The organism is Cecembia rubra, assembly GCF_003014575.1.
Lineage (GTDB): Bacteria > Bacteroidota > Bacteroidia > Cytophagales > Cyclobacteriaceae > Cecembia_A > Cecembia_A rubra.
In genome coordinates this window covers 57,672-115,342 of the sequence record NZ_PYGF01000013.1, presented here as the reverse complement: position 1 = coordinate 115,342, position 57,671 = coordinate 57,672, and the positions used below count along the sequence as shown (strand labels likewise).

At 39.4% G+C, this 57,671-nt stretch carries 49 protein-coding genes and 1 pseudogene (2 of these 50 cut by a window edge); 29 read left to right on the top strand and 21 right to left on the bottom strand.

Annotated elements, in window-relative coordinates; all coding sequences use genetic code 11:
• On the top strand, positions 1-307 hold the final stretch of the coding sequence (locus CLV48_RS18020; protein WP_106568685.1) for a glycosyltransferase family 2 protein. 662 nt of this gene lie to the left of the window's left edge; only the last 307 of its 969 coding nucleotides appear in the window; its start codon lies off the left edge, out of view; its stop codon occupies positions 305-307.
• Between the two features lie 2 nt (positions 308-309).
• Here the strand turns inward: CLV48_RS18020 and CLV48_RS18015 are convergent, their stop codons facing one another.
• Positions 310-1,071 carry a class I SAM-dependent methyltransferase gene (locus CLV48_RS18015; RefSeq protein WP_106568684.1) on the bottom strand — a complete coding sequence of 254 codons (762 nt, stop codon included), beginning with the start codon at positions 1,069-1,071 and terminating at the stop codon, positions 310-312.
• A 210-nt stretch (positions 1,072-1,281) separates the two neighbouring features.
• Here CLV48_RS18015 and CLV48_RS18010 point away from each other — a divergent pair, with 210 nt between their 5' ends.
• Complete coding sequence (locus CLV48_RS18010) at positions 1,282-2,754, top strand: TolC family protein (RefSeq protein ID WP_106568683.1); 1,473 nt, start codon at positions 1,282-1,284, stop codon at positions 2,752-2,754.
• Between the two features lie 355 nt (positions 2,755-3,109).
• Positions 3,110-4,345, top strand: coding sequence for a peptidase associated/transthyretin-like domain-containing protein (locus CLV48_RS18000; RefSeq protein ID WP_106568681.1), 1,236 nt, complete (start codon positions 3,110-3,112; stop codon positions 4,343-4,345).
• Here CLV48_RS18000 and CLV48_RS17995 read toward each other — a convergent pair.
• The 4 genes from CLV48_RS17995 to fabG form a co-directional block, all read right to left on the bottom strand.
• Positions 4,336-4,506: a type II toxin-antitoxin system antitoxin gene (locus tag CLV48_RS17995; RefSeq protein ID WP_106568680.1), complete on the bottom strand. Its 171-nt coding sequence runs from the start codon at positions 4,504-4,506 to the stop codon at positions 4,336-4,338. The two genes, CLV48_RS18000 and CLV48_RS17995, sit on opposite strands and share 10 nt — an antisense overlap.
• Positions 4,496-4,978 (bottom strand): hypothetical protein, encoded by a 483-nt coding sequence (locus CLV48_RS17990; protein WP_106568679.1) that lies wholly within the window; start codon positions 4,976-4,978, stop codon positions 4,496-4,498. Before CLV48_RS17990 ends, CLV48_RS17995 begins: the two co-directional genes overlap by 11 nt.
• A 5-nt stretch (positions 4,979-4,983) precedes the next feature.
• Positions 4,984-5,832 carry an SPFH domain-containing protein gene (locus CLV48_RS17985; RefSeq protein WP_106568678.1) on the bottom strand — a complete coding sequence of 283 codons (849 nt, stop codon included), beginning with the start codon at positions 5,830-5,832 and terminating at the stop codon, positions 4,984-4,986.
• 330 nt (positions 5,833-6,162) lie between these two features.
• Positions 6,163-6,909 (bottom strand): 3-oxoacyl-[acyl-carrier-protein] reductase, encoded by a 747-nt coding sequence (gene fabG, locus CLV48_RS17980; RefSeq protein ID WP_106568677.1) that lies wholly within the window; start codon positions 6,907-6,909, stop codon positions 6,163-6,165.
• 219 nt (positions 6,910-7,128) lie between these two features.
• Here fabG and CLV48_RS17975 point away from each other — a divergent pair, with 219 nt between their 5' ends.
• Together CLV48_RS17975 and CLV48_RS17970 are read left to right on the top strand one after the other, a co-directional pair.
• Complete coding sequence (locus CLV48_RS17975; protein ID WP_106568676.1) at positions 7,129-7,608, top strand: GNAT family N-acetyltransferase; 480 nt, start codon at positions 7,129-7,131, stop codon at positions 7,606-7,608.
• A gap of 82 nt (positions 7,609-7,690) precedes the next feature.
• A complete protein-coding gene (locus CLV48_RS17970) occupies positions 7,691-8,131 on the top strand; it encodes a GNAT family N-acetyltransferase (RefSeq protein ID WP_106568698.1) in 441 nt (146 codons plus the stop codon).
• Positions 8,132-8,761: 630 nt separating this feature from the next.
• Here the strand turns inward: CLV48_RS17970 and CLV48_RS17965 are convergent.
• Positions 8,762-9,046, bottom strand: a complete 285-nt coding sequence (locus CLV48_RS17965) for a TIGR03643 family protein (protein WP_106568675.1) — start codon at positions 9,044-9,046, stop codon at positions 8,762-8,764.
• 19 nt (positions 9,047-9,065) lie between these two features.
• On the opposite strand from CLV48_RS17965, the gene CLV48_RS17960 reads away from it, so the two are divergent.
• Entirely contained in the window at positions 9,066-10,556 is a 1,491-nt protein-coding gene (locus tag CLV48_RS17960) for a cryptochrome/deoxyribodipyrimidine photo-lyase family protein (protein WP_331527316.1), read from the top strand.
• Between the two features lie 597 nt (positions 10,557-11,153).
• On the opposite strand, the gene CLV48_RS17955 is transcribed toward CLV48_RS17960, so the two are convergent.
• The 7 genes from CLV48_RS17955 to CLV48_RS17925 all read right to left on the bottom strand — a co-directional run bounded on the left by CLV48_RS17955 (position 11,154) and on the right by CLV48_RS17925 (position 21,044).
• On the bottom strand, positions 11,154-12,356 hold the full coding sequence (locus CLV48_RS17955; protein WP_106568673.1) for a hypothetical protein: 1,203 nt from the start codon (positions 12,354-12,356) through the stop codon (positions 11,154-11,156).
• Positions 12,357-12,364: 8 nt separating this feature from the next.
• Entirely contained in the window at positions 12,365-13,999 is a 1,635-nt protein-coding gene (locus tag CLV48_RS17950; RefSeq protein WP_106568672.1) for a hypothetical protein, read from the bottom strand.
• Positions 14,000-14,239: 240 nt separating this feature from the next.
• Positions 14,240-16,420, bottom strand: coding sequence for a penicillin acylase family protein (locus tag CLV48_RS17945; protein ID WP_106568671.1), 2,181 nt, complete (start codon positions 16,418-16,420; stop codon positions 14,240-14,242).
• Positions 16,421-16,466: 46 nt separating this feature from the next.
• Positions 16,467-17,324 (bottom strand): alpha/beta hydrolase, encoded by an 858-nt coding sequence (locus tag CLV48_RS17940; RefSeq protein WP_106568670.1) that lies wholly within the window; start codon positions 17,322-17,324, stop codon positions 16,467-16,469.
• Between the two features lie 129 nt (positions 17,325-17,453).
• Positions 17,454-18,671 carry an ATP-grasp domain-containing protein gene (locus CLV48_RS17935; protein ID WP_106568669.1) on the bottom strand — a complete coding sequence of 406 codons (1,218 nt, stop codon included), beginning with the start codon at positions 18,669-18,671 and terminating at the stop codon, positions 17,454-17,456.
• Positions 18,672-18,674: 3 nt separating this feature from the next.
• Complete coding sequence (locus CLV48_RS17930; RefSeq protein ID WP_106568668.1) at positions 18,675-20,105, bottom strand: leucyl aminopeptidase family protein; 1,431 nt, start codon at positions 20,103-20,105, stop codon at positions 18,675-18,677.
• A 120-nt stretch (positions 20,106-20,225) separates the two neighbouring features.
• On the bottom strand, positions 20,226-21,044 hold the full coding sequence (locus CLV48_RS17925; RefSeq protein ID WP_106568667.1) for a hypothetical protein: 819 nt from the start codon (positions 21,042-21,044) through the stop codon (positions 20,226-20,228).
• Positions 21,045-21,171: 127 nt separating this feature from the next.
• On the opposite strand from CLV48_RS17925, the gene CLV48_RS17920 reads away from it, so the two are divergent.
• Positions 21,172-22,044, top strand: a complete 873-nt coding sequence (locus CLV48_RS17920) for an SDR family oxidoreductase (protein WP_106568666.1) — start codon at positions 21,172-21,174, stop codon at positions 22,042-22,044.
• 139 nt (positions 22,045-22,183) lie between these two features.
• Here CLV48_RS17920 and CLV48_RS17915 read toward each other — a convergent pair whose 3' ends face one another.
• A complete protein-coding gene (locus CLV48_RS17915) occupies positions 22,184-23,146 on the bottom strand; it encodes a sodium-dependent bicarbonate transport family permease (protein ID WP_106568665.1) in 963 nt (320 codons plus the stop codon).
• Complete coding sequence (locus CLV48_RS17910) at positions 23,143-23,640, bottom strand: hypothetical protein (RefSeq protein ID WP_106568664.1); 498 nt, start codon at positions 23,638-23,640, stop codon at positions 23,143-23,145. Before CLV48_RS17910 ends, CLV48_RS17915 begins: the two co-directional genes overlap by 4 nt.
• Before the next feature lie 91 nt (positions 23,641-23,731).
• On the opposite strand from CLV48_RS17910, the gene CLV48_RS17905 reads away from it, so the two are divergent.
• The 15 genes and pseudogenes from CLV48_RS17905 (at position 23,732) to CLV48_RS17835 (ending at position 41,032) form a co-directional block, all read left to right on the top strand.
• Entirely contained in the window at positions 23,732-24,658 is a 927-nt protein-coding gene (locus CLV48_RS17905; protein ID WP_106568663.1) for a LysR family transcriptional regulator, read from the top strand.
• A 95-nt stretch (positions 24,659-24,753) separates the two neighbouring features.
• Positions 24,754-24,978, top strand: a complete 225-nt coding sequence (locus tag CLV48_RS20405; RefSeq protein ID WP_146140119.1) for a hypothetical protein — start codon at positions 24,754-24,756, stop codon at positions 24,976-24,978.
• 398 nt (positions 24,979-25,376) lie between these two features.
• Positions 25,377-26,039, top strand: a complete 663-nt coding sequence (locus CLV48_RS17895; RefSeq protein WP_106568661.1) for a hypothetical protein — start codon at positions 25,377-25,379, stop codon at positions 26,037-26,039.
• Positions 26,040-26,041: 2 nt separating this feature from the next.
• Positions 26,042-26,443, top strand: a complete 402-nt coding sequence (locus CLV48_RS17890; RefSeq protein ID WP_106568660.1) for a hypothetical protein — start codon at positions 26,042-26,044, stop codon at positions 26,441-26,443.
• A 23-nt stretch (positions 26,444-26,466) separates the two neighbouring features.
• Positions 26,467-27,180 (top strand): hypothetical protein, encoded by a 714-nt coding sequence (locus tag CLV48_RS17885; RefSeq protein WP_106568659.1) that lies wholly within the window; start codon positions 26,467-26,469, stop codon positions 27,178-27,180.
• A gap of 221 nt (positions 27,181-27,401) precedes the next feature.
• Positions 27,402-27,635 (top strand): annotated as a pseudogene (locus tag CLV48_RS20950) (HYC_CC_PP family protein); the annotation flags it as partial.
• A 198-nt stretch (positions 27,636-27,833) separates the two neighbouring features.
• Entirely contained in the window at positions 27,834-28,418 is a 585-nt protein-coding gene (locus CLV48_RS17875) for a helix-turn-helix domain-containing protein (RefSeq protein ID WP_245889605.1), read from the top strand.
• Between the two features lie 89 nt (positions 28,419-28,507).
• Complete coding sequence (locus CLV48_RS17870) at positions 28,508-30,748, top strand: heavy metal translocating P-type ATPase (protein ID WP_106568658.1); 2,241 nt, start codon at positions 28,508-28,510, stop codon at positions 30,746-30,748.
• A 293-nt stretch (positions 30,749-31,041) separates the two neighbouring features.
• Positions 31,042-31,245, top strand: coding sequence for a heavy-metal-associated domain-containing protein (locus CLV48_RS17865; protein WP_245889604.1), 204 nt, complete (start codon positions 31,042-31,044; stop codon positions 31,243-31,245).
• A gap of 415 nt (positions 31,246-31,660) precedes the next feature.
• Positions 31,661-32,041: an HYC_CC_PP family protein gene (locus tag CLV48_RS17860; RefSeq protein WP_106568657.1), complete on the top strand. Its 381-nt coding sequence runs from the start codon at positions 31,661-31,663 to the stop codon at positions 32,039-32,041.
• Positions 32,042-32,298: 257 nt separating this feature from the next.
• Positions 32,299-36,168: an efflux RND transporter permease subunit gene (locus CLV48_RS17855; RefSeq protein ID WP_106568656.1), complete on the top strand. Its 3,870-nt coding sequence runs from the start codon at positions 32,299-32,301 to the stop codon at positions 36,166-36,168.
• A gap of 68 nt (positions 36,169-36,236) precedes the next feature.
• A complete protein-coding gene (locus CLV48_RS17850; protein WP_106568655.1) occupies positions 36,237-36,629 on the top strand; it encodes a four helix bundle protein in 393 nt (130 codons plus the stop codon).
• Positions 36,626-38,161, top strand: coding sequence for a TolC family protein (locus CLV48_RS17845; RefSeq protein ID WP_106568654.1), 1,536 nt, complete (start codon positions 36,626-36,628; stop codon positions 38,159-38,161). Before CLV48_RS17850 ends, CLV48_RS17845 begins: the two co-directional genes overlap by 4 nt.
• 238 nt (positions 38,162-38,399) lie before the next feature.
• Complete coding sequence (locus CLV48_RS17840; RefSeq protein ID WP_106568653.1) at positions 38,400-40,154, top strand: efflux RND transporter periplasmic adaptor subunit; 1,755 nt, start codon at positions 38,400-38,402, stop codon at positions 40,152-40,154.
• 287 nt (positions 40,155-40,441) lie between these two features.
• Positions 40,442-41,032, top strand: coding sequence for a DUF2911 domain-containing protein (locus CLV48_RS17835; RefSeq protein WP_106568652.1), 591 nt, complete (start codon positions 40,442-40,444; stop codon positions 41,030-41,032).
• Here the strand turns inward: CLV48_RS17835 and CLV48_RS17830 are convergent.
• Positions 41,001-42,071: a PAS domain-containing protein gene (locus tag CLV48_RS17830; protein ID WP_106568651.1), complete on the bottom strand. Its 1,071-nt coding sequence runs from the start codon at positions 42,069-42,071 to the stop codon at positions 41,001-41,003. The two genes, CLV48_RS17835 and CLV48_RS17830, sit on opposite strands and share 32 nt — an antisense overlap.
• A gap of 81 nt (positions 42,072-42,152) precedes the next feature.
• Here CLV48_RS17830 and CLV48_RS17825 point away from each other — a divergent pair, with 81 nt between their 5' ends.
• A complete protein-coding gene (locus CLV48_RS17825) occupies positions 42,153-42,752 on the top strand; it encodes a hydrolase (RefSeq protein WP_106568650.1) in 600 nt (199 codons plus the stop codon).
• Here CLV48_RS17825 and CLV48_RS17820 read toward each other — a convergent pair whose 3' ends face one another.
• Together CLV48_RS17820 and CLV48_RS17815 are read right to left on the bottom strand one after the other, a co-directional pair.
• Positions 42,753-43,892: a hypothetical protein gene (locus tag CLV48_RS17820; RefSeq protein WP_106568649.1), complete on the bottom strand. Its 1,140-nt coding sequence runs from the start codon at positions 43,890-43,892 to the stop codon at positions 42,753-42,755.
• 255 nt (positions 43,893-44,147) lie between these two features.
• Entirely contained in the window at positions 44,148-44,753 is a 606-nt protein-coding gene (locus CLV48_RS17815) for a DUF4494 domain-containing protein (protein ID WP_106568648.1), read from the bottom strand.
• 116 nt (positions 44,754-44,869) lie between these two features.
• Here CLV48_RS17815 and CLV48_RS17810 point away from each other — a divergent pair, with 116 nt between their 5' ends.
• Positions 44,870-47,152 carry a patatin-like phospholipase family protein gene (locus tag CLV48_RS17810; RefSeq protein ID WP_106568647.1) on the top strand — a complete coding sequence of 761 codons (2,283 nt, stop codon included), beginning with the start codon at positions 44,870-44,872 and terminating at the stop codon, positions 47,150-47,152.
• Between the two features lie 6 nt (positions 47,153-47,158).
• On the opposite strand, the gene CLV48_RS17805 is transcribed toward CLV48_RS17810, so the two are convergent.
• Positions 47,159-49,171: a monovalent cation:proton antiporter family protein gene (locus CLV48_RS17805; protein ID WP_106568646.1), complete on the bottom strand. Its 2,013-nt coding sequence runs from the start codon at positions 49,169-49,171 to the stop codon at positions 47,159-47,161.
• Positions 49,172-49,798: 627 nt separating this feature from the next.
• Between CLV48_RS17805 and CLV48_RS17800 the strand changes: the two genes are divergently transcribed.
• Positions 49,799-52,195, top strand: a complete 2,397-nt coding sequence (locus CLV48_RS17800) for a TonB-dependent receptor (protein ID WP_106568645.1) — start codon at positions 49,799-49,801, stop codon at positions 52,193-52,195.
• 5 nt (positions 52,196-52,200) lie between these two features.
• Positions 52,201-53,274, top strand: coding sequence for a DUF4249 family protein (locus CLV48_RS17795; protein ID WP_106568644.1), 1,074 nt, complete (start codon positions 52,201-52,203; stop codon positions 53,272-53,274).
• Positions 53,275-53,291: 17 nt separating this feature from the next.
• On the opposite strand, the gene CLV48_RS17790 is transcribed toward CLV48_RS17795, so the two are convergent.
• Positions 53,292-53,771 (bottom strand): Mpo1 family 2-hydroxy fatty acid dioxygenase, encoded by a 480-nt coding sequence (locus CLV48_RS17790; protein ID WP_106568643.1) that lies wholly within the window; start codon positions 53,769-53,771, stop codon positions 53,292-53,294.
• 78 nt (positions 53,772-53,849) lie between these two features.
• Here CLV48_RS17790 and CLV48_RS17785 point away from each other — a divergent pair, with 78 nt between their 5' ends.
• Genes CLV48_RS17785 through CLV48_RS17775 form a run of 3 tightly spaced genes read left to right on the top strand, consistent with a single transcriptional unit; the run spans position 53,850 to position 57,107 of the window.
• On the top strand, positions 53,850-54,974 hold the full coding sequence (locus CLV48_RS17785; protein WP_106568642.1) for an NAD(P)/FAD-dependent oxidoreductase: 1,125 nt from the start codon (positions 53,850-53,852) through the stop codon (positions 54,972-54,974).
• A gap of 52 nt (positions 54,975-55,026) precedes the next feature.
• Positions 55,027-56,508 carry a Na+/H+ antiporter NhaC gene (nhaC, locus tag CLV48_RS17780; protein ID WP_106568641.1) on the top strand — a complete coding sequence of 494 codons (1,482 nt, stop codon included), beginning with the start codon at positions 55,027-55,029 and terminating at the stop codon, positions 56,506-56,508.
• Positions 56,505-57,107 (top strand): 3'-5' exonuclease, encoded by a 603-nt coding sequence (locus tag CLV48_RS17775; protein WP_106568640.1) that lies wholly within the window; start codon positions 56,505-56,507, stop codon positions 57,105-57,107. The genes nhaC and CLV48_RS17775 overlap by 4 nt, the downstream gene beginning before the upstream one ends.
• A 305-nt stretch (positions 57,108-57,412) precedes the next feature.
• Here the strand turns inward: CLV48_RS17775 and CLV48_RS17770 are convergent, their stop codons facing one another.
• A protein-coding gene (locus tag CLV48_RS17770; RefSeq protein ID WP_106568639.1) for a YigZ family protein crosses the window boundary here: on the bottom strand, positions 57,413-57,671 show its final stretch. Its footprint extends 365 nt past the window's final position; only the last 259 of its 624 coding nucleotides appear in the window; the start codon falls outside the window, past its right edge; the stop codon is at positions 57,413-57,415.

Here is a 57,671-nt window from a genome sequence, read left to right as displayed (position 1 = left end):
CCAAAACAGGGTTCATGTAAGCCGCTTTCATCCAGAGGCCATTAAATTGGTCCATTGGATGCCCTCCTTATTTCTAATTGGTTGGGTTTTGACGCTTTTGTTTTTTATAATGGGGATAAGTTTGTTCAGATGGGGATTGAATCTTTATGTTATTTGGATCCTATTGATCTTTTTGGATTCCAGTATCAAAGAAAAGTCCATTGCCGTAGGAGCTTTGGCTGTATGCACATCTTTTGGGCAACTGAGTGCCTATGGATTAGGCTTAATTACAGCTTTTATACGCAAGAAATTCCTGAAAAAGACTTAAGATTATCCCTTTGAGCAGAGGAAAATGACCTCATTTTCAGGAAGGGCATGCTTTTGGTTCAAGCCTTTGTCCAAGGTATTTACAAAATTGTTTTCTTCAACCTTCAATCCAGATAGACTCAATCTTACCGCATAGTCTTTTCCATATTTTCGGACATGGTCTCTTTGGCCAAATAACCTTTCCCGCTCGGCAGGATCTATAATGCTTTTGTCTTCCAAGGTTTTTTCTAAATCGTACACCGGGGATTGGATGATTCCCCAACCACCCGGTTTAAGCACCCGGTTGATTTCCCTGCAAGCCTGAATGTCATCATCCACATGTTCAAGTACATGGTTGCAAAAAACCACATCAAAGCTGTTGTCCTCAAAAGGAATCTGGTGAACATCCATTTTAACAGTAGCCAAAGGAGATTCTATGTCGCCCGTGATGTAATCCAGATTAGGTAAATGCTTCATCCGGTCAATAAAGCAAAGTTCAGGAGCAATGTGCAATACCCTCAATGGTTTAGAGAAAAATTCGGTTTCCCTTTGCAAAAACAGCCACATCAACCTATGCCTTTCCAAAGCGAGGCAATTAGGACAAAGGGCATTTTCCCTAGCTTTTCGTCCATAAGGGAGAAATTTCCTAAATGAATGCCCACACACATTACAGGTAACCGTATTTCCCTGGTAAAAAATGGCCAGTATCCTAAGAAAAAAGTGGGAAACCAGTTGGAGGTACTTTCTTGGAATATACCGAATGACAAAACTGATGATGGATTTCATGAAGGGATTATCCTAAAATGGTTTGTGAAAATCTTTCCTGAAAAGGAACCGCAATTTAACAAACCTAAATCAAATGGCCTTAAAATGCTTTGTTTTTAAAAGCCTTACACCATGTTTATTGAGATTTGGAGAAATTTTTAAGCCTAATTCTTTCGGTATATATGAAAAAATACGATATTGTAATTCTGCTTTTTACAAATTCAAAGGTTTATGAGAAAATGCTTTTATGCTTTCGGTTACTTGTTGGGCTTCTGTTTTCTTGCACCAAATGCTTTTGCTCAGGAGAAAGTCCAGTTTACATTAGATGAGATTGTAGAAAGAGCAAAGTCCCGTTCTCCTGCTGCATTGAGAGCAGAGACGAGAAAAGAAAACAGGTATTGGAGTTATCGTTTTTTCAGGTCTAATTACAATCCACAGTTGCGCTTGGGCGGGACATTGCCAGGTTTTTCTCAATCGGTCAATAATGTCGTCCAGCCAGATGGGAGTATCGGATTCAGGGAAGTAAGGCAAAACCTGATGGATTTGGAGCTAGGTATGGAGCAGGTGATTGGAGCCACAGGAGGCAATATTTCCATCAATTCATCAACCAACCGTTTTGATAATTTCTTGGCTCCCGCGGGCTTTCCTCAGACACAGTGGAGCGGTGTGCCTGTCAATGTGCGGTTCAGCCAACCCATATTTGCTTTCAATCCTCTAAAGTGGGACAAGAAGATAGAACCTCTACTTTATGAAGAAAGCAAGAGGGAGTATGTCGAGGAAATGGAGCAGATTTCCCAGACTGTGACCCAGTTGTTTTTTGATTTTCTGATTGCCCAGGTGAATTTTGAAATTGCTTCCAAAAACCTGAACAACACTCAGGAAATCCTGAAAATAGAAAATGGAAGGTACAATTTGGGTACCACTTACGAGGATAAATTGCTTCAGGTGGAATTGCAGGTCTTGCAGGCAAGACAGGATTTGGCCCAAGCTAGATTGGACCTGGAGGCGAATGCTTTAAGGTTGAAATCCTTTGTAGGGATCAATGAGACTGCAGAACTGACTTTAATTCCTCCCAAAGAACTCCCCGAATTTGAAATAGATGTAGAAAAAGCTATTGATTATGCTTTTCAGAATAGGGCTGAAGCATTGGGTTTTGACAGGCGCAAGCTGGAAGCTGAATCCGGTGTAGCACAGGCCAGAGGTCAGCGCTTCAATGTGATGTTCAATGCGAGTTACGGATTGAACAATGCTGCCCTACAGTGGCGAGACATTTATATGGATCCCAATAGACAGACATTGGTCAATATGGGTTTTTTTGTGCCCATTTTGGATTGGGGCAGGAATAGGGCCCGGATGGGAGTGGCTGAGGCCAATAAGCGCCTGGTGGAATATACCGTAGAGCAGGAAGTCATCAATTTCGAGCAGGAAGTTTTTACCAAAGTGAAGAACTTTTCGATGTTGCGGGAAAGGTTGGAGATAACCAAACTCTCTGATGAGGTTGCTGATAAAAGATATGAAATTTCATTGCGTAGGTACCAAAGCGGAAATGTTTCGATTACGGATCTGAACATCGCCCAAGAAGAAAAGGACAGGAACAGAAGGGCTTTTATCCAGTCTTTACGGGATTTCTGGATGGCATATTATGAAATAAGACAGTTGACTTTGTATGATTTCGTGAAAAATGTATTGTTATATAATCAATAGATTATCAAAAATTAATCTTTTTTTGTTTTGAATATGTTTCACTAAAACCAAATAATTTATGAAAATGATTATGTTTATGCATTAGGTATAAAAGGATTGAGTAAATATGATTTTCTATTTATTTATGATGTTTATGGTTGCTAGGACTGTACTGTCATTGCTGAGAATTTTATTTTTTCAAATTGTCAAGAATACAATGTGCTTTTAATAAGGGTTTCAGGAAATGAACAGGATGTATTTGATTTTAGAGGTAATGCCTTAGTTGATAATTCAAGGCTTTTTTGGAAATACCCTTTTAAAACCCATAGAAATCATCTGGTTTACCTTAGACTGGAAAAAATACATCTAATAGACTATGTGGAAAATAGAAATTTACTTTGTGGTTAAAATTCTTTTGTCAATTGTATTGGTCATGTTTTTCTTAAAAACAGAAAGTGACCTTAAAATAATCATCAAAGACCAACTGACTTCTGAGGTCCTTCCATTCAGTTCAGTAAGTGTTTGTGGGGAAAATTATGTTTCTGATGAAAGAGGAGAGCTTATTATCAAAAATTTTTATGGTAGGTGCACTGTAGTGGTCCAAAGATTAGGATACGAAATCTTCAGGGAAGAGGTGCTCCTTAGAGATAAGAAAACGATTGTTGTTTTGTTAAAAGAAGAACCCATTGAATTGAATCAAGTTACCGTAAGTACAAGGAAAGCTAAGCCCTTAAAGGTTACAGATATTTTAGAAAAAATGCTTCTTAACTTTAAAGTTAACCATCTTTATGGTAATGTAAACGGTAAGATGGAGGAAAAAACGAGTTTTAGTTTTGGTTTTGAACCGGTTATCCAGAGAACAGGAAAACTAACTTTTAAGATTGATAATGGAGGATTCGATTTGTTAGAATCAAAATCAAATTATGTTTTTTCAATGGAGAATAAAGGTGCATACAATAGGTTGGAGTCTCTTTTTGTAAATAATCCATCTACAATCATACAAGTTTTGCAAGAGAGAAATATTAATAGGTCTGATGCTGTTGAGAATGATGATTGTGATAATTTGTCGTCCTTAAGTTGTTATTTGGAGAGATTTTTTCCGGTTAAAAGAAATCTATTGTTTAATCCTCTATTTAACCATAACCTAAAAACTCAAGATTTAGACCATTTTGGTTTTGTGAATTCAACATTTTTAGAAACTCATAAATTTAAGCTTGAAGGAATATCTCAAATTAATGGAAGAGAATGTTATAAAATAAGGATTGTGCATTCATCTAAATCTATTCCTGTCTCAATAGCAGGTAATTTTGCAAAGGATTTTTATGTGCCTAAAGGTATGATTTTTATTGATTTATTGACTTTTGCTATTTTAAAAATGGAATATGCATATAGTTTAAATGAGCGGAATACAAACAAAGCATTCTATACGGATGAATTAAAATCTGGGGAGATTTTTTTTGAGAATATCATCAACTTTGAATGGACTGCTGGTAAATGGCTTCCTTCAAGCCAGTTTTTGCAGGAAAAGGATAGATCTGTAAAGACTTTAAATGCATCAGGCGGATTTGACAATGGGTATTTAATCAAGCATATCAAATATAGTTATGATTGATTATTTCTTTCTTTTGGTGACCTCCCCGCCTTCTTCAAGGCTTCATGGATGATCCATTCGATCTGTCCATTGGTGCTGCGGAATTCATCTGCTGCCCATTTTTCCACAGCTTGCATCATCTTCTCGTCCAATCTCAGGGCAAATGCTTTCTTAGCCGGCATGATTTCCTGTTTTTAATTCATTAAACTGCTCAATGGCTTTTTTCATTTCTTCCGGTTTTTGGGTGCCGATCAGAAATTTTTTACCCTTAAGGGTTACGATCAAGCCATGTTTGCCTCCCACATTATACGCCCACATATTCAAATTGTATCGTATACCCCAACCGCCAAATTTGAGCAGGGAATTGTATTCGATGAGCTCCAGGTTCTGGATTTGGTCTGTGCTGTATTTTCTTTGGCCAATAAAAGGGGAAAAACTAAAAGTCAAACCGCTTTCATCAATTCTTGTTTTCAATTGCATGCTTGCAAATAGCAGAATCACCAAGCCAAGGATAATAATGGGGATGACTGCCTCCCAACCATCTATAGGTTGAGAGATCATGCCATATAATGTGATCAAGGAGACCAGAATAAGAATTCCCCAAATCCAAGGCTGATTAAAGCGCTGTGTTTCTTTGAAAACGTATTTGGCCATTTTTCTTACTGATTAAGAGTCCCAACATTCAAAACCGGACTGGCAGAGCGGTCCGAACACAATACCACCATTAGGTTGCTGACCATGGCTGCTTTTTTCTCTTCTTCAAAGTCTATTATTCCTTTCAATTTTAAATCTTCCAAAGCCATTTCTACCATGCCCACGGCTCCGTCTACGATCTTTCTTCTGGCGGCTACAATGGCTGTGGCCTGCTGTCTCTGCAACATGGCAGAGGCGATCTCCGAGGCGTACGCCAAATGGGATATTCTGGCTTCGATTACTTTGATCCCTGCATGCTCCAACCTTTCGGCAATCTCTAGTTCCAGGGAGTGGTTGACTTCTTCCACGCCAGAACGTAAAGTGATCTCCGCATTTTCGGCTTCAAAATCGTCGTAAGGGTATTTGCCCGCCATTTTTCTTACGGCTGCATCTGTCTGAAGGTGGACGAAATTCTCATAGTCTTCCACGTCGAAAGTAGCTTTGAAAGTGTCTTCCACCTGCCAGACAACGATGGTCCCGACCATGACAGGGTTACCGATTTTGTCGTTCACCTTAAGCGGTTTGTTTTCAAAGTTTCTGACACGTAAAGAAATCTTCTGTTTGGTCATGAAAGGGTTGACCCAAAAGAAACCATTGTCTTTTACTGTACCCTTGTAGGCACCAAATAAGATCAGTACCATTGCTTTATTGGGCTGCAAGGTGAAGAATCCAGGCAGTATCAGAATAAATAGCACTATTAGCATTATACCTAACCAGAAAATCTGGTTGATCATCGCAAAAACAATGGCAGGAATCAGGGCTATCGCCGCCAATACCATTAAATAGCCGGATAGGGGTTTGGTTGATTTTTCCATATTGTTATGATATTAAAATGATATCATTGCAATATACTTAAATTTCATTTAAAAGGTTGTGGTTTTTGAAAAAATAAAACCCCGCCCAATTTTATTGAGCGGGGATGCTTATACATTTGAGGTTTTTGAAACTTCGAAGGTCTTTTAAACTATTAAAGCTTCGAAAATATTGAATTTTCAAAGTTTTTAGCTCTTTACTCCATTGTTTTCCTCTAACAAAAATCCTCTATGTTCCAACTACACTGTCCCGTCCTGAAATCCGACTTCCGAAATTCCACTTTATCTTATGTCTTGTTTCTGTCTAACCTCTCGCTTCTCCTCTCTAGCCTCTTAAGTGAGCATCGCTCCATCCACCTGAAGCACCTGACCGGAAATATAAGAACTCATATCTGAACCTAAGAATACGCAGGCATTGGCCACTTCTTCCGGTTGGCCCCCACGCTTCATCGGGATAGCATCTCTCCAGCCCTGAACGGTTTTCTCATCCAATACAGCAGTCATTTCAGTTTCGATAAAACCAGGAGCTACCGCATTGCAACGGATATTTCTGGAGCCCAATTCCAGGGCCACAGACTTGGTGAAGCCTATGATGCCGGATTTGGATGCAGCGTAGTTCGCCTGTCCTGCATTGCCTTTGATGCCAACTACCGAAGTTATGTTAATGATGGATCCTGCCTTGGCTTTCATCATGGTACGGGTGGCAGCTTTGACGGTATTGAAGCAGGATTTAAGGTTGATACCGATTACTTCATCCCAAGCCTCTTCAGTCATTCTCATCAAAAGGTTGTCACGGGTAATACCGGCATTGTTGATCAGGATATCCAAAGTGCCAAACTCAGCCACCACAGCATTGACCAATTCTTCAGCAGCTTTGAAGTCGGAGGCATCAGATCTATAGCCTTTGGCTTTGATGCCGAAAGCGGCCAATTCGTTTTCTAAAGCTTGTCCTTTTTCCACGCTGGAAAGGTAAGTGAATGCTACATTGGCGCCCTCTTGGGCATATCGGATTGCAATAGCTCTTCCGATTCCTTTAGATGCTCCTGTTATCAGAGCCGTTTTTCCGCTTAATAATCCCATGTTGAATTTTTGGTTGATATAAAACAAAGGTCAAAAATAAGGAATTTTTTAGAATGACTTTACTTGAGATATAGGTTTTGGCAACTTGGTTGGAGGTATATTGTATGTTTATTAGATTTCTCCTTTCAGTCGAAATGACAAGGATAACTTAATTCCAAATTTTTCGATCAGGAAAGGGAAACTTTTTTCCCACTTCTTTTTTGTGCTTATATTCATGATATGAATACTATCTCTATGCCTTTTATTGACATTATCGACTACCTACCTGAACTTCAACCCCAATTTGAGCGCATCAATAAAGCTTGGGTGCAACAATATTTTACTTTGGAGCCTTTTGATATCGCCCAGTTGGAAAATCCCCAAGAAAATATTCTAGATAAGGGTGGCCATATCATCTTTGCCAAAGAGCATGATCAAATCTTGGGTACTGTTGCCCTGATTCCTTCCCAAGAGCCCAATACCTTTGAAATGATCAAAATGGGTGTGTCCCCTGAAGGACAGGGAAGGGGTATTGGATCACTTTTGGGCAAAGTTATTTTGGAGAAAGCTAAATCCTTGGGAGCAGAGAAAGTGGTACTTTATTCCAATACCAAATTGGCGCCTGCATTGCACTTGTATAAGAAACTTGGTTTTCAGGAGGTAGACATGGGTTGTAGTCAATACGGACGTTGTAATGTCAAAATGGAAATCTCCTTATGAAATTGATCATGGCCATAATCTCACATAAAGAAAAGATTATCTCATGGTGAGATTGCATGTTGCCCTTATAAATAATAAAAACATGAAAAAGATAAAAATCAGACAGGGTACCATTCAAGAAGTGGCGGAACTTTCCAAAAAAGTGACAGAATTTTTCCAGCCTTTTTCTGAAAAAACCTATGAAGACAGGTTGAAAGATACGGTACACCTGATTTTGATAGCTGAGGTGGAAGGCAAACCTGTAGGCTTTAAAGTGGGTTATCAGAGGGATTCTCCAGAACTGTTTTATTCCTGGATGGGCGGGGTGCTTGACAGTCACCGAAGGATGGGTATTGCTACTAAATTGGCAGATGAGCAGGAACATTGGGCAAGTAACCATGGTTACTTAAAGGTATATTTCAAAACACGTAACCGCTTTTCCAAGATGATCCACTTTGGCCTGAACAGAGGATTTAAAATTGTAGACCTGATCAAAAAGGGAGGAATTGATGATTATAGGATTGTAATGGAGAAAGTGTTGTGAGGTTAATAATTTTTTTTCTAGATAAGTTGAAAACCGGTATAACCTCTTCAGTTGGTAAAAGGATCAGGCTGTGGAGCGAAGATGGTTTTAAATTAAAATTTTTAGTGCTTTGTAAAAACCCATTCTAAAATTTTAGCATTTGGTGAAATTAAAGTGGAGGTATTGTCAATATTATGCGTCATTTGGAGATTTTAATATTTGGGGAATGTACAGAAAATGTAATGACAGTTATTGAAACCTCATCCTTATTTGACAAAAGTGGAGAAGAAACTCCTATTCTTTATGAGACTTTTACTACCAATGACAAATAGTTATTTATCACGGCGATCGCCAGGACTTTGCTGAGCCCTTTGGGTGCAACCGTTTGTCATTTGTTAATCTGTATATGTCAAATTCTAAAATCTCAGGGTGACAAGTCCGGTAATATGTCATTGGCAATGCATTGACCATAAAACAGCAAAGCGTCGATTCCCATCGACGCCTAAAAGTTTTTGCAAGATTAATAAAAAATGTTCGTTTGCTGTACGTTCTCAAAAGTACATCTCTAAGATTGCCTTAAGGCGAAGGGAATATTAAATGTCTTTTAATTTACTGGAGTCTTATTCTTTTGGACTTAATATAGCGGTAATTTTACCTTTTGGATACTTTGTTCAAGGAGATGGTTCTTTGGAGATTACACTTGAACCGGTTTAAGTCTTCCGGTCCTTTTATCCGGTGTTTGGTAGCCCTTCCTTGTACTCTTTCTCTCCACATCCTGAAAGAACTTGGTTTCATTTCCCTGCGCATCAATGTGATCACCTCTTTTTCTGAAAGACCAAATTGGGCGGTTATGGCATCAAAAGGAGTCCTGTCTTCCCATGCCATTTCAATGATTCTGTCAATTTCTGCCAGGCTAAGATTTTTGAGATTCTTCATATTGCCTAAACTTTACCGATTGAGCATTGTTTTTATTGGGATGAAAAAAGTAAACATAGTTTGGTTTAAAAGGGACTTGAGACTTCATGACCATGAGGCATTAAAAGAAGCCATCAATGATGGATTGCCTCTCATTCTATTGTTTTGTTTTGAACCATCTTTAGTAAATGCGCCTCAAAGTTCAGAACGGCACTGGCGTTTTGTCTGGCAGAGTATAGAAGGGATGAACAAGGAATTGGAAAAGTGGAATACCAAAGTGTATGTCTTTTACCAAGAGGTCTTAATTGTATTTGAATATTTGATTAAAAACTATTCAGTTCAGAAAGTTTTTTCTCATGTGGAGACAGGCATTGAATTAACTTTCAAAAGAGATAAAGCAATGACTGATTTTTTTTCTTCCCAAGGAATAATCTGGCAAGAATTTAAGCAACAAGGAGTCAAGAGAGGGAGGAAAAATAGAAAAAATTGGTCAAAAGATTGGTATGCCTTTATGTCAGCCCCCGTATGCGACCCTGAATTTCCGAAGGCAAGATTTTTGTCTCTTTCCAATGCATTCTTGAAAGGGATTTCTCAGGAATCCATTCCTGAAAAATGGATAGTCGTTCAACCAAATATGCAAAGAGGAGGAGAGGAGTTTGGGAGAAAATACATGAGCTCATTCTTTATGGAGCGGGTCAAAAACTATAACAAACATATCAGTAAACCTGAACTTAGCCGTAAAGGTTGTAGCAGATTGTCGCCTTATCTTGCTTGGGGCAATCTTTCCATGCGACAGGTATACCAAGAAGCAGAAATCCGCAAAAAGGAGAAGTTTCAAGTAGGCTGCTTAACCAATTTCCAGTCCAGGCTAAGATGGCATTGCCACTTTATCCAGAAATTTGAGATGGAATGGGAAATGGAATTCAGACATGTCAACATGGGTTTTGAGGAGCTAGAGAAACCTTATGATGAAAGGAAGGTCAATGCCTGGAAAGAGGGGAAAACAGGCTATCCTTTGGTGGATGCCTGTATGCGCTGTGTGCAGGAAACGGGTTATCTGAATTTCCGCATGCGCGCCATGTTGGTTTCCTTTCTCACGCATCACCTCTGGCAGGATTGGAGGACTGGGGTAGATCATCTTGCAAAGTTGTTTTTGGATTTTGAACCTGGAATTCATTACCCCCAGTTTCAGATGCAGGCTGGGGTTACTGGGATCAATACTGTCCGAATTTACAATCCGGTCAAACAATCCCTAGACCAAGACCCAGATGGTTTTTTTATCAAGAAATGGATTCCTACCTTGTCTAAGATTCCTGCTGCTTTGGTCCATGAGCCTTGGAAATTGACAAAGATTGAACAGGACATTTATAATGTTGCCATAGGGATAGATTATCCATATCCTATAGTGGAACTGGAATCTGCTGCACGATTTGCGAGGGATAAAATATGGCAGGCACAAAAATTACCGGCTGTTCAAAAAGATGCAGAAAGGATATTGAATAAGCATACCGTGCCGAATCGCTGGCCCTGAGTTTTTATTAAGCTAGACACTAGAAGCGAGAATCGGGAGAGGACTGTGCGTCAAGAATATGTCCCTTTGAACATTTTTAGCAAAGGGCCAGCCAGGTTGTAGCTTAGGAATGAGAGCCAATGCAAAAACTTTTACCGAAGGATTTCGGGAGTAAAAAGAGCCAATTAGGATTTCTGAAGTCGGAAAAGAACAGGACTTTCTTAGATTGCTTTCTTTGGGTTATAGGTCAATTAATATAAAAGGCTTATCCTTGTCACCTCCCTGCCCGTTCCGTTCAGGCGGGGACGAAGGAGAGGTCTTCGAAAAGGGGAATGGTAACAGTCAAAAAGCAAGAAATTTCGGAGTAGGGATGATCTAATAAAAAATAAATAAGTCGAAAAGTACAGTTAAAGGTAATTCCATGTGGGTAACCAGGAAGTGGGAGAGAATTTTTTTTATTGAGGAGCTAAATCTTTATAGGTTGATTTTTTTAAACTATGGAGAACTAGTGTGCTTTCTTTATACTAAAATGAATCCCAATAATCTGAAAAAAGAGCATAATTTGATTGGTTTTGGATTTTGTGATACCAAAACCAATCAAATCAATCACTCAATTCCCTATCTTTTCACCTGCTTCATCCAATTGCCCCATGAGAGTCCAAGTCTGCAGGTAAGTGTACCAATTAAAACAGCAATGCCCAGGCCTTTGAACAGATCCCAACCCTGGCTGATGTAATCGGGGTGGAATATATACCGGTAGGGAGAATTGGGATTAGCAAAATAAGGAAAAGAGTATCTGCCAAAAAACCAACCTCTACCGATTTCTGACATTTGTAATTCAGCAAAATACCATTGAGCAGGTACAAAACTTACTACAAACCCAATCGAAAGGACAGCTGCCAAGAACCATTTGTTCCGGTTTTTCCATTTGCCTATCATCAGGTCAATGACCATTGCCGGAATTATCAAAATAAATGGGAAATGGAAGGGTTGGAATCTTGTGATAAAATTATGGACAGGACTTAGTTTGGGTTCCGCAGGAAAAAGGGGTAAAACCCATACCATACCTGCCATCAACAATGTATAAACTATTGACATTTTGGTTGCTCCCCACTTATAAGGAGAGGCATAAGCCACAGAAACCATGAGAATTGGAAGTGCTGCCATAGTTACCTGATAAGTCAATACATGATGTTGCCTGCTCAGGAAGAAATACTCAGAAAAGAAGGTGTAACCCATCACCAAAAGAAAGCCTGAGCTCAAAGCATACATCCAGTGCAGATGGTTTTTTGCCCTATCTTTCAGGTTGTTGCCCAATCTGTTTTGAAGTGCGATAACTGAAATCAAAGCTCCAAACTGTATTACTATCATTCCCAATCCAAGAACCGCATGTGGTGGAGAAAGAATTTTTACATCCAGTCCGTAGGTATTGTGCCACCAATCATCAAATGGGGCAGAGGTCAACATGGCAAAAGCGCCCCAGATACAGAACATGGCACCAAGGGAACCATGGAAGATTCCCCAAAACTTAATGCTTTGTTGTTTTTCCTCAGGACTTCCCCAAAAACTGATTTTAAGTACTTTAATTCCAGAGAAAATTCCTGATATCACAGCTCCCAGATAAATAGCAATATGGGGAGGTGAAAAAAGGCCGTCTCTTCCCACACTCATATGCCAAGAAATGTCCCAAAGTAAACCTATAGCTATGCAAAATGAAGCAAAAACCGAAGCATAAATGAAGCTCGGGATTACCTTTGTAGCTGAAGCACTTTTAGTGCTAATGGCTCCATCTAAGGTTAGAGTACTAAAATTCGTTTTCATATATATCTTTATTCAACTTCTACATCAAATGCGCCATTGACGATTTTTCCACCAATTTTCACCTGAATCCAAATTCTGTAGTCCCCTTTTTCAGGGAAAGCATAAGGAAAACTTACCATACTGTGTTCTTCATGTTCGGGATTCTGCCAATTGTAATGGACCATGTTCCCCATCAAAAGGCTGTCCCTTTCCACATCAGGCAGGGCATCCAGAAAGGCCACTACCTGATCTATACTATCCTGAAAGCTCTGGCTTTGAGGGATATCTGTAAATCCAATTTTTCCAGACGTGAACCTGTCCAGAAGCATTTGCTGTGAACCCATGGAGTAATTTCCGGTTGGATGTAAATGAATATAAACTGTACCGTCATGCTTCAACACCACGGCATGCCCCATCATTCCTAAATAGGGCTCCAAGAGGGCAGGTTCCCCTTCTTGATCAAATAGTGCAAAATCAAGGTTATACAGCTTTCCGGCTTCAAACTTCCCGGTTTCTGTTTCCCAGACAGCGGAATAACCTCCTGGGAGATCTGTTTTAATGCCAGGTTTGCCACAGATCATGATATCTCCATCCAAAGTAACTACTTTATTGGACACAGGATTGGAGAAAGTATAGGTATCATCCCTGTTTAAAATTACAGTTTCATTTGTGGCTAACCTGAAGTTGGCAGACTCTGGAATATTCAATTCCGAGACTATTGTCTCAGCAAATCCAGTATAGCGGGTAATATCAGCAAATACATGGTAATCTCCTGAAGGCAATGGAGGTAGCTTCACCCTGAAGTTCAAGGTGTCCAATCGCTCAGGATGAAGATGGGCAAAGACATCCAGGTCACCTTTCCGGATCAAAAACATATGCATCAATTTTCCATGGTCCGGAACAATAAAGCTTATTTTCCTTGTTACCCTCCCCTGAGTAGATTTGAGCGGTTCAATACTGAGATGCAGAAAATCTCCATCAGGTCCAGATTCAAAAGTGGATATTCCGCTGAGCGGTTCAAATAGATAGTTTCTATATTGGTTGGATTCGGCATCCCACCAGGACTTTCCTCCCCATAAAATCAACAACATCACCAAAGTTCCTGCTATAATTCCTAGTTGTTTCTTTTTTTGACTTTTTGCTGTACGCTGAACCCCGGGTTCACTTATAGAGTCACTCATGGCTGAGGCTACAATTGTTACCATCAAAACCACCAAAAGTATTCCCAATAATGCCAAAACAAGCCCGAGTTCAAAAGGCATATCCTTTTGGGCTGTAGGTACAGCCATCACTGGAATGATGGCTTCAAAGGTTTCTCCTCCAACAGTCATTATCAATTGTACACTAGAGGCACCACCTTCCATAAACCACAATTCCCCTTCATATTTACCCAATTCACCGGGAACAGGAAAAAGAGGGTCTGCTTTAGGGGTTCCCTTAAGGCCTGCTGACCAATACACCGGTCGGGCTTCCAAGTTGATACTTTCCGGGTGCTCTGGAATTATAACTGTTACTGTCGCAGTCCCAGGGACTACATCTGGAGGATTGATATTCGCCAAAACCCTGTAAGGACCCAATAAGCCTTCAAAAATAACTCCGGGGCTTCCAACATGGCCGGATAGTAAAATCAAAAAAAAGACAGGTGCCAAAACTTTTCTAATCATAATTCCTGTAAAAGTGGTTAAGTATACTGTTGGTAAACAATTTGCTGAACAATTTAATAAAAAAAAAGTGAGCTTGAATCATCTAAGCTCACTTTTTCTATGATTTTAGGCATAATAAAGAATGAATTACCTTATTAAAATGGCCGGGCTTGCCATTAATATTGAGGCTAATACTTCTACATTTCAACCAATAATTCCCCAGCAATCAACCAGCTAATAACCAATGAATTGATAGTTTTTTTAATTCTTACTCAGTCTGCCGGGCCTATATTGGGTTCTTGAATTTTTTAGCACGTCTTCTTTGTAGAAATTTACATCCTTAAACTCCCCTTTAGCGTATTTTTCAGCTTGGTCTACAAAGTGAGGAGAAAATGGCTGGCCACTTTGTCCACCTGCCAATATACTTTTCGCTTTTACTTTTTCTCCAAATTCTACTACTGCCACAAAACTGTTTCCTACATTCCCATACCACCTTTTGGTATTGGGATAAGCCCTGCTTCCATAAGCTGCCAATGAACCCCACATGGAGGAATTAAATCCAATAGGAAGACTGGGTAAATCATCATAAAATTTACCATGGACTTCATTGGTCAGCCTTTGAAAGCGATTGATTTCACCCCAAGGTATATTCCAACTTCCAAAATCCGCAATCAATTTGTTGATGGCTTTTTCGAAAGCGTCTATTTTCATGGTATCACTTGTGCTGTGGGCCAAAAAATCGAAAATATAATGATCCCAAGCTCTTTCAAGATCTCTTGCATCTGCCATCAACTGCCCGCCCCAAAAAATGGCCAAACTGGTGCCAATGGAATTAATTCCGGATTTAAGGTCCCAATTTACGAGCATATTCATGGGTTCAATCAAGCTTTTCTTCCTTGGGTCAGAATCTGGTAATCCTTCAAAAGCCTTTTGAAGTGCTGGAACTAATGGTTCGAAGGCCATCAGGGTAGGTTCATAGGCTGCTGCAATCAAGGTTTCCAAGGTGAAATCCGTTTGACCGGCCAATAACCTGACAGCATTGATTCCCCTAGCGTTTTCCAAATCCCAGGCCATGTAAGCAGGGTAATCCTCTTTTTTAGGACTAAAAGGCCCGGCGGCTGTAAATGGAGTGGAATTGCAGTTCTGTATCCAGCCATTTGCTGGATTTTTGATAAAAATCATTTCTTCTACCTCGTGGAGGCCTTTCCAAGCTGTAGCAGGATTGCTTCCATCTACCACATTTCTCCAGTCAAACTGTGGATCTCTTACAGGAATAAAGTTGCCATGGTAGTATACAATATTGCCTTCCCGGTCTGCATATACTGTATTGTTTGAAGAGTTGGTTTTAAGGTCCATGGTGGCTTTGAATTCTGTATGGTTTTTGGTTTTGGTCCTGGTAAAAGATTGAGTTAAGGCTTTTACTCTTTCAACCATCAGAGAAATGGCAATCCATTTTCCATTCTCTTCCCGGATGATGGGACCATGATGGCTGTAATAAGCGGTAATTTCCCTTTCTACGATTTCACTTCCTTCCTTGTATTTAAGAAGCATCTTTTTTTCAGTTATAGGCCGCCATTCTTTTCCATACAGGTAATGATATTTGCCATTTCTTTTTTCGACTGTTAATGCAAAATGATCAATGGCATCGGCCCGGCTGGAGGTATGCATCCAGCCATTGAACTCATTAAAGCCCTGATAAATGAAGAATTGTCCCCAGGTAACTGCTCCGTAGGCATTGAGGCCATCCTCACTTACCATATGGATCTCAGGTCTAAAATAAAAAGAGGTATGTGGGTTGATTAAAAGCAGTGCGTTTCCAGATTTACTCAATTTGGGTGCTATGGCAAAACCATTGGAACCCCGGGGCTCTTCGTCAAAGTCCCTTTCCTGAAGGACCAAGTTGGCATAGAAGTCTTTATCATAAAAAGTCTTCAACTGATTGACAGAAATGGTTTCTATATCGCCACCAATGCTTCCTTCACTGAAAGCAAGGGCCATCCAAGGTTCAAATTTGCTGATCAGTTTGGGTTTTACTTCCGGATGGGTAAAAAGAAAATAGTTGATTCCATCGGCCCAGGCATCCATAAGGTTTCTCAACCATTCTGGAGAATTTGTATATTCCTTTTTGAGGACTTCTTCATCGATATACATTTTCATCCTGAAATCCGTGTATAGCTGGGAGATGCCTTCCACCTCTGCCATTCTTCCCAAGGCATTGATATAATTTACTTCAACCCTGTTAAAATCATCTTCACATTGGGCATAAATCATCCCAAATACCGCATCCGCATCTGATTTTCCATAAATATGTGGAATTCCCCATTGATCCCTGATGATTTCAGTGTTGTTTGCCCTTTGTTGCCATCTTTGAAGGTCACTTTGAGCATTGGTAAGAGATAAAATGAGCAGGGACAACCATAATAATAAAGATTTCTTGATCATACTTGGGTTTATTCTAGCTTAATTTAATCTTTTGTAGTTCGTTCTATCAATTGTTCAAATGCTTTTTAAATACGCTATCAATGTAAAGCATATGAAAGGGCAAAGCTTCTGTCCAATATTCCCATGTATGTGCTCCAGGTCTTTCAGTATATTCATGGGGAGTACCATTTTCCAGCAAAAGTTGGTGGATTTGTCTGTTGGTCTTGATAAGAAAATCGTCTACCCCACAATCAATAATCAGCGAAATGCCGTTTACTTTCATCCTGTCAACCAATCCAACAGCGGTAAATTCACTAAAGGGAGATTTGTAGTCTATCTCGCCCAACATCGCTTTTTGGTTTTCTTTTCTAATTTTCCTAAATTCTTCATTGACTGTCCATAAGTCGGTATCAATGTTCATGACTCCACTCATACTTCCTGCTGCGATAAAAAGTTCAGGATTTTTGGCACTTAGCATTATAGCTCCGTGACCACCCATGGAAAGTCCTGTAATTGCCCTGGCTTCTCTTTTTTTGATTGTTCTGAAATTTTTATCAATGAAGGGAATCAATTCTTTGATAAAGTAGCTTTCATATTTTACTGAATCCAGAATAGGGCTGTCATAGTAGTAAGATGCAGGACCTACTCCCGGCGTAACGATGAGAACCTGATACTTGTTGGCTAGGTCAACCAATAAATTGTCTTTGGTCACCTTTTGATGCCAGTCGGAAAAACTTCCGGAACCACCATGAAGCAAATAAACAGTGGGAAATGATTTTTCTCCAATGGAATAAGTTTCCGGTTTTACAACAGCAGCCTTCAGATGTTTGTCCATTACTTGGCTATAAACCTTAATGGTGTCCACTTGGGCATTTACATTTAAGCCTATTCCCAGAAAGAGAAGCACAATCAGTAATTTTTTCATTTCTTAGTGTCAGGTTTTTCCATAAAAGTACCAATTCAGACTTTAAGTAAAACCTAAAATTTGCGAACGGCAAAAATTAAGGGGGAGTAAAATAAAAAAGGGATGTTTGTCCATCCCTTTATCTATTTATCAGTGAAATTTCTTCACCTTTTCCTGTTCTGCTACAGTGGAAAACCCATTGCTCAATCGCGCAGCATAATCATCAAGCAGTTCAATGACCCTTTCATGGTTTTTCGATTTCACTATAAGTCCGGCATGGTATTCCAGAGGAACCCTGAAGCAAACTTCAGGATCACCAAAAGATGAAAGGTCCGGATGCTCAAATTTGGAAAGCGTAAGGACAATACCGGCATATTCTTTTTTTGCTTTTGGAAGTTTATAGTCTTTTCCCTTGCTGACGGCATCTTCAATTTTTGCCCATTCTGCCCAAAGGTTGATGTCTGTGGCACCTTCAATCATCTCTGCCAAATGGGCTCCACCAACTCTTGAGGAAGTTTCAAGAAAATATATCTGACCATCCTCTTTGCCTTTAATGAATTCGGTATGTGCTGCGCCATTTTTCATACCGAAGGCTTTCATAACTTTTTTATTAGCCTCTTTGATGGCTAAATCATCCTCTGATCCATATGAAATATTCGCACTTCGGAATATTCCCCCACCTTGGGAGATTTCCATAGGTGTGGCCAAATACCTCGATACTGTACAGAAAATTGTTTTTTCATTCAAATTAAGGCTGTCCGCGTGGTAAACATCACCTGGTTTGAACTGTTCGACGAGGTACTTGATTCTGTTATCTCCCAATTCATGAATGTTGTGCCATAGACTTTCCTTGTCAAAGACTTTGATAATTCCATGTGCTGAAGCTTCAGAACGTGGTTTGAGGACCCAGGGGGCAGGAACCGTATCTGCAAACTTATTGATGTCTTCATCATGAAACAAAGCGGAAAATGGGGGGACCAATACACCAGCTTCATAGGCACGCATCCGCATGGCCAATTTGTCCCTGAAATATCTACCGGTAGTCTGTCCCATACCTGGAATCCTGAGGTTTTCTCTCAGGAAAGTTGCCTTTTCCACATCATAATCATCAAGGGCTACTATGGCATCTATCTTTGTGTGCTTCATGATCCCTGCAACACCCGTCAATAGCTTGTCCAAATCCCAGTCCAGGTCCTGACCAGGCATGTAATAGATTTCGTCCAGGTATTCATGGGGCCAATTGCTCTCCCGTAACTTTTCAGTGGTCACCAAGAAAACCGTATTATTGGATTTTTTGAGGGCAATTAGAAAAGCAGCTCCCTTAAAATAATTGGAGATGCATAAAAAGGTCTTATGTGAATGGCTCATCGCTTAAAGATTTTCCATGAATTTAAGCAATAAGTGGACACCAAAAGCAGTGGCATGCTTGGTTTTTGCAAATTCTGAATCACCAAAAGCTGTACCAGCTATATCAATATGCGCCCATGAAGGATGGTTTTCAGTGAAAAATTCCAAAAATTTTGCCGCAGTGATTGCTCCTGCATAGGGCTTACCATGGTAATTTTTGATATCTGCAATCTCACTCTCCATTTCGGATTGATAGACATCCCACATTGGAAGTGGCCAGACTCTTTCACCAACCTTTTCCCCGCATTCCTGTAATACTTTTAGGAGGTTGTCATCCTTGGAAAAAAGGGCTGCACATTCATAGCCAAAAGTTCCCACAGCACTTCCTGTTAGGGTGGCAAAATCTATGATGGTATCAGGCTTATAATTTTTGATCAAATAGTTCAATCCATCCGCTAGGATCAGTCTTCCTTCTGCATCGGTGTCTATGATTTCTATCGTTTTGCCACTGTAACTTCTGATGACCTCAGAAGGGAGAATGGATTGATTGTCAATGGAGTTTTCTACACAAGGAACTACTGCTGTTATGGATACAGGGATTTTAAGGTCTGCTATCAGTTGCATGGCTCCGAGTACAGTTGCTGCCCCTCCCATATCGCACTTCATATGCACCATGCCCTGGGTTTTGATATTGAGTCCTCCCGTATCAAAAGTAACCCCTTTACCCACTAGGCCGACATGTTTTTTAGCATTCCTTGGCCGGTATTCCATAATTATAAATTGAGGTTCCCTATGGCTTCCCTGTCCCACTGCCAAAAAAGCATGCAGATTTTCTTTTTCTGCCCTTTTTCTGTCCAACACTTTGGTATTGAAGCCATATTGCTTTCCTGCATTTTCAGCCCATTCTGCTAGAAATGATGGTGTGATTTTATTGGGAGGAAGGTCTACAAGATGGAAAGTTTCCAATTGGGCAGCCGCCAGTTTTTGGGCCTTTAAGACTATTATTTCTGCGTTTGCAAGATTTGTGGAAATGGATAGGGAAATAGAAGTCCAATCTTTTTCTTTGTCAATAGCACTTTTATAATGTCCTAAGCGGTACGTGCCTAACAATAGTCCCGAAACTGCTGCTTCGAGGACTTGTTCCCCCATCTCTTCTGTAAGATGCAGTAATACGTTTTCCTGAAAAAAATCAGCCTGTTTGGCTGTTAATCTTCGGAATGCAGTCTTAATTTCTTTGTAGATGGGATTTTTTCCTAAGCCTAGAAAAATAAAAATATTTCCACTTTCTTGATCTTTTACAAGGTATTGGGAATCTTTTTTTCCGTTAAAAATTGCTTGAGGTACCTGGATATTTTTGAACTCCAGCCTTGCTTGTAATATGTTTTCATTTTCAAAAAATGGCAAGATGACTGTTCCTTTAAATGAACTTGGGTCTGAAGCTTGAAGGGTTTTCATAAGTCAAAAGATTTTTGTTGAATTCTGGGGCCTTAGTAAAACTAAAACAGAAGGTGATACAGGCTAAAGCGTTCCGGTAAAACTGCTATTGTTTAATTTCAAATTAAAGGCAATCAGAGGTTAATTAAGTTCAAATATCAGGATCCTGCCATCAAAAAGAGTTACCTTGGCTTTTATTTGACAGCCGGATTCATTTTCATAGTTCAGGCTGTGATTAGTCGATGAAGTGGCATTTCTGAAAATCTTCCACCTTTCACTTCCCTGAATAGGCAAAACTATACCTTGGTTAATGCATTCAGTTAAATACCTTTTATTTGCTATAGGTTCCATAACAATAGGTCTTCCTGTGATATTTCTGCCTTCCAAATTGCCGGAACTTTCAAACCCAGCAAGTTTTCCATTTAGGAAGGATAACTGAAACTCATAATTGCCACTGATTTTGCTTGAAGATTCAAATTCATCTATGACCAAAAGGTCTTCAAAATCTTCGGTTCTCCTATTCGGATTGGTCAAACTTCGGATTTGTTTAAAATCTCTTCTGCCTTCTAATTTGATTTTTCTGACCTCATAAGTTTCATACTCCAGTCTGGTTATAGATTCCAAAGCATTTGTATTGATATATTGTAAATGGATTTTACCATTTCTTTGCAATTTTTTTCCTGTGGAGCAATTTGAGGATTTATCAAAAGTCAGGGTTACTTTCCTTTCTGCTTCATTGATAGTAACCTTGGGGCAACTTGGTAAAGAGTCCGGAAGTACTGTTCTGTAAAAATCCAATGTCTGAAAAGCGAAAAAGTAAGCTTCTTCCAGACCTAATGAAATATCAAATATTTCCCGTCCCTCAACCTGTAAGTCCGTGCTGATGTTTTTTTCTATATCGGTATTACAGGAGCTGAAAACTAAAACACTCAGTGCAAGAAGTAAGAATCTCTGTCGCATAGGCAAATAATGAGGCTGTAAATCTACTTTCTTTCATTGACATTTAAAATGATGCCAAATTGCCCGATCTAACCTTTTTTTTGGATTGAGGATTACCTATATTCAACGGTAAATTAATCCAAATGATATGAGTTATACAAAAGGAATGCTCAAAGAAGGTGCTTTGAGAGGTAAAACCATTTTAGTGACAGGTGGAGGAACTGGTTTAGGTAAGTCAATGGGGCTTTATTTTTTGAAATTGGGCGCAGATCTTGTCATCACGAGCCGGAAGTTGGATATACTGCAAGAAACAGCTAAAGAAATGGAAAAAGCCACGGGTGGAAAGGTGCTGGCCCTTGCCTGTGATGTGAGGGAAATCGAGCAGGTGGAAAAAATGTGGGCTGATGCCATTTCCCATTTTGGAAAGGTAGATGTGGTATTGAACAACGCGGCAGGGAATTTTATAAGTCCTACAGAGAGGTTATCCACCAATGCCTTCAATACCGTTTTGGATATTGTCCTTAAGGGGACTTCAAATGTCACTTTGACTGCTGGAAAATCCTGGATCAAGTCCAAGCATCCCGGGGTTTTCCTCAATATCGTGACTACCTATGCCTGGACAGGATCCGGATATGTGGTTCCCAGTGCCGCTGCAAAGGCCGGGGTATTGGCAATGACCAGATCTTTGGCGGTGGAATGGGCAAAATATAAAATCCGAAGTAATGCCATTGCGCCAGGTCCATTCCCAACTGAGGGTGCCTGGAGCAGGTTGCTTCCCGGGGATTTGGTTAAGAAATTTGACCCCGCCAAAAAAGTACCTGTAGGCAGAGTAGGGGAGCATCAGGAGCTGGCCAACTTGGCAGCTTACCTTGTTTCCGACTTTTCGGCATATGTCAATGGAGAGGTCATTACCATAGACGGAGGGGAATGGTTGATGGGAGCAGGAGAATTCAATAATTTAGATATGATTCCTCAAGAAATGTGGGATATGATGGAGGCATCCAGGGGAAAAAAGCAATAAGCCCCAAGTTGGTTTGGGGCTATCTTAAATCCAAGTGGAAAATCCGGAATCTTTAAATAGGGCCCTCTTTTTATAAAGAGGGTTTTTAACATTTTATTTGATCCAATTTCTTAAATTAAATATTGTGATTTTTTCAAAATCATAAACTGCTCGCGACCCAATAATAAATCGGGAAACCAAGTGTAATGTTGAAGGGAAATGTTACAGCCAGTGCCATCGGTAAAAAAATGCCGGGATTTGCTTTGGGAACGGCAATCTTCATGGCTGCGGGAACGGCAATATAGGAAGCTGATGCTGCCAGGATGGCAAACATGAACCGGTCTCCTGTATTAGGGGTAATCAATTGGGATATATAGGCAACAATTATCCCATTGATAAAAGGGATAATGATCGCAAATACAGCTGTAAATCTTCCTGAATCTAAAAAGTCTTTCAATTTTTTACCACTTGTAATTCCCATGTCAAGAAGGAAAATGGCCAAGAAACCTTTAAATATATCTGTGGTAAAAGGTTCTATTCCTCTTGCCTCTTTTTCGGATGCCAATAGTCCAATAATTAGACTTCCTAAAATGAGAAGGACCGAACCATTGGTAAAGGCATGGTGGACAACTTTTCTGATTTTCATTTGAGAATTGCTCTCTTCAGAAAATATTTTGATCAGCAAAACCCCCAATATGATGGCCGGAGCTTCCATCAAAGCCATAATGGCGACCATGTAACCATTGAATTGTTGCTGCTGTATTTCTAAAAAGGAAACGGCAGTTACAAATGTTACCGCTGAAACAGAGCCATATGCGGCAGCTATTGCTCCTGCATTTTCTACGCTGAAACGTTTTTTGAGAATAAAAAATGTGTACAACGGGATAATGCTTGCTACCGCTATGCCAAACAAAACTGCCCAAATGATACCCATATTGAATTCGCTGTGAGCGAGCTCTTGCCCACCTTTGAATCCAATGGCAAACAAAAGATAAAGGGATATAAATTTAGAGGAGTTGTTGGGTATTTCAAGATCACTTTTTAACCTTACAGCCAAGATCCCTAAAACAAAAAATAAAAAGGCAGGATTGGTAAAGTTGTCAATTAATAAATGGTAGTTCATGCTGGTAGTTGTTGGAATTCGAGTTCGAATTCAATCGATTTGTTTTTTTGTACTTGGGTAAGTAATCCTTTGAAATGGATAAGGCCTTCCAAATAAAGTTCAGAAATTTTTTCTTGATTTATCAAATATTGTGCCTGAGATTCCATATGTAACAAAGCCAATACACCAACTTTGGATGAGGTTTTTGCTTCTTTTTCGATCTCATGAGTGTTGCTGTCGTATATTTCCGAGAGAATTTTTTTTCCGGGAAATTCGAATTCATCATGCTGCAGAACAATGTCCCTGAGGAAAACCGAATCCGTATCATGGACCTGGATGATTTCTGTTATACCCATTTCTTTAATCAACCGATATATTTCTTCCAAGTCTTTATTTGCCTGTCCCTCAAAAACTGTACCTGGAGATGAAAAAAATATTGGTTCATTCCTGTATTGCTTCTTTAGGTAGTTTTGTATTGGATTAGATGGGCAAATAAGAAAAATCCTTTGGGACATTTTTTTCGATTTTTGAAACCTTTTGCAAATTTCACCAGTATAATTAATATATTTTCATTTATATTTGTAATGTTTTACATAAAAAAAATTTATGAATTATACACTTCATCAACTACAGGTTTTTTTAAAGGTCACTCAAACGGAAAGCATTACAAAAGCTGCAGAAGAATTGCATTTGACCCAACCTGCAGTTTCCATACAATTGAAAAACTTTCAGGAGCAGTTTGACATACCCCTGACCGAAGTAGTAGGGAGGAAGTTGTACATCACAGATTTTGGAAAGGAAATAGCTTTAGCTGCTGAAAAGATAGTGGAACAGGTCAATGCCATTAATTTTAAGACTGCTTCATTCAAGGGTCAATTGACTGGACGGTTAAAGATTTCTGTGGTATCCACAGGGAAATATGTCATGCCTTATTTTTTGGCGGATTTCCTAAAAGCCAATCCTGGCATAGAACTCAAACTCGATGTGACCAACAAGGCAATGGTCATCAATAGTCTTGATGAAAACGAAATTGATTTCGCTTTGGTCTCAATTCTTCCTGAAGCTATGCAGGTGGAGGCAATCCCACTTATGGAGAATAAACTTTATTTGGTGGCCAACAAGGATTTTGATCTTATCCAAAAGGTTTATGGAAAGGAGATTTTTGAAAAAATTACCCTGATTTTCAGAGAACATGGGTCAGGTACCCGCCTGACCATGGAGCGGTATTTAAGGAAAAACAATATTCCGGTAAGCAAAAAATTGGAACTCACTTCCAATGAGGCCGTGAAACAGGCGGTAATTGCAGGATTAGGTTGTTCGGTGATGCCCCTTATAGGGCTTAGAAATGAAATTAAGGATGGGGATTTGAAGATCATTCCGGTAAATGATCTACCTATTGTAACCACATGGAATCTGATTTACTTAAAAAATAAGCGGTTTTCGCCAGTAGCTGAGGCATTTTTGGAATACCTGCATTTGGAAAAAGAAAACATCATCAAACAGTATTTCAATTGGTTTGAGGGAGTGCATTGAGTTATGAAAAAAAGACATTATAAATTAAAGGGTTTTGAAAATTAAGAAAAATTCGATTGTTTAAAACCTCAGCGTAAAAAACCAAAAAGCCAGAGTTGAATACGTTTTTCAATTCCATATTCAATACTATCAGCAGCGATAAAGCTGTTTTTAATTCCCTGAATTTGCTCAGTGGTTTTATTCTTGCCATCCACCTCAAAGATGTACTTTCCGTCGATCCTGAAATTCCGGTCTTTGACATGTTCCACGGGATGAAGATGGAAAACTTGATTAGTGAAAAGGTCTCTCTAAGGTTTCCCAAGTCTGTATTTTTGGAGTAAAGGCAAACTGGAAGTTGGTATTTTCCAATTAGATTTTCTTTGTTTTTAGCATTGGTATGTATCTGTGTTGATCTTAATTAAAGAATTCTTAGAATTTCAGTATTAACAACTTTCATTTGAAACGGTTGCCCGGAGAAGATATCCCACAACTGGGAAAAATTAAGAATGGGAACTCTTAAAAAGTATATCTTCAAAACCCAATCAAAAGTAGTGACCGTGGAAGGATCCAAAATAACAAAATAAGGCATGATATCTGATTTTTAGATAAGGATGATTTTAATAGAAGAAAATTTAAGTTATTGATTACTATGATCTTAGGGTTATTTTTTTTATTTATTTAGGTATAGTAGTTTATTTTAATTGATATTAAAGTACATAATAACTCAACAGTTGAACAAATGAAATTTAAAACCTTTGTTTTGGTAGTATTGCCATGTTTTTTTATACTATCCGTCTATGGACAACAGGATAGTAAAAGGTGGGAAGTAGGAATAGATGTCCTACCACTTTTTTCCAAAAACCAACTACCTTCCTATTCTGTTTTTGGGAGGTATCAGTTAAACCCAAGCGCTGAAAGGGAATGTTTTATAAGGGCAAGAGTTGGGTACCAAATTCAGAATTTAGAGAAGAAAACACCAGATGAATTTTATACTTTGGTTGATGATAAAGTGGCCAATACTTTATTTTCACTAGGATACCAAAAGGATTTTGTTAGCTCCGCTAAGCATTCAATGTACTTGGGAGGAGACTTGAATTTCATAAGGAGAGCACAAACAATAAGTGCGTTTTACTTTTCTGAGAAAACGATGATGTTATATACAACAGACAGAACTAATTTTTCTATGAATATGAATGTATTAATGGGGTTCAGTTACAAACCCATTAGCCAAATAAAAGTTTCTTTTGAATCAGGTCTCTTCGCAGGAAGGACTTACAAGAATGAAGATTACTTGACAGAAACCCAAGAGGGAGATTCGATCTCATGGGGCTCAGTATCTTCTAATAAAATAGATTTTGGAGTATTACCATTCTATCAAATATTGTTAACTATAAATTTTTAATTATGAAAAAAGCTTTTACCTATTTTATATTTTTTTTGATAAGTTATACATCAGTTTCACAAACAGATCCACCAAAACCTGATGTTATATTTACCCCATATGGGTCATCTCCATTTTGGTATGGGGAGCAAACATCATTTAGTTTAGGATATAAAATTGATGATGACAATGTTAATTCCCCCATTTGTAGTACGAGAAGTGTAAGTGTCACTGGAAACGGTGGTGCAACTACTAGTATAAATCAAACACTTGATGCGGTGTTGGTTACTTGGGGGAATCAAAAAACAGAGAGCCAGGGAGCCAAAGTAAAAATTACCTTAGGGTCATGTAACAACAGTTTATTTAATAGGAATTTTGAGTCTCAAAACTCATATCACGTAATGTCAATAATAAGACTCAATTAAAAATAGAGGAATAAATTACAAAGATGAAATACGTAATCGTGAGTTCTGAATTATCAAAAAACGTTATTAGGGCTTTTTTTCTTATAATTTTGATATTGTATTCAATCCAACAGCAGTCCTATGCCCAAGTTAGCGACAGGATTCCCAGGTGGGAAATAGGTTTAGATGCGCTTTCCTTGATTGATAAAAATGATCTTCCTGCCTATTCGCTTTTTGGGAGGTTTATGTTGAATCCCCAAGCTCCCAAAAAAACCAGTCTACGGTTGCGGTTGGGGGCGGAAGGATATGCTTACCTTGACTCTGCATTCAATGAGGATAAAGTTGGTCTTGATTACCGTGTCAACTCCTTTTTTGTTTCTGCAGGTATACAAAGAGAGCTCCTGATATTTGACAAGAGTTCAGTTTACTTTGGTGCAGATCTTGGATATTTAAGGAAGGTAAATCTCAAAGATTACACAGGGGACTTTGGCTGGAATGTAGTCGTGCATGACTACTATCGCGAAACAAATTTGAGGTTTGCAGGAATTCTGGGTTATACTCACCAGTTGGGCAACAATTTTGCCATCTCAGTAGAAAGTAGTTTGCAAACTATATACTCCCATCAAAAGCAGGATACCGATTACGTATCGACTTTTAATGAAGATAACATTATCATCAGCTATGAAAACAGCACTGTCAAATCCTTGCAATCAGGTATCACACCTTTTTATCAGGTTTTATTTTGTTATAGATTCTAGTTTTCCATGATTTCGTCTTTCCATGTAGAGATTTGTATTGAAGAATAAAAGGAATTGAAGTATGAAGGAACTTCAGGAGATATGGTCCACTCTACTATCATTTCAGACGGTTCGGCAAGGCATTGGGGTTTAAGGTTTCAATATGAATTTTGAAACTCCAACAATAATTCTATACATTCACTAAACAGAACCTTCATAAATTTGTAGCGTAATTATTTCTCGTGAAGTCATTCGTCAAAATATCACTCCTTGTTTTTTATGTGTTTTTCAACGCAGGGTTGAGCTATTCCATGCATTTCTGTGAAGATGATTTTCAGAGGATTAATGTTTTTGCAGAGTATAAATCCTGCCGCGAGTCCAATACACCAATACCATGTTGATTTGATCACATTTCCAATCTTGAACGTCCCAACATAGATCAGCAAGTTTCCGATGTTTTAGATTTGCAGCCTCAGTAAATAGAGGTTTTTATCTCCATGTTTGAATTGAATGGTGTGATTGTCAAGGAGAAAGAAAAATTGGTTCTCTGATTCCTCACCTCTCAAATTTCACGATACTCTGGTTTAAATCTTACTGCCAAAAATTGAAAGAGGGAGACAAAATATTATAAAACTTAAAGCAGTATCTATTTTTACCTTTGCAAGTAAATATTGATGACATTAATCAAAATGATGATCGAAAGTTTTTATATAAAAAACATGGTTTGCCCTAGGTGTATCATGGCTGTCAAATCAATTCTAGAAGAACTGAAAATAGATTATGTCAGTGTCAATTTGGGACAGATTGATCTCAACCAACCTTTATCTAAAGGTGATTTGAATCAATTGGAAATTCAGCTCAAGAATTTTGGATTTGAAATTTTAGAACCTGGAAACTCCTCTCTCGTTTCCAAAATCAAAACTACCCTTATTGAACAAATTCATTACAGTACCGAGTATTTAAATGTCAATTTTTCAGCCTTTCTCTCTGATAAATTAAATCATGAATATTCCTACTTGAGCCGTCTTTTTTCGTCCGTTGAGGGGATTACAATTGAAAAATATATCACCAAACTAAGAATTGAAAAAGTAAAAGAGCTTTTGTATTATAATGAATTATCCCTCACCCAAATTGCTTACCAATTAGGTTATTCCAGTGTGGCTTACCTGTCAACTCAATTTAAGAAAGAGACCGGAATGACACCAACCGAATTTAAAAAGTTGCGTGGCCCTGGACATAAACACCTGGACAGCTTGTAGCAAAATCTCAAAAATCTACCACAAAATTACATAAGACCAATACGGGAAAAGTTGAGCAACTTTGTATCAGAATTTTAAAATGCAATAAAATGGGTACTAGAGTTGTTGAAAACAGGAAAATAAAAAAGGAGACTTTTCCGGTCACAGGCATGTCATGTGCCGCATGTGCTTCCAGCGTAGAGTCTGTACTGTCACATACGCATGGTGTTTCCAAGGCAAGTGTAAACTTTGCAAGCAATACAGTATTGGTCGAGTATGACCAAAGGTTAAAACCTGAGGATCTACAGAATGCACTCAGAAGCGTAGGATATGATCTTTTGATCAATGAAGATGACCCTTCAGCAGCACAGGAAGAATTACAACAGGAACATTATCAAGATGTAAAAAAGCGAACCATTTGGTCTGCAATATTGACTTTGCCTGTTTTCATTATCGGGATGTTCTACATGGACTGGAATGCAGGAAGGTGGATTTCTCTGGTATTTACCATCCCTATTTTGTTTTATTTTGGCAGGAGCTTTTATATCAATGCCTGGAAGCAGGCAAAGCATGGGAAATCCAATATGGATACCTTAGTTGCATTAAGTACAGGGACAGCCTTTTTGTTCAGCTTTTTCAATACTATCTTCCCCGACTTTTGGCATCAGCGGGGCATACATCCCCATGTATATTATGAGGCAGCGGTGGTCATCATTACGTTTATTTCTTTAGGAAAGCTTCTTGAAGAAAAGGCAAAATCCAATACTTCTTCTGCAATAAAAAAATTAATGGGACTCCAACCCAAAACTTTGAAAGCCATAATTAACGGAGAAGAACAAGAGATTCCAATTTCAGCAGTCCAAAAAGGTTTTACAATAGTGGTAAGGCCGGGAGAGAAAATTCCTGTAGATGGTGTGGTCAAAACAGGTAACTCCTACGTGGATGAAAGTATGATCACAGGGGAACCTGTTCCGGTTTCCAAAACATCTGGCGATAAAGTATTTGCAGGTACTGTCAATCAAAAAGGCAGTTTCCAGTTCGAAGCGGAGAAGGTTGGAGGAGAAACCTTACTTTCCCAGATCATTAAAATGGTACAGGAGGCACAGGGAAGTAAAGCTCCTGTTCAGAAACTTGTTGATAAAATAGCAAGTATCTTTGTCCCAATTGTTATCGGAATTTCAATCGTCACTTTTATTACCTGGATGATTTTGGGTGGGGATGACGCATTTACCCAAGCTTTACTTACTTCAGTGGCTGTATTGGTTATTGCATGTCCTTGTGCCCTCGGTCTGGCCACACCTACAGCGATCATGGTTGGAGTAGGTAAAGGCGCAGAAAATAATATTCTAATCAAAGATGCAGAGAGTTTGGAGTTGGGTCATAAAGTAAATGCTGTTGTACTAGACAAGACAGGAACCATTACAGAAGGCAAACCAACTATCACCAATTTACATTGGGAAAGCAATTTTAAAGACAAACCAGAACTTGCGTCCATACTCTTGGCGATAGAAGCGCAATCAGAGCACCCTTTGGCTGAAGCTGTTGTAAAAAAGCTGAAAGAGGAAGGCGTAAAACCTGCTGAAATTACAGGTTTCGATAGTATAACCGGCATGGGAGCTATGGCAAAGGATCATCTTGGTAATTTATATTTTATCGGGAATTTAAAATTGATAAAGAAGCAAAATATTGCGATCTCTGAAAACACCCAAGCCATTGCCGAAAGGTGGCAAAATGAAGCTAAAACGGTCATCTTTTATACTGATGAAAAATCTGTACTTGCTGTTATAGCCATTGCAGACAAAATCAAACCTACTTCCAAAACAGCTATTGAAAAACTTAGAAAAAGGGGAATTGAAGTTTACATGTTGACAGGTGACAACAATCAAACCGCTGAGGCTGTGGCAAAAGAAGTCGGATTGACCTCTTTCAAAGGAGAGGTATTGCCCTCTGAAAAGGCTGATTTTGTGCAAGAACTCCAATCAAAGGGGAAAATTGTAGCTATGGTCGGTGACGGTATCAATGACTCCCATGCCTTGGCCCAAGCGGATGTAAGTATTGCCATGGGACATGGCACTGACATTGCGATGGATGTGGCCAAGATGACCTTGATCACTTCCAACCTGGAATCCATTCCCAAAGCCTTGAAGTTGTCTTCCCTAACAGTAAAGGGAATCAGGCAGAATCTCTTTTGGGCATTTATTTACAATGTAATCGGTATTCCGATAGCAGCGGGTGTATTGTATCCTATCAATGGTTTCCTGTTGGATCCCATGATAGCCGGAGCAGCAATGGCTTTCAGTTCTGTATCTGTTGTTGCAAATAGTTTAAGGTTAAAGTATAGGGAGTTGTGATAGAAATTGATTTAAACGATAGGCAAAAGCTAAGGTGAGAAGTTATTTTAAGGATTTAAATATTAATGGATACGTGATACTAATGGATATTGGGATCGGTTTTGAAATTGAGGATTGGTTATCAAATTAAGGTTACTATTATCCCAATATCCCTATATCTAAATATCCTAATATCAATGATTATCCCAATATCCATGAATATCTTAATATCCATTAATCTCATTCGGTTGTGAACAAATAGATTGATAAGTAAAAACAATAAAAAACAAATAAAGGGTAAAAGTATGAACAAAATGCAATTTAAAACAACCATTAAATGCAGCGGTTGTCTTGAGAAAGTAACTCCCCATTTGAACAATACCCAAGGTATTAACAATTGGGAAGTAGATTTAAAAAACCCGGACAAAGTTCTTACCGTGGAAGGATCAATAGATGTTGAGGCTGATGTAATATCTGCGGTTAAAAAGGTAGGGTTTCAGATTGAGAGACTTGTGTGATACTTAAAAGGACATTGAACTTAAATAGGTTCAGTGTCCTTTTTTCAGCCTCGTTTTAAAGCCAAAATTATGTTAATTGAAAATTTAATGTTTATAATTTGAGTTGGTAATGTTTTAGAAATCAATAATTTGTATTTCTTTTGAAGGAAATAATCCTTATTGGTTCAAGACTTTGTCTTGGACCGTGACACTTACAGTCTTCAGACTGTAATTTAGGCAGTCTGAAGACTGCATTTAGTAAGTCCAAGTCTGAAGATTTGAACTAAATTGGACTTGAAGTATGAGATTTTAAAATTTCCATTAACCCTAATATGATTTGTAGAGATTTAAAAATCAATTCATTTCATGTTTTGTTGATTTAATTAGTACCTTTAATCTTAAAAACTTTCCTACATTTGTATCGTTGAAATTCTTCATGAAGTCATTTGCCAAAATAGCACTACTTGTTTTCTATGTGTTGTTCAACGCAGGGTTGAGCTATTCTATGCATTTTTGTGGGAAAGACTTCCAAAGATTTAACTTGCTTTTAGATTACCAATCTTGTTGTGAAAGCAAGGTCCCTATGCCGGATTGCTGCGAAGATGTGTTAAATTTTGAATTGACCAATACTGATCAGAAGTTATCAGATCTTTTTAATTTTCAACCTCTGCGCTTTGAATTGTTGAATGCCAGGATTTTCTTTGAATTTCCAGTTCATTTTATAGCCGAGGATAAAATAACAGTATTTGCTGATTCCTCACCTCCGATATTCCAAAACGCTCCGATCTATATTTTTTGTCAGGTATTCCTGATTTGATTTTTTACCCTATGTAGAAAGGGATTGCCACGAAGGCACAAAGATTCAAATTCTTCTAGCTTGTCGATACAGTTAGAAGACCTGTTAGGTTTTCAAAACCTGACAGGTATAGCCATAGCTTTATCGGCTATTTCCCTTTTATCAAAATAATAGGTTTACTTTGGGATTTAATATCTACAAGTATCTGAATATCAATTAATATCTGATTCTAAAAATCAAAGGTTCAATCAGAAAAACAGCATTTAGTCCAAGAAACTATGCTCAACAACATCATCAAATTCTTTCTCGAAAATAAACTGGTCACAGTAATACTTCTTTTGCTCGTGATAGGCTGGGGGATTGTGACGGCCCCCTTCAATTGGAACACAGGATTCCTGCCTAATGACCCTGTGCCGGTCGATGCCATTCCGGACATCGGGGAAAATCAGCAGATTGTCTTTACAGATTGGATGGGGCGCTCTCCACAGGATGTAGAGGATCAGATCACTTATCCTTTGACCACTTCTCTTTTGGGAATGCCTGGAGTCAAGTCTATCCGAAGCACTTCTATGTTTGGCTTTTCTTCCATCTACATCATCTTTGAGGACGAAGTGGAATTCTATTGGAGCCGCTCCAGAATTCTGGAAAAGCTGAATTCCCTTCCGGCGGGTTTGTTGCCAGATGGTGTGCAACCCAAGCTCGGACCTGATGCTACAGGTCTTGGACAAGTGTATTTTTACACTTTGGAAGGCAGGGATGAAAATGGTAATCCTGCTGGTGGTTGGGATCTGCATGAACTCCGCAGCATACAGGATTACTATGTACGCTATGGCCTTGCTGGAACAGAAGGGGTAGCCGAAGTAGCGACTATTGGTGGTCATGTAAAAGAGTATCAGGTGGACCTGGACCCAGTAGCCATGAAGGCGCATAATGTGTCCATGATGCAGGTAATGAATGCTATCAAGCAATCCAACCTGGACATTGGGGCCAATACAATGGAGATTAATCAAGTGGAGTTTATTGTGCGTGGATTGGGTTATGTAAAGTCTTTAGAGGATATCGAAAAGGCCGTGGTAAAGGTAAACAACAATGTGCCCTTGCGAATAAAGGATATTGCCAAAGTGACCATTGGCCCGGCAAGTAGGGCTGAACGCGCCATCTTGGATAAAGGAGGGGCCGAAGCCGTAGGGGGAGTAGTAGTAGCCCGATATGGGGACAATCCACTGCAAGTGATTGATGCTTTAAAAACCAAAATTGAGGAAATATCGCCAGGTTTACCAAGCAAAACCTTGGAAGATGGGACGGTTTCCAAAGTGACTATAGTGCCTTTCTATGACCGCTCAGGTCTGATCAAGGAAACTTTGAATACCCTTAATGAGGCCATCACACTACAGATCCTGATTACCATTATTGTGATCATGGTGATGGTGTATAACCTTCGTGCTTCTCTTTTGATTTCTGCACTCTTGCCCCTAGCGGTACTGATGTGCTTTATTATGATGAAGTATGTGGGCGTGGACGCCAATATCGTGGCACTTTCCGGGATAGCCATTGCCATTGGGACCATGGTGGACCTGGGAATTATTCTCAATGAAAATATCCTACGCCACCTGGAAGAATCGGATAATAAAAAAACAAAGTTGCAGGTAATCTATGAGGCCACTACAGAGGTAAGTTCGGCCATCTTGACGGCGGTGATGACCACCATCGTCAGCTTCCTGCCGGTATTTACCCTACAAGCTGCAGAGGGGAAACTCTTTGGACCTTTGGCCTATACAAAAACCTTTGCTTTGGTGGCGGCATTGATCTTTACCCTAGTTTTTATGCCGGCTTTTGCCCATTGGGTTTTTGGTGCCAAGTTGAAATCCAACAATTACAAAACTATCCTTAATGCCCTAATGGCTTTAGCCGGAATAATTCTTCTATTCTATTTCCCTTGGGCAGGATGGGTGCTGTTGGCTTTTGCAACCAATCATCTGATCCATCATTTTTTCCCAAGACAAACCCAAGACGGTAAATTTAAGAATCAGCTGGCCATGCTTATTGCGGTAGTAGCCGTTTCTGTCCTCTTGGCTACTGAATGGAGGCCATTGGGATTGGCCCAGTCGGTTTTTGTAAATTTCCTCTTTATAGGTCTGGTTGTAGGATTTGTTCTGGGGGCATTTGCCCTCTTTATACGTTATTATGAAAGATTGTTGCATTGGTGTCTGGAACATGCGAGGTTATTTTTGCTGATTCCTTTGACCATTATTCTTCTTGCATTGAATATATGGCTGGGATTCGGAAAGATATTTGGTTTTGTGGCCACTGGATTTGATAAGATCGGAGTAAACATCCGTACCACTGCTGTTTGGTCTGGGTTGGTTCATTCCTTCCCGGGCATGGGTAAAGAGTTTATGCCGGCTTTGAATGAAGGATCCTTCCTCCTGATGCCGACTTCCATGCCGCATTCGGGTGTAGAGGCCAATATGCAGATAGTGAAGCAACTGGACATGTTGGTTCAGGCCATCCCTGAAGTAGATATGGTTGTTGGAAAAGCCGGTAGGGCAGAAAGTCCCCTTGATCCTGCTCCCATGTCCATGTATGAAAATATTATCAACTATAAAACTGAATATATACAGGATGAGAATGCCCGGAAACTCCGGTTCAAGGTGGACAAGGAGGGCAATTACCTAATACAGGTGAACGGTAAAGAGTGGTGGTATGACCGTCGGGATGGGGCCATTTGGGATGATGAGAGGAAATACCTAGAAGAAGTCCAAAGAAAAGCTGTTGTCAGAAATATTGCCAAATACCTTGTTCCAGATGAGAAAAGGGGCCAATATTTCCGTCAGTGGAGGGATGAAATCCAAACGCCAGATGATATCTGGGATGAAATACAAATTAGGACATCGAACCTTCCAGGAGTAACTTCCGCACCCAAGCTTCAACCTATAGAGACAAGGTTGGTCATGTTGCAGACAGGTATGCGGGCGCCTATGGGTATGAAGGTCTATGGTCCCAATCTGGAGACCATCGAAAACTTCAGCCTTAAACTGGAGTCTGTGCTGAAAGAAGTTCCTTCCGTGAAATCAGAAGCAGTTTTTGCAGACCGGTCCTTGGGCAAACCTTACCTGGAAATAGACCTTGACAGGACCAAGTTGGGAAGGTATGGGCTCAACATTGCCGATGTTCAGGAATTTATCGAAGTGGCTATCGGGGGCATGACCTTGAGTACTACTGTAGAAGGAAGGGAGCGCTATGCCATCCGGGCCCGCTATGCAAGGGAGTATAGGGATGATCCTGAGGCCTTGAGGCGAATTTTGGTGACCACGCCTACGGGTGCCCAGATTCCCTTGGGTCAATTGGCTGAGATCAATTACCGCCCAGGCCCGATGATGATCCGTGGAGAAAACACCTTCCTGGTAGGCTATGTACTGTTTGACAAAAGGGATGGATTTGCAGAAGGTTCGGTAGTGGATGATGCACGGAGATTTATCCAGCAAAAAATCAATTCCGGAGAATTGGTAGTTCCATCCGGTGTTTCCTACACTTTTTCCGGAAGTTACGAAAACCAAATCCGTGCAGAAAAGAGATTAGCAATCGTTATACCATTGTGTTTGGCGGTCATTTTCCTGATTCTCTATTTTCAGTTCAGGTCCACAGCCATGGTATTGATGATCTTCTCTGCCATTGCCATGGCATTCTCTGGCGGCTTTATGATGCTTTGGTTATATGGTCAGGATTGGTTCTTAGATTTCAGTTTCCTTGGAACAAATATGCGGGAACTATTCCAGATGAGGACCTTTAACTTATCGGTGGCTGTCTGGGTAGGGTTTATCGCCCTTTTTGGCATCGCGACAGATGATGGTGTAGTTATGGGAACCTACCTAAAGCAAAGCTTTGAAAGGATCCGGCCAGAAAATGTAAAAGATGTCCGCAAAGCAGTTTTGGAAGCAGGTCTGAAAAGAGTGAGACCCTGTCTGATGACTACAGCTACTACCTTGTTGGCTTTGCTGCCTGTACTCACCAGTTCAGGCCGCGGTTCTGATATTATGATCCCCATGGCCATACCGGCATTTGGAGGGATGACAGTGGCATTGATTTCCTTGTTTATTGTTCCGGTGCTTTATGGGAAATACCAAGAGTTTAGGGTAAAAAGGAATTGATATTTATTGATATTGGATATTTGTAGATATTATTATGGGAATCAGTGGTTTAAGCAAATTATGGATTTATGGGGGAAAATAAAGATTATATAAAATTGGAAGACTTAGAGGTCTATCAATTGGCAAGAGAATTATCAAAAAAGGCATGGTCCATTTATTCAAACTTGAATTGGCAAATGAAAAAAATTATGGGAGATCAATTTATAGAATCTTCTGACTCCATTGGTGCCAATATAGCGGAAGCATATGGAAGGTATCATTATTTAGACAGGATCAGGTTTTTGTACAATAGTAGAGGTTCCAAGTTAGAGTCTGTAAATCATTGGTTGAGCTTGATGCATGAAAGGGGTGTGATTTCTGATTTTGAGTTTAATGATGCAAGGGATACAGCTGAAAAATTAGCTGTGAAACTAAATAACTACATCAAATCAATTTACAATTCAAAAAATGAATTGAAATGAAGAAACAAATAACGATCTATAATAGGTTAACCTATTCTTCTTCAAGAAAAAGAGATTGGGATCCAAATCAATATCTATCAATATCGAATATCTACAAATATCTATTCCTAATAGTATTTGTGGTTATTCATGTGGGAGTTGCGGAAAGTCAGGTACTGGAAAAATATATAGAAGAGGCAGTCGAAAACAATCCTGCTTTACAGAGCAGCTTCAAAGTCTATCAAGCTTCTTTGGAGAAACCTAATCAAGTCGCATTGGATAATCCCCAATTGAATATCGGTGTATTTACCAGACCAATGGAACTCTTGATGGGAAATCAAAGGGCTGAGGCTTCGGTGATGCAGATGTTCCCTTGGTTTGGGATGCTCAAAACCCAAAAGGATGAAGCGACCCTGATGGCTGAAGCAAAATATGAAGAGTTCAGACAGCAGCGAAACCTGCTGCTTTATCAAGTTAAGGAAACCTATTTCCAGTTGCAACAGCTCCAGAATACCATCGATATCACTGCTTCAAATTTGGAGATTTTGAAGTCCTTGGAGCGCTTGGCTATCATTAGATATCAAGGTGGTAATACTGCTGAAGCCGTATCTTCGGTAACTTCTGCTGTCAGAAGGCCTTCCCGAGGAGCTCAACAAGGCAGCTCAGATGATGGAATGGGAATGGGGGGAGCAAGTGCCGGCAGTTCCGCCTCAATGGGCCAATCCTCCAGATCTGCTTCCGCCATGTCAGGGATGGGCTCTGGTTCAGGCTCAGGGAAGCTGACCGATGTCCTGAGATTACAGGTGCAGATCAAAGCACTGGAGTCCGACCTGCAACAGTTGGAAGTGGATAAAAGACCGCTTTTAGTTCGCTTTAACCAATTGCTTGGAAGGGGAAAAAACGAAACTGTCAAAATTGAAAGTCAATTGGATAGCAAAAAAGAATTGGGCTGGGAAGTAGCGATGCTAGAGCAAATTCTTGAAACTAACCCCATGCTCTTGATGCTGGAGAAAGAAGGCCTGGCCTATCAGAAGCAAGGAGAGATGGCCAAGTTGGAAGGTAAACCAATGGTTGGATTGGGGCTAAATTACATGGTCTTTTCTTTTAGACCTGAATCAGGTATGGTAGGTCATGCGGATGATATGTACTATATGCCTGCTGGCATGGGCAACAATATGGTGATGCCTATGGCAACGGTGACGCTGCCGATTTACCGTAAAAAATACAAAGCCATGGCAAATGAGTCAAAGCATTACTGGCAAGCCAATGAGCGACAAAAAGAGGACCTTCAAAGAAATCTGGAAGCTGAGTTTGAAAAGATCTTGGCCTCAATCAAAGATGCTGACAGAAAGATTATACTCTTGGAGGAGCAGATCGGGCTTACTGAGCAGACACTTGAACTCTCCGTCACCGCATATGCCACTGAAGGAAGTTCTTTCGAGGAAATCCTGAATATCCAGCGTGAACTATTGGACTTTCGATTGAATCTTTTGAATACGAAGATTGAAAGGGAAATTCAGTTTGCCAGAGTGGAAACACTGGTAGGAGTTTGAAATATGTTAAAATAAAGTGAAAATAAAATTAAAATAAGTTAAGGTTAATTGGAAATCAAAAGCTTGACAACCACGAAGTGCCTTACCATTCTCTCAGGCAGGGTCAAACTTGTCAATAGCCCCGAATGAAATTCGAGGTAACGAGAAGTGTTGAGTTTGGGAATTAACCCTGTAGGGGTTGAACTAATGCCACGAAACAGGTCTTAAATCTTGTGTCTTATGTCTTGAATCTAAAAACATGAAAACAAATAAAAACATACTCATCATTATAATAGGCTGCCTTATCTTCGGTGGCCTGGCAGGTTGGTTGATCCGTGGGACGGATGATCATCCTGATCATGAACACTTCCATGTAGCGGAAGACGGAACGGTTTACACCTGTTCTATGCACCCTCAGATCCGTCAGAACGAACCTGGACAATGTCCGCTTTGCGGCATGGCACTGACACCAGTGAGCAATAATTCGGGTAGCAACAGCCCATTTGTGCTGGAAATGACACCTGAGGCGATGGCCCTATCCAATGTGCAGCTGACCAGGGTGAAATCAGGGGAAGGATCAGGAAAGCTCACCATAACAGGTAAAATCCAGGTCAATGAACAGCGGGTAAAAAGCCTTACTGCCAATTATGCAGGTAGGGTAGACCAACTATTTGTCAATTTCACGGGACAGGAAGTACGTAGAGGGGAGAAGCTGGCCACTCTGTATTCCCCAGAGTTGGTAAATGCCCAGAAAGAACTTTTGGAAACTGCCAAAATCAAAGACCGACAGCCTGCCCTTTACCAAGCAGCAAAAGAGAAATTAAGGCTTTGGAAGATATCCGAAGAGCAGATTGCCAGAATTGAAAATTCAGGGCAGGTACAAAGTCAGTTTGATGTCTATGCAGATGTAGCGGGGGTAGTGATTGCCAGAAATATTGCAGTGGGAGATTTTGTAAACAGAGGAACCACCATGTTTGAAATTGTGGATCTGAGTACTGTCTGGGTAATTTTGGATGCTTATGAATCTGACTTGGGAGCTATTCGCAAAGGTAATGACCTGAATTTCCAGGTTTCTGCCTATCCGGGAAAAGAATTCAAAGCTAAGGTAACTTACATTGATCCGGTACTTAACCCTGATACCCGTACTGTGGGCATACGTGCGGAAGCCGTCAACCGCAATTTTGAACTGAAACCTGAGATGTTTGTATCAGCTACCATTTCTACCTCACAATCGGTTCAGTCCGGTCTGATGGTTCCCAGGACGGCCATCCTTTGGACAGGTCCCCGGTCTGTGGTATATGTGCAAGTAGGAAATAAAGAAGCACCTGCATTTGAAATGCGTGAAATCGAACTTGGGCCAAGAGTAGGAGAAGATTACCTGATATTGTCCGGACTGGAAGAAGGTGAGCAGGTAGTCAGTAACGGGGTGTTTGCAGTGGATGCGGCTGCCCAGTTGAGCGGAAACTACAGCATGATGCTCAGGCCGGAGGTGAAGTCACTTGAAGTTCCGGAAGCATTCAAAGCCCAATTGACTGCCTTTGTACAGGCTTATTTCCCTATCAAAAATGCTTTGGTGAAAACTGATGCCAAAGAAACCCAAAACACCATCAGTCCGGCAAAAGCCAGTTTGGCAAAATTGGATATGAAGCTTTTGGAGGGCAAAGCACATGATATATGGATGGACTTACTTAGGCCCATACAAAGTAGTTTGGAAAAAATTGCACAGACAGCTGATGTGGAAGAGCAGCGTAAGTATTTTGAAATCCTTTCAGATAACTTGATCGAGGCTGTTGAATATTTCGGTGTAGTGGATAACACCATTTATAGGCAATATTGCCCTATGGCATTTAGGGACAAAGGAGCCTATTGGTTAAGTGGGGAGAAGGAAATCCGCAATCCCTATTTTGGAGACATGATGCTTACCTGTGGAGAGGTAAAGGATACTTATCAGCCTGGCAAAAGAGTAACTTCTACTTCCGGAGAGAAGAAAGCAGCCGCGGGGCATAATCACTAACTATTAAAAAGAGATTGAATTAAGGTGGAAATAAAATGGAAATAAGATAGAAATAAGGTGGAATAAAGATTGCCGAGTTATTTGGCTAATTCCCCATTATAAATAGAAAACAGTGTTCTAAGATTAAGCAAGTATTGGAATTTGAATCCCTAAAGTGGGGATAATAGCTATTTGTAGGATAAGAATTATTTCTATTTTATTTCGCCACAGGGATTTTTCCATCTTATTTCCCATTAGGCATATTTCTCAAATTTTCAAATGAAGAATTAAATTAATCAAAATATACTATGTCAATCAAACAAATCAGCATTCTTGTAATTTCATTAATGATCATTTCCTGCTCTTCCAATAAAAACGAGGAGAAAGAACTGGCTAAAGATGAGCATGCACATCATGACCACAGTGCTTCAACAGGTACTTCTAATTCCAAAAGTCCAAGGACTGCAGCCATGGCCAATATTGGGTCGAACCATGTGCATATCGATTATTCTGCTCCAAGTGTCAGGGGTAGAGAAATTTTCGGCGGATTGGTGGCATATGATGAAGTTTGGGTGACTGGCGCACATTCTGCCACAAGCATTTCTTTCAATGAAGATCTTGAAATTGAAGGGAAATTGATACCTGCGGGGAAATATGCCTTATTTACTATTCCCGGAAAAGACCGTTGGACAGTTATTTTAAATACCAACTATGAACAGCATTTGGCTGATGATTATGATGCCAACCTTGATGTCCATCGTTGGGAAGTTACACCGGTTAATTTGGACCAGCCTCAGGAGCAATTAAAATTCACAGTAGAATCACTGGGTCAAAAAGAAGGCGCAATACACTTTGCCTGGAGCAATATCAGCTTCCGTTTGGGTTTAAAGGTAAATTGATTGTAGCTTCATCACTTTGAAGCTGGGTAGATTGGGCAATGCTCATTTTTATAGCATTGTCCAATTTTCTGGCTTCAGATTTTATGATTTTTATAAAATGATCATGGTGGTTTCCTTTGCTTTCTTGCTGAATTACCTCTAGGATACCCATGATATTTGCTAATCTTGCACGCATAAAGTGGGATTGACTGAAGGTAAGTTGTTGGATGTAGTCTTTCTGTTTTTTAAAGAGTTCCTCTGATCTTTTTTGTCCTGAAACATCAAAAAATCCTCCAACCATGGTTTTGGGTTCTCCTTCAGAAGTCCATTCAATTACTTTACCATAAGCAGTCACCCAAATTTCTTTTTCTTGACCCAACTTCAACCTGAATTCACTGATAAAAGGATTTTTACCTTTAGTTTCAAAATGGTCTTTCAATGCAAGATTTACTATGTTTTGATCATCCTGATGGATTTTTTCTTTCCATAATGGACGGTTAGTCAATTTTTCTCCATTATGGGAAATATCTAACATGTGATATAATGAAAGGCTTATCTGGTCGCTGTGGCCTGGAATATCCCAAAGCCAAAAGCCAATCAGGTTATTATTAAATAGTCCTTCTATGATTTCATTTTTGATATCCATATCCTTTATCCCCAAGGGTAAGTCCATATTGTTGTCAGTGAATTTTTGGATTTTATGGCCTATACCATGGATATGAATTAATTTACCATTATTTAATTCAATTGAAAACTCCCACCTTGTCCAATAAAAATCAGATCCATCAGGCTGGAGTTTTCTTAGATCAATGATAAAACTCCTTTCCTTTTGGGATAATGCTTTTTCCACAAGTTGGTTATATTTCATAAAATCATCCGGGAAAATACTATCCTCGAAATATTGTTCTTTCACAACAATACTTTTTTGGTGTGATTGATTGATGAACTTTCGATTGGCATGGACAATTTTATTATTTGAATCCAATATGATGGAATATAAATAGGATGATAAAAAGAGGTTATCTTCACGAGATTGCATTAAAGGAATATCTGGATTCATTTACTAAAAGTTTATCTAATTTACCCATTGTTGTATTAAAAACAAATAAAAATATTCAAAAAACAAAAAATTACATTTAAAATGAATTTAACACATCCCCTGAACAGATCTGAGTTTGGACGAATTGAAGATATAGGAAATGTAATGTCCCTTTCCCAGGCCATGGATTTGCTAAATAGCTGGGTAAAGAATGAAAAATTGATCTTTCATATGCAACAGGTAGGTCATTTGATGAAGGCATTTGCTGCGGAAAAGGGTTACGATGAATTTACCCAACGACTTTGGCATTTGTCTGGGCTCTTGCATGATGCAGATTGGGATCAGTGGCCGGATGACCATTGCAGGAAGATTATTGAAGAATTGGAGTCCAGAAATCAAGATCCAAGAATGATCAAGGCAATTGCCTCCCATGGTCCTCGCTATTTTGGAGTGGATCCGGAGACTGAAATGGATAAAATGCTCTATGCATTCGATGAGCTCTCTGGTTTTGTGCATGCTTATTCTTTGATGCGCCCCGAACGCTATGAGGGCATGGAAATCAAAGGAGTAAAGAAAAGGTTAAAGGACAAAGGTTTTGCTGCTCAGGTTAGCCGGGAGGACATTGCAGATGCCTCCCAAAGGGCAGGAGTTCAGTTGGAAGATTTGATCCAGTTTGTGATTGATAATCAATTGAGGGCTTGATCAAGGTAATCTGATCTCTTCCCAGAAGTTTTCCTGGCTTTTTACAAAAAGGCCACTTTTTGTGGCTATATAAACTTTATTTTCAAAGAACTGGGCATCATAAATCTGATCATTTGCAATTCCGGTGTTGTCTAATTGCTTCAGTTGATGATTGGAAATTCCATTTTCCCTGAAGTTTTCAATTGAGGCTATTACATTGGTTCCAGGAATAAAAATTAGTCCCTTTTGGCCATCTGACCTTATTACCAAGGGGCCATTGATCTCAGTAATATATGCTTTGTTTTCTGAAACAGGGGAGCTGCCATAAGAAATTCTTCCAATAGGTGATTCAGTGATAAGGTATTCCTGTGGACCTAATTTTGCAAAATCATAAAACCTGAAGTTGGTGCTTCCTAGGGTTGGCCCAGGTAGTTTTTCTGTGCCGCCATCCTTGGAAATTAAGTAGGAATTGCCTTCTCCCATTCCATTCCCAGTACTACGGATGTGAGCTATCCATCGGTCTTCGTATTTTTTTATACTTTGGATAATTAATCCCGAATTTGAATGGGACTCTAAACCCAAATTGCCTATTTCGGTTACCTGTTTCAATTCCAATTGATGAAAACCTGTCCCGAAATTTATTTCCAAAATTAGGATTGCGAGATTTCCGTCTTTTTGAAGATTCAGGATGAGGTGATTTCCGTTGAGGTCAAAATTCTTTTCCGAATGGAAGTGTTCTTTTTGGAAACCTGTTACCAATCTGGCACCTTTCCATTCATCGCCAAGTAGTTCATCAAAAATAATGGTCCTTAATTCACCGGGGACAACAGGGAATACAACAAGTCCATTTAAATCTTCAATTGGATGTATGATATAATTCTCGGTGAAAGAGGGCTTAAACCGGTTATTTAGATCACTAGTAAGGCAGCAAAGTGGGGCAGCACGATGTTGTTTATCAATAAAGCCAGGGAAGTTTGTATGAAGAAAGAAAAGTTTATCACCAATAACTTCCAATCCCAATATAAATTCTTCATTACTTTGACCGTTATCAAAATCAAAAAGTTCGAAATTTTCCGCATCCTGTTCTAGGCTAGGTTCAATTGGGTCAGAACATGAAAACAATGCATAAAGGGTTAACAAGCATAAGAATTTTTTTTTCATAGGGGTAGAATTCCGGACCTTGATTTCTAAAAATATAGTTTTTTTTTAGGAATTGAAAAATAATTTCTTAAATAATTAGAGAATGGGAGTATAATTTTTAGGAAAATCATCATGAAAACTTCCTTTTAACATGTTTTATTACAATTTGTAATCAATCAGTTTCTTTACGTCCTCATTTTGAAATTTTTGTCCACTAGTCATACAAAAAAAAGCCTGGCAAATTTCTTTACCAGGCCTTTATAGATGCTTTTTTGATTATATGTTCTCTAGGTCATCCTCATCTTCATACTCTACCAGTCGTGGCAATTCTTCCTGATTGTAGGAATGTTTTTCCATATTTTCCTGCCTGACAGCTTCCCTTCTTTCCTGTTCCGCTTTGACTTCACTCAAGGGCTTCAAATTGGAGGGTGGAGGGGGCAATAGTTCTTCATCATCTCTTTCATAAGGAAATACTTCCACTATAGGACTTTCCGTGATATCAGGTACCCGGAAAGTAACCAACATATTGCTTAGGCTTTCGTGGATACGGTCATAGGCTTCCTTGACATCATGGGCAGTCACCAACATATACTGGGTCACTTTTTTCTCTTTTCCACTGTCTGCATCTGCTACCACATAAGTGATTTTGCACTTGTGCCATATATCAATATCATCATAAGGAAAAACATCCACAAAATTACTTTTTGAGATATTGGTGACCTGAAAATCACCTCTAATTGTAGAACCAAGCATATCATATATCCTTGCTTCTGCTTCGGTAAAGGATACAGCGTCAACCAGATATTGTTCAGAAACATTCTTCAATAGACCCTGCTCATTTTCTTTGGCGTATTTCACCTTACACAAAAACCAAATTCTCATATTCCGAAATTTATTTTCCGGTAGCGAAGGTAGTGGATTGACCTTAAAGGCACAATGAAATTCCGGATTTAGAATTCAATAAAAATTCCATTATATTTTGAATGAATAAATGGTCTATGTGGGATAAGATTTTATACAGTTTTCCGGTTCAGTTGCTTTTTCTTCACCTTAAGAAGAATTTATTGCTCTTGATATCTTGGGGCCTTTTGTTATTGATAATTTTTCAGCAGTTTGGGACAGTTCTGGGCATTCCTTTCCTTTTTCTGGATCCTGAATACCTCAACAAAGTGTCCTTTCAAAGTTTTTTTCTGGTGGGCGTAGCTTTTGCCATTTTCACTATGGCCTTCCACATGACTACTTACATTTTGGATGGTCCAAGGTTTAAGTTTCTTGCCATTATTCCCAAGCCATTTCTCCAATATTGCCTGAATAATTCAATTATCCCTTTACTTTTTTATATCATCTATTTGATCGGATTTTTACATTTTCAGCTGGATAATGAACATGAAGATAATTGGATCATTTGGGAATACCTTACAGGGTTTATCAGCGGAACCTTGATTACATTTTCTTTGCTTTTTCTGTATTTCGGAATTACCAACAAAGATTTCTTTGTGCTTTTTGCTGATTCGGTAGAAAAGCAATTGAGAAAAACTAAAATATCCAGGGCCAATATGCTCAAGCGGATCAAGGAAAATAAAAGAGCCAAAAACAAGGTTTTGGACTATTTGGATATTTCCTTCCGTATCAAACCGGTCAGACAGGATCTTTCAGGATTTGAAGGTCAGCAATTGCTGAGGGTATTTGACCAGAATCACCTCCATATGGTTATCATCCAAACTGCCCTCATCAGTTTGATCCTGATTATGGGAATTTTTAGGGAGAATCCTTACTTACAACTTCCGGCTGCAGCTAGCGGTATTCTATTACTGGCCATTGCTACTATGTTGGTAGGGGCTATATCTTTTTGGTTGCGTGAATGGGGAACACCTACAGTTGTCGGGCTTGTTTTAATATTCAACTCTCTTTCCAATACTGAATGGTTCAATAGACCTCATGAAGCTTTTGGTTTGGATTATAGCAAAGAACCATCAGCCTACAACCTTGTTCACCTTAATGAAATTCTGCACCGGGATTCTGTTGAAAAGGACATCAATCTTACCACGGAGATCCTTGAAAATTGGAAGGCCAAGTTTCCCCTTGGCTCCAAACCCAAAATGGTTCTGATTACAGTTAGTGGGGGTGGGCAAAGGGCAGCCTTATGGTCTTTGAAAGTTCTTCAGGACGCGCAAGCTGTTTCCGGAAATCAGCTCTTCCAACACACCCAACTCATATCAGGAGCCTCAGGTGGATTGATAGGTGCGGCAATGTTCAGGGAACTGTTTTACCGTTCACAATCTGATCCATCAATTGACCTGTTTGATGCAAAATATCTGGATCAGATATCTTCAGATAACCTAAACCCGATCATTTTCACTTTATTGGTCAATGACCTCTTGTTCAGGAATCAGTTTTTTGAATACAATGGAAGAAGGTACCTTAAGGACAGGGGTTTTGCCTTTGAAAATCAATTGAATATCAATACCAAAGGTTTGTTGGATAAGCCAATTTCAGATTATTTTTTGCCTGAATATGAAGCAAAGATCCCGATGATGGCTTTGGCCCCATTGATTACCAATGATGGCCGCAAACTTTATGTTTCCCCCTTTTCTGTATCCTATATGGGGATTTCTATGGAGAGGACTGAAGGTCTCAATGAGAAAAGTCAGGGAATAGATTTTCAGAGATTTTTCAGGAAGAATGACGCTGCTTCATTACGGTTTATAACTGCTTTGAGGATGAGTGCCACTTTCCCATTTATCACTCCAAATATCCAATTGCCATCTTCTCCCCAAATGGAAATTATGGATGCGGGACTTTCAGATAATTTTGGAATGCAGGATGCATTGAAATTCGTTAATGTGTTTCAGGAATGGATTAAAGTGAATACATCAGGGGTACTTTTACTGACAATCAGGGATTCCGAAAAATTCTCTGAGATTGACCAAAAATACCCTCCGACAATTCTTGAAAAATTCTTTACCCCACTCAAAAATATTTACATCAATTGGGATAATGTACAGACCCTCCACAATGAGGTATTGTTTACCAGAATGCAGGAATCTGTTGATTTCCCCTTAGAAAGGATAGAATTTGAGTATTCCACCATGCAATACCTCCAAGAAAGAGGACTGGTTGATGAGGAGGGCGGTTTCAAACAACAAGAGCAGGATATCATAAGGGCTTCCTTAAACTGGAGATTGACCGCCAGGGAAAAGAAATCCATTATAAATAATATCCATTCACCTTATAACCGGAATGCTATGAACAGGTTGAGGAGGTTCCAATTTCTCGAATAAATATCTTCAGTCCACTTCAACTGCAGCTTCAAATTTTTCCAAAGATAGAGGACTTCCTGCGACATAGACTATATCTCCTAATTTGAGTTTTTCTTCAGGTTTAATGCTGGTGATGATTTTTCCTTCTCTTTTTATGGCCACCACATTGATTCCTAATTCTTCGCGGATACCTGCTTCTTTGAGGGGCTTGTTGATATATTTGCCGCTGTCCCTTTCGACCATTACTCCCACAAAATTGATTTCAGGAAGGTTTATTTTCACATTTGGCCTAGGTTCACTGGAAGGAATTCGGAACAATTCATAATTATGAGACCTGATTTCTTCGGTAAATTCTTCAACATCATGCCTTGGGATCAGGTATTTGCCCAATACCCGTGTAAAAATTTCGATGGAAGTTTCAAATTCTTCAGGAATTACTTCATCTGCACCCAATTTCAGATTTTCATCAATTTCATTGACATACCTTGTCCTTACAATGATATACGGCGTTTGGGTCAAATGGCGGATGGTGGAGATAATCCTTTTAGTAGCTTCGGCATTGGAGATGGCAATTACTGCTACCCTGGCTTTATGGATATTGACATGTTCCAAAACGGTCTCATTCGCCGCATCACCATAAGTAATGGGCTCTCCTTTTAAAGATTCTTCCTTGACGGTCACCGGATTCATCTCGATGATGGCATAAGGAATTTTTGCGGATTTTGCTGCTTTGGATAGGTTTCGACCGTTCAATCCATATCCAATTATGACCAAATGGTCCTTTATATCTTCATCGAGTTCCAATTGAGGGAAATTCATATTTCCAAATTTTTTGCTCAATTGGCTTGGAAGGGGTAAGTTTAAAATACCACAGGAAAAATCTTCTCTTTTTTTCAGAATGAATGGTGTAATGGCCATGGTCAAAATTGAAATCGCAAGGAAGTATTGATACGTTTCAGGGTCTAAAAGTTCATAGTTCAAACCAACTTTTGCCAATAACAGTGAAAATTCACCAACTTGGAAAATAGAGAATGCTACAATAAAAGCCTCTTTGAAACCTTGTCCTATAGCCCTAACGGATATACTTACAGTGATGAATTTGATAACAAAGGTCAATAAAGTAAGACCCAAAATAGGAATGATGTGTTCGAATAGGAAGGTTATATCAAATAGCATTCCTACTGATACAAAGAAAAAACTCAGAAAAACTTCCCTAAATGGTAGTATTTTCCCAGTTGCATGATGGCTGTAGTCTGATTCACTGATAATCAATCCAGCTAAAAACGCACCTAGTCCCAGAGACAGTCCCAACAAAGATGTTGCATAGGCTACGGCGAAACATATCACTATGATGCTCAAAAGAAAAAGTTCTTCATTCCTGGTTTTGGCAATTCTGTAGAGTAAGATAGGTACCAGGTATTTGGCACTTAATAGGGTAAGGATAATCACCAAAGTACCTTTGAAAGCCATCAAAAACAATGACCAGGCCACATTGTCAGATTCACCGGCCAACATAGGTGTGAACAACATCAATGGCACTATCACTATATCCTGAAATATCAAGATGGCCAAGGTAGTCCTTCCTGAAATGGTATTTACCTGACCACTTTCCTGCAAAAGTTTGAGCACAATTGCAGTACTACTTAGAGAAAAAAGAAACCCGATAAAAACAGAGACGTTCCAGTTGAAGCCCAGGAAATAGGACAAAAAAGTGGTTGCCAAAATGGTCAGGGAAACCTGCAGTGCTCCACCTATAAATACAGCCTTTTTGATGGCCATGAGGCTTTTCAATGAAAACTCCATGCCGATTACAAATAATAAAAGAATCACCCCAATTTCGGACAAAACATCCACTGTAGTGGAAGCTTGCACTAAAGAAAGCCCATACGGTCCTGCCAAAGCCCCTGTAAATAGGTATCCTATTATGGTGGGGATTTTTAGGCGCATAAAGACCAGGATAACTAAGGTAGCCAATCCAAAGATCCATACAATATCAGAAAGCATGGGGAATTCTACAGCGGCAAAAATGAAATTAAACATAAAAGAAACTTTTCAATTGGTAACCAATACTTAATATTTCGGGAAACTTCCTGTTCTCGAGTACTTTTTCCACACAATCTAAATTTGCGAATTTGTAAGATACAAAATCACAAGAAATATTCGCATGATTTGTATGACGGGTCAATTTTATTATTCCTGTTAGGAACCATTTAAGGCAGTAGTTCTTTTCGTTTCCCAAGCAAATTTAAAAAGTCTTCTTAAAATTTTGTCCGATAACCCCGTCAGACTAAATCATTGAAAAAAACAAAAAAAGTTCATGGATTTGCTGAGGAACCTATTGCCAATATTTGAGAATCTGAATTAGGTATTCATATATTAATTTGTTCGTTTGATTATTTGTGAATATATTTATGAATATGAGAAAGGGCTTTTCAACTGTTTTCTTACTGTTCTACTTCTTTTTACTTGTGAGTTGTGATAAAGAAGTTCTGATTGATACTTGTCTTGTCAGAACATGGTAAAGGTCTGATTTTTACTGTGTAATGGGTTTAAATTCAGTTGTTTGATACACTTTTATTGACAATGAAACTGATGAATTGATTAAGGTTTATCAGCCCCTTAAATGATTTAATTTGAATTAGTGATTTGGTTTAGGTTGTTCTTAGTATGAAAAAGCTTTTTTTGTTATTTGTTTTAGTGAATTGCTTCTTTTCAAAGGGTAATGCCCAGAATGAATTTAAAGAGATCTATTTTGAACATCAGGGAGGACTCAAAAAAGAAAAATATTTACTGACGGGTACAGTAACCAGTAAAGAAACAGGTATGCCTTTGGAAAATGTTTCTGTTCATATCGATGGATTTTTTACTGGAATCAATACAGACAATTTCGGCCAGTATGTTTTCTCCTTGGACTCTGGAAGGCATAGGATAGTATTTAGGAGATTTGGTAAGAATGCTGATTTTTTTATTGTGAATATTTTTAGAGATGCAGTCTTGGATGTAACACTGGGTAATTTTGACTTTCAATTAGAGATGTTTACGGTGATGTCTGAGGAGCGGGATAGAAATGTGAGAAGTCCTATTACAGGTGTTACCAAAATGAATATTGAAGAACTTAAGTTGGTTCCCGCGTTGCTTGGGGAACCTGATGTTTTTAATGTTTTGCAAAGTATGCCGGGCGTCACTTCTGTTGGTGAAGGTTCCGGTGGGCTTAATATCCGTGGAGGACAAGCTGACCAAAATCTGATCATGATGAATGAAGCCATTGTCTTGTCCAATAATCACGCATTGGGATTTCTGTCAGCTTTCAATGGGGATGTCCTGCAGAATTTCAGTTTGTATAAAGGAAATGTGCCGTCCCAATTTGGTGGCAGGAGTGCCTCTGCACTGAACATTCAGACCAGAAATGGAGATTTTGAAAATTGGGGAGGTACAGTTTCTGTTGGTTCAGCTGTCACGAGGCTGATGCTGGAAGGCCCCATCAAAACAGAAAAAACCAGTATGATAGCTGCTTTGAGACGGTCTAATCTAAATTGGAAACTCAGTACTGTTGATCAGCTAGATGTGCAGGACAGCCGTTTGAATTTCCATGATATTTATGGTGGAATCAGTCATAAGTTTTCTCAGAAAAACACGATTGAATTTAACCTTCTCAATACAGGAGACAGGTTTCAATATTCAGATCAATTTGGTTTTCAATGGAATAACTTTGTTAGTTCGCTGACGAGTAAAAATCTTGTGTCCGATAATTTTTCTATCATTGGATTGGTTGCTTTGGGTAATTTTTCCAACCAGTTTTTCGAACCTACTATCAACGATGGTTTTCGGATTACCAACGGCTTGGAATACCAGCAGGCCAAATTATCGGGTTTGTGGACCTCCGAGTCCGTGGAATTGACTTTTGGGGCTGAGGCCGTCAATTATCAAATGAAACCCGAACAAAGAGAACCTTTCAATGAAACTTCTGGCATATTGCCCGGAAAGGTCAATAAAGAAAGAGGCTTTGAATGGGCACCATTTATTGGTCTGGATTGGACTGTTTCCGAAAACTTTTCTCTTTCTGTTGGTGCCCGCTACTCTTTTTATCAACAGAATGGTCCTGATTCTGTATTCCTCTATCAGGAAAATTTACCGGTATCCAGGTTGAATATCATGGATAGGCTGGCATTTGAGTCCGGTCCTATTGTGTCATATTCAGGGTTTGAACCAAGAATTTCTTTTAGATGGTCTTTAGATGAAACTCAATCCATCAAAGCAGGTGCTTCCCTAATGAACCAATACCTCCAGACTATTTCAAATGCTACTGGGCCTACCCCGATAGATTTATGGCAAATTAGTACAACTTATATTTTGCCACAGCGATCATATAATTATTCCTTAGGATACTTCAAAAACATCAATGAAAATGAATGGTCCACTTCATTAGAAGGATATTATCGAATTTCCGAAAACCAATTAGAATACAGGGATTTTGCTGATTTATTTTTGAATCCCCACATTGAAACTGAGTTGGTTCAGGGAGAAGGGAGGGCTTATGGCATAGAACTTTTAATTCAGCGGAACAGAGGAATTGTAACGGGATGGTTATCTTACACCTACAGCCGTTCATTGGTCCGTACGACTTCCCCATTCAGGGAAATCCAGGTGAATAGGGGAGAATGGTTTCCCACTAATTTTGACCGCCCTCATATACTTTCTTTAGTGAGTAGTATCAACCTGGGAAAGAAAAGGTTTTTTAATGCCTCCTTCAATTATTCTACAGGAAGACCTGTAACAGCTCCATCGACCAATTATATCATTGCCGGAATTTTTATACCTGATTTTGGAGATAGAAATCAGTTCCGGATTCCCGATTACATACGATTGGACTTCTCTTACCTTACCAATGGTATAGTTCGTAATTGGGATGACGCTATTAATTTCTCTATTTATAATGTAATGAGCAGAAGGAATGCTTATTCGGTCTTTTTCCAGCGGGAGAACCAATCGAGGAGGTTGAGGCCTTACCAGTTGTCTGTTTTGGGTTCTATTTTTCCTTCTGTCACTTACAGCGTTAACTTTTAATAACCATGAGAAAACCTATTCAACGCCTTTTGTTAATTGCATCGCTGATTTCTTTGATGGTGATTGGGAAATCCTGTGTAGATGCCCTGGATTTTATTGGAGAAACAGTCAGTGGTCAAGTAGTTATTTACGGATTGTTTACAGATTTGGACTCTACCCATATTGTCAATGTGGGAATCACACGAAATTTTGGTTTGAACCAGGAAGGCCTGGACAATGCTCTGGTTGTTTTGGTAGAGGAGAATGGGCAAGTACATACATTCTTTTCGGCAGGTGGAGGAGAATATCGATTGGAGAATTTTTTTGGAACCCCAGGCAAATCTTATGGGCTAAGGGTAAGTATTGGGAATGAAGTATATGAATCTGAAATGGAAAGAATGCCTGAAATTAATGCGGAAGACAACGTGGATTTCAGGTTTACAACCCAGCTTTTGGCAGACAGAATCAATATTCCAATTTTTGAAGCCTTTGGCACTTCTTTAATACCCAATATATCAGAGCCTGTATTTTTGAGGTGGACTGCTGAAGAAACTTACTTTTGGCCGTTGTTGAACCCTCCTTCTGTAGGTTTTCCTTCTCCTGAACCTGATCCTTGTTTCATCCAGGGTATGATTGAAGCTAATAGAATCAACTTGTTTAGCTCGGTAAACTCCCAGACCCGTACATTGGAATTATTTTTTGGTTCACGTAATGTTGATGATTCATTTTTGTATCCATTTTTTGTCACGGTCAATCAGTACAGCATCAATCAGCGGACTTTCGAATATTGGGATAGGATAAGAATTGCCATTTCCAACCAAGGAGGTATTTTTGACACGCCACCCGCACCAGTTATTGGGAATATCCGAAATCCTTCCAATCCTGAAGAACGTGTATTGGGGATTTTTGAAGTGGCAAAAGTCAGAAAAACCAGGGTTTTTACTACCAGTAATGAGGTGCCCTTCTTCCTGCCTGATAGGTGCAGGTTTGTAGTTGGGAAACCCATTAACGAATATCCTATAGAATGCCTTGATTGTGAGCGAAGGGCTCAGGGCAAAAGGACTCTTCGTCGAAGGCCTTATTGGTGGGTATTTCAATAGACTTTGAATGATTTGATTTAATAGGCCAGTCCAAGTTTTTTATAGATAAAATGCATTAACCATGCGGGCCCAATAAGCAAGAATTGCAGGTCTTTTAAGAAGGATGGTTTTTTCCCTTCGATTTTGTGTCCCCAAAATTGGAAGATCCAGGCAATGACGAAAATTCCAATACTTAATGCCCAAAGTGGAATTGGAGAAATCAATGTCAGCAAATTGGCCAAGGCAAGGCAAATTGCTGAAAAAAAGAACATGCCCAACGCAAGGGGAGGAGATAAAGAAACATAATAGAAAAGGACAACCAAGAGGACCAGGCTTGCCCAATTGGCAAAACTTCCAAGGAAGGGCAATAAGCCCCCCAAAAATTCAGACGGAATGCTGAAAATCAAACCTACTATGCTAAAAAATATAGCAGGTACACAAATCCAATGTATCGTTTTATTGGTCTCATTTTGATGACTGAGTCCATATTCATAAAGTAGTTCATCAATTTTTCTCATGGTATTTTGGGGTTTAGAAGCTTATGATTGGATAATATCCATGAATTTAATAAATAGCCTGAAATATATGATGTTCTAATGCTGAGTTATTGGGAGAAAAAAAATTTCCTTCACCAAGATCTAATAGTGATCGGTGCAGGTATTGTGGGATTATCTGCTGCAATCCAATATAAAGAGCGCTTCCCTGAAAGATCAGTTTTGGTCCTGGAAAGGGGGCTGTTTCCTTCAGGGGCCAGTACAAAAAATGCAGGATTTGCCTGTTTTGGCAGTTTGACTGAGATTTTGGATGACCTGGACGTATTGACTGAACAAGAAGTACTTGGCTTAGTTCAGAGACGTTATGAGGGGCTCTTGGGAGTAAGGGAAAAATTTGGGGATGCCCAGCTTGATTATAAGCCACATGGGGGATTTGAACTGATTACAGATAAGGAAATCCATTTTTTGGAAAAATTGGATCAGGTAAACGAAATGCTCCGTCCCATTTTTGGGAATAATGTATTTGAAGTGCTTGATAGTTTCCAAAGTATGGGTTTTGGAAAAGAAGTAAAAGCTATAGTTAAAAATCCATTTGAAGGAGAATTAGACAGCGGTAAGTTTCTCAATGCTTTATGGGAGCGAAGTTCTGAGCTGAGGATAAAAATCCTAACCGGATGTAAGGTTTTGGCCATTCACCCAGATGAAAAGAGGGTAGAAGTTACTGATGCCGCCGGTATGCCCCTTTTTTTCCAATCGCGGCAATTGGCCATATGTACCAATGCATTTACCAAGTCACTATTACCTGATCTAGATATCAGACCGGGCAGGGGACTAGTGCTGGTCACTGCTCCAATGAAAAAGGAAATCCCTTGGAAAGGTTCATTTCATTATGATAAAGGGTTTGTCTATTTCAGAAACATTGACAACAGGCTGTTGTTGGGAGGGGGAAGAAATAAGGATTTTCAAGGTGAAGAAACGGTTGAATTTGGCATAAATCCAAAAATCCGTGAATACCTCATTTCAATTATGGAAAAAATTATTTTTCCTCATGGGATGCCTGAAATAGAAATGGAATGGTCAGGAATAATGGCCTTTGGGCCGGATAAAAGACCCTTGGTCAAGTTGATTAATCCGGATGTAGGTATTGCTGTCCGTTTGGGAGGAATGGGAGTTGCAATAGGATGGCAGACCGCCAGGGAGATGGTAAATCTGTTCGATGCACATTGATATTGCAAAATTTTATTAATTTCAGATTTTAAAATGTTTTGATCTTTATTGAATGTCAACTAGTCGAAGAGCCCCATCCCTGCTGGAATCCTTATTTCCTATATTGTTTTTAATTGTCCTATTGGTTGTCAATATTATGATTTTTGGCACAGATGGCTTGTCTGGGTCTAATCAGCTTGTTCTTGTAATTTCCTCTGCCATAGCAGGTTTGGTGGCAATTTTCAGGCTGAAAATCAAATGGGACAGACTTCAGGATGGTATTGTCAAAAGTATTTCATCAGCCATGTCCAGTATTTTGATTTTACTTTTGATAGGAGCCTTGGCGGGTACCTGGTTGTTGAGCGGGATTGTTCCGGCAATGATTTATTATGGTTTGCAGATTCTTAATCCAACAATTTTCCTGATCGCGGCCTGTATCGTGAGCGCCATAGTTTCTGTAGCTACAGGAAGCAGCTGGACCACTGTAGCAACAGTGGGCGTGGCATTATTGGGGATTGGAAAGGCTTTGGGCTTTGGTGAGGGAATTATTGCAGGCGCAATATTGTCCGGAGCTTATTTTGGTGATAAGATGTCACCCTTATCAGATACCACCAACCTGGCCCCTGCGATGGCAGGAACAGATTTGTTTACACATATCCGTCATATGACCAAAACCACCGTTCCTTCCATATTGATTACATTGCTGATTTTTGGGGTAATTGGATTTATTTCTGGAGCCGAAGGTTCGGTATCCCAGGTCAAAGAAATATCAGCTGTCATTGTTGAGAACTTTAACATCAATGGATTGTTATTTATAGTACCTGTGTTGGTACTCATTATGATAGTCAAAAAAGTACCCGCAGTACCTGCTTTATTGGCAGGGGCATTATTGGGAGGTGTTTTTGCAATTATTTTCCAGCCACAGGTTATTTCTATCATCTCCGGTGAGGAGGGGGGTACTTTCCTCTATCAGTCTTACAAAGCTGTAATGATGGCTCTGTATGGAGAAATCAGCATTACTACGAGTAATGATGTGGTCAATGAGCTCTTGGTTACCGGAGGCATGTCCGGAATGTTGAACACGATCTGGTTGATCATTTGTGCGATGATATTTGGTGGTATAATGGAAGAAAGTGGCATGTTAAAAGTATTGGCTGAGGCTATTATTGAAAAGGTTCATTCAGTGGGTTCTTTGGTAGCCTCCACTGCTGCCACCTGCGTGTTTTTCAATGTCACTACTTCTGACCAATACCTGGCTATACTTGTGCCAGGTAGAATGTATGCTGATATTTACAGGAAAAGAGGATTGAAACCTGAAAACCTTAGCCGTACTTTGGAAGACAGTGCTACAGTGACCTCAGTTTTGGTGCCCTGGAATACTTGTGGTGCTACCCAGGCATCCGTACTGGGTGTTGCTACTTTAACTTACGCACCTTATTGTTTTTTCAATATCATATCTCCCTTCATGACCATTTTGTTCGGATACTTTAAATTGGGCATGACCTTCTATACAGAAGAAGAAATGATGGAGATCAAAAAAGAATTGGCTTTATGATCCTTAAGAAAATCACTAAGGAAGAAATTAACGAATTACCCCTTGGACAGTTTGATGGTGAAATCGTTTTGGTCAATTCTTTAGATCAAATCAAGGAAGTAGCCGATGAACTTTCAAGGCATAAATTGCTGGGCTTTGATACAGAGACCAGGCCTTCATTTCGAAAAGGTACCCAATATTATGTTTCCTTACTTCAGTTAGCGACTAATGATGTGGCCTTTTTAATTAGGCTCAATGAAGTTGGTATGCCGGGCTTGATCCAGGAAATATTGGAAGAACCCCGTATTATCAAGATCGGTGCTGCTGTTTTGGATGATTTGAGGGCTTTAAGAAAAGTTTCCATTGGTTTCCAGCCCCAAAGTTTTTTTGATCTGAATGATGAACTCAAAAAGGTCGGCTTTGAAAATGTGGGGGTGAGAAATCTTGCTGCAATGGTTCTGAATATGCGGATATCCAAATCAGAACAGGTTTCAAACTGGGAGGCAACAGAATTGACTGACAAGCAAATGCTCTATGCTGCTACTGATGCATGGGTTTGTTTGGAAATATATAAAAAGCTTCAGTATCAAGGATATTTGGATCAGTTGTTCAATAGGTGAAATTGAGTTGATTTTGGATTTAGGAAGGGGGTATTTTGTTCCAGATACCAAGTGCCAAGTTTTATGTATCAAGGACTTCCTGACCTATGAGTGATAAATCGGAACAATGTTTAGACAATTGGACCTTAAGGGAGAAGTTGGATGGTAGGATTTGGAAAGTGGAGCGGAATTTTTGTGGGCTTTTATTACTGTCGTGGGTCCATTTAAAACCAAACATTTACCACAGACTAAATATGGCGTAAGATCTTATTTGAATTTGATTTTTAACTACAAAAGGGCACTAAAGGGCATATTGGTTCTTGTTTTTAAGAGTCGCCCAGGTTATGTATTTCCACTCCATTCAAATCTGAGATTTTATTTGTAATTTCTTCCAAAAGCTTTTGTCTTACTTCCAGTATGATTTGACATTGGTTCTCAAAATGCTGTTCAATGATCTGAAGCTCATAATCTTTGATCAATTTCATGACCTCATTCATATTGAGGTATTCAAAATCAAGTTTGACTCTTTCATGCAGTACAGCGGTAATGATTTCATTGTTGGCAATGGCATCCGAAGCGGCTGTT

Excerpts from the sequence above, each read along its gene's own strand:
- CLV48_RS17940 (WP_106568670.1), bottom strand. The coding sequence starts at position 17,324 with ATGAAAAAATTACTGATTGTGCTTCTCTTTCTGGGAATAGGCTTAAAT.
- CLV48_RS18000 (WP_106568681.1), top strand. The coding sequence starts at position 3,110 with ATGTGGAAAATAGAAATTTACTTTGTGGTTAAAATTCTTTTGTCAATT.
- CLV48_RS17985 (WP_106568678.1), bottom strand. The coding sequence starts at position 5,832 with ATGGAAAAATCAACCAAACCCCTATCCGGCTATTTAATGGTATTGGCG.
- CLV48_RS17890 (WP_106568660.1), top strand. The coding sequence starts at position 26,042 with ATGAAAAAAGCTTTTACCTATTTTATATTTTTTTTGATAAGTTATACA.
- CLV48_RS17785 (WP_106568642.1), top strand. The coding sequence starts at position 53,850 with ATGCTGAGTTATTGGGAGAAAAAAAATTTCCTTCACCAAGATCTAATA.
- CLV48_RS17910 (WP_106568664.1), bottom strand. The coding sequence starts at position 23,640 with ATGTCCCAAAGGATTTTTCTTATTTGCCCATCTAATCCAATACAAAAC.
- CLV48_RS17800 (WP_106568645.1), top strand. The coding sequence starts at position 49,799 with ATGAAAAAGCTTTTTTTGTTATTTGTTTTAGTGAATTGCTTCTTTTCA.
- CLV48_RS17920 (WP_106568666.1), top strand. The coding sequence starts at position 21,172 with ATGAGTTATACAAAAGGAATGCTCAAAGAAGGTGCTTTGAGAGGTAAA.
- CLV48_RS17805 (WP_106568646.1), bottom strand. The coding sequence starts at position 49,171 with ATGTTTAATTTCATTTTTGCCGCTGTAGAATTCCCCATGCTTTCTGAT.
- CLV48_RS17835 (WP_106568652.1), top strand. The coding sequence starts at position 40,442 with ATGTCAATCAAACAAATCAGCATTCTTGTAATTTCATTAATGATCATT.
- CLV48_RS17965 (WP_106568675.1), bottom strand. The coding sequence starts at position 9,046 with ATGAAGAATCTCAAAAATCTTAGCCTGGCAGAAATTGACAGAATCATT.
- CLV48_RS17825 (WP_106568650.1), top strand. The coding sequence starts at position 42,153 with ATGAATTTAACACATCCCCTGAACAGATCTGAGTTTGGACGAATTGAA.
- CLV48_RS17975 (WP_106568676.1), top strand. The coding sequence starts at position 7,129 with ATGAATACTATCTCTATGCCTTTTATTGACATTATCGACTACCTACCT.
- CLV48_RS17915 (WP_106568665.1), bottom strand. The coding sequence starts at position 23,146 with ATGAACTACCATTTATTAATTGACAACTTTACCAATCCTGCCTTTTTA.
- CLV48_RS17865 (WP_245889604.1), top strand. The coding sequence starts at position 31,042 with ATGCAATTTAAAACAACCATTAAATGCAGCGGTTGTCTTGAGAAAGTA.
- CLV48_RS17895 (WP_106568661.1), top strand. The coding sequence starts at position 25,377 with ATGAAATTTAAAACCTTTGTTTTGGTAGTATTGCCATGTTTTTTTATA.
- CLV48_RS17840 (WP_106568653.1), top strand. The coding sequence starts at position 38,400 with ATGAAAACAAATAAAAACATACTCATCATTATAATAGGCTGCCTTATC.
- CLV48_RS17930 (WP_106568668.1), bottom strand. The coding sequence starts at position 20,105 with ATGAAAACCCTTCAAGCTTCAGACCCAAGTTCATTTAAAGGAACAGTC.
- CLV48_RS17855 (WP_106568656.1), top strand. The coding sequence starts at position 32,299 with ATGCTCAACAACATCATCAAATTCTTTCTCGAAAATAAACTGGTCACA.
- fabG (WP_106568677.1), bottom strand. The coding sequence starts at position 6,909 with ATGGGATTATTAAGCGGAAAAACGGCTCTGATAACAGGAGCATCTAAA.
- CLV48_RS17970 (WP_106568698.1), top strand. The coding sequence starts at position 7,691 with ATGAAAAAGATAAAAATCAGACAGGGTACCATTCAAGAAGTGGCGGAA.
- CLV48_RS17795 (WP_106568644.1), top strand. The coding sequence starts at position 52,201 with ATGAGAAAACCTATTCAACGCCTTTTGTTAATTGCATCGCTGATTTCT.
- CLV48_RS17820 (WP_106568649.1), bottom strand. The coding sequence starts at position 43,892 with ATGAAAAAAAAATTCTTATGCTTGTTAACCCTTTATGCATTGTTTTCA.
- CLV48_RS18015 (WP_106568684.1), bottom strand. The coding sequence starts at position 1,071 with ATGAAATCCATCATCAGTTTTGTCATTCGGTATATTCCAAGAAAGTAC.
- CLV48_RS17905 (WP_106568663.1), top strand. The coding sequence starts at position 23,732 with ATGAATTATACACTTCATCAACTACAGGTTTTTTTAAAGGTCACTCAA.
- CLV48_RS17945 (WP_106568671.1), bottom strand. The coding sequence starts at position 16,420 with ATGATCAAGAAATCTTTATTATTATGGTTGTCCCTGCTCATTTTATCT.
- CLV48_RS17925 (WP_106568667.1), bottom strand. The coding sequence starts at position 21,044 with ATGCGACAGAGATTCTTACTTCTTGCACTGAGTGTTTTAGTTTTCAGC.
- CLV48_RS17950 (WP_106568672.1), bottom strand. The coding sequence starts at position 13,999 with ATGATTAGAAAAGTTTTGGCACCTGTCTTTTTTTTGATTTTACTATCC.
- CLV48_RS17955 (WP_106568673.1), bottom strand. The coding sequence starts at position 12,356 with ATGAAAACGAATTTTAGTACTCTAACCTTAGATGGAGCCATTAGCACT.
- CLV48_RS17845 (WP_106568654.1), top strand. The coding sequence starts at position 36,626 with ATGAAGAAACAAATAACGATCTATAATAGGTTAACCTATTCTTCTTCA.
- CLV48_RS17810 (WP_106568647.1), top strand. The coding sequence starts at position 44,870 with ATGTGGGATAAGATTTTATACAGTTTTCCGGTTCAGTTGCTTTTTCTT.
- CLV48_RS18010 (WP_106568683.1), top strand. The coding sequence starts at position 1,282 with ATGAGAAAATGCTTTTATGCTTTCGGTTACTTGTTGGGCTTCTGTTTT.
- CLV48_RS17935 (WP_106568669.1), bottom strand. The coding sequence starts at position 18,671 with ATGAGCCATTCACATAAGACCTTTTTATGCATCTCCAATTATTTTAAG.
- CLV48_RS17875 (WP_245889605.1), top strand. The coding sequence starts at position 27,834 with ATGACATTAATCAAAATGATGATCGAAAGTTTTTATATAAAAAACATG.
- CLV48_RS17790 (WP_106568643.1), bottom strand. The coding sequence starts at position 53,771 with ATGAGAAAAATTGATGAACTACTTTATGAATATGGACTCAGTCATCAA.
- nhaC (WP_106568641.1), top strand. The coding sequence starts at position 55,027 with ATGTCAACTAGTCGAAGAGCCCCATCCCTGCTGGAATCCTTATTTCCT.
- CLV48_RS17775 (WP_106568640.1), top strand. The coding sequence starts at position 56,505 with ATGATCCTTAAGAAAATCACTAAGGAAGAAATTAACGAATTACCCCTT.
- CLV48_RS17995 (WP_106568680.1), bottom strand. The coding sequence starts at position 4,506 with ATGCCGGCTAAGAAAGCATTTGCCCTGAGATTGGACGAGAAGATGATG.
- CLV48_RS17850 (WP_106568655.1), top strand. The coding sequence starts at position 36,237 with ATGGGGGAAAATAAAGATTATATAAAATTGGAAGACTTAGAGGTCTAT.
- CLV48_RS17885 (WP_106568659.1), top strand. The coding sequence starts at position 26,467 with ATGAAATACGTAATCGTGAGTTCTGAATTATCAAAAAACGTTATTAGG.
- CLV48_RS17870 (WP_106568658.1), top strand. The coding sequence starts at position 28,508 with ATGGGTACTAGAGTTGTTGAAAACAGGAAAATAAAAAAGGAGACTTTT.
- CLV48_RS17990 (WP_106568679.1), bottom strand. The coding sequence starts at position 4,978 with ATGGCCAAATACGTTTTCAAAGAAACACAGCGCTTTAATCAGCCTTGG.
- CLV48_RS17815 (WP_106568648.1), bottom strand. The coding sequence starts at position 44,753 with ATGAGAATTTGGTTTTTGTGTAAGGTGAAATACGCCAAAGAAAATGAG.
- CLV48_RS17830 (WP_106568651.1), bottom strand. The coding sequence starts at position 42,071 with ATGAATCCAGATATTCCTTTAATGCAATCTCGTGAAGATAACCTCTTT.
- CLV48_RS17860 (WP_106568657.1), top strand. The coding sequence starts at position 31,661 with ATGAAGTCATTTGCCAAAATAGCACTACTTGTTTTCTATGTGTTGTTC.